The following is a 57,671-nucleotide window of genomic DNA, read 5'->3' as shown; positions in this document are numbered from 1 at the left end:
ACAAGACGCTGTCTTACACCTGGGACACCAAGGATCTGGAGAGCATCGTCACCTGGACGCTCACCCCGACGAGCAAAGGCACACATCTGCGCATGGAGCAGACGGGCTTCCGGGCGGATCAGCAATCCTATTACCGTGGCGCCACCGTCGGCTGGCAGAGGTTCCTTACCGCCCTCGAAGAGGTCCTGGCGCGGATCGACTGAAATCCCGACGGAAGGGCAAAAAAGGCAGCACTGTTCGGCGGGTGGCAACCGGCAGGCGTGAGCAATGGAGACATGCGAATGAAGATCAAGCTGACCAGCATCTATGTCGACGACCAGGACAAGRCTCTCGGGTTTTACACCGGCGTGCTGGGCTTCACCAAGAAGGCCGATTTCACCAACGGCGCGTTTCGCTGGCTAACAGTCGCCTCGCCCGACGACCCGGACGGGACCGAGTTGCAGCTGGCACCGAACGACAATCCGGCGGCAAAGACCTACCAGCAGGCCATCTTCAAGCAGGGTCAGCCGGCGCTGATGCTGTTCACCGACGATATCAAGGGCGACCACGAGCGCATCACGRCAAATGGCGGCAGCTTCGCCATGGCGCCGAYGGAAGTGACCGGCTCGACCATCGCGCAGCTCGACGACACCTGCGGCAATCTCATCCAGATCACCCAGCTGGCGCGCTGGTAAGGCTGGCGTCTTGTTCACTCTTCAGAGGAGGTAGCATTGGACTGGAACAAGTGGATCAGGCAGTTGCATCGCTGGCTGTCGATCATCTTCACCGCGACCGTGATARCCAACTTCGGTGCCATGGCCTTGGGCGAGCCTCCCGCCTGGGTGGTCTATTCGCCGCTCCCGCCGCTTTTCCTGCTGCTGTTCAGCGGCCTCTACATGTTCGTGCTGCCCTATGCCGCAAGGTGGCGTAGCGCGCGTGAACTGGTAAAATCGACCTGATGGCAAAGGCGAAACCAGCTAGCATTGCCGCTAGGCCCTCGGGAGCAAATCCCGTTCTGCTTTCAGGCGGCAACCCGCAGATCGCAAAAGGCCATGGCGACGCCCCGGTGCAGGCCTACATCGAGGCGATGCCGGGCTGGAAGAGCGAGGTCGGGCGCCGGCTCGACCAGCTCATCATGCAGGCCRTTCCGGACGCGCAGAAGGCGGTGAAATGGAACTCGCCGCTTTACGGCCTCGACGGCGAAAGCTGGTTTCTCGGCATCCACTGTTTCACCAAATATATCAAGGTGGCCTTCTTTCGCGGCATGTCGCTCAAGCCCGTGCCGCCCGGCGAATCCAAGAGCAAGGACACGCGTTACCTCAACATTCGCGAAGGCGACCGGCTGGACGAAGCGCAATTCCAGTCCTGGGTAAAGCAGGCGAGCCGGTTGCCCGGCGAACGCATGTAACTGCGCTGCGGCTACGCGCAGTGCCAGCTGGAAGGATTGCGGTGGCGACTTCCATCCAGCCTTCAAGGAGAACAGACATGGAGAAAAGCGGATCGCAGACGGCCAAGTCTCCATCCGAGCTGATCGATGGACGCATCGAGGAATTGGGCGACTGGCGAGGCGAGATGCTTGGCCGGCTCCGTGCGCTGATCAAGGAGGCTGATCCGGAGGTGGCCGAAGAGTGGAAGTGGCGCGGCGTGCCGGTCTGGGAGGACGCCGGAATCATCTGCACCGGCGAGACCTACAAGGCTGTCGTCAAGCTGACCTTCGCCAAGGGCGCGGCGCTGCCGGATCCTTCAAGCCTCTTCAACTCCAGCCTCGAGGGCAACACACGGCGCGCCATCGACCTTCGCCAGGGCGAGGAGATCGACGGGGAAGCGTTCAAGGCGCTCGTCCGTGCCGCCGTGGCTCTCAACAGGTCCAAAGCCAGGCGCTGATCGCCGGGACTGCGGCGGGGCCGGTTACCCCGCGACGCCGCGTCTGAACCGCGCTCCAAGGCGCGTTGAGATTCAGGGCAGGCCAAGCCGGAGTCGAAGTCGGGCGCCAAGCGGTGAATATCGGCACGCCTTAGGCTATCGCCCCTCCGGCAGGTCGCTCCAACAGGATCGTCGGCTTGTCGTGATAGGTGGTCCGCAGGATTTCGCGATAGCCGTTCCTTTCGGCGACTTTCAGTGAAGCGCCGTTTTCGGGATCGATGATGCAGAYGGTCCTGCTCCGCCCGAATACCGCGTCGCCCCAGGCGACGATCCGCCCGACGACTTCGCTGGCAAGCCCCTGCCCATGCGCGACCGGCGCCAGCGCCCAGCCTGCTTCCGGCACGCCCTCGATCGACGGCTCGATGRCGCGCTTCAGATCATGGAATMCGGCCTCTCCGATGAAGCGGCCTGTCGCCTTGTCCTCGATCGCCCAGAAGCCGTAGCCAAGCAGCGACCAGAGCCCGGCGTGACGCAGGAAGCGCAACCAGCTTTCCTCGCGGGTGCGCGGCTTGCCGCCGATGAAGCGGGTGACCCCGGGATCGGCCCACATGGCGACATAGGTCTCGAAATCGTCGAGCCGATGCGATCGCAGGATGGTCCGCKCCGTCTCCAGGATCGGCACGCCGGTTTGCCTTTCAATGCTCATGGCATTCCCCTCTGTTCAGAAACCCGCGCTTAGCAAGCTGACCCGACAGGACAAGGGCCAGGATCTCCGGCGGTCATCCGCCAGTTAGAGAAGGACAGCCAGAAACGAACGCCATCAATGAGGCGGCCATTCGGCGTCTGGGAATTTTGATCTTCGATGCTACTCTTCCAGCGAACGCGATTGAGCCGTGCCGCGGCAGCGATTGAAAGCAGGTAAGAACATGGACATCACTGATCTTTTATTGGCCATCCTCCATCATCTTCTGGTGTTCTCGCTGGCCGGCATCATCGGCGCCGAGTTCGTGCTGGTGCGCGGCGACCTGCCGGCGGTGACGCTCAAGCGTCTTGCCGGCATAGACCGCCATTACGGCATCATCGCCGCGCTGATCGTCATAGTCGGCGTCTGCCGGGTCTTCTTCGGCCTGAAGGGCTGGGAATTCTACGTCTACAACTGGGTGTTCTGGGCCAAGATGGTGGCCTTCATCATTGTCGGCCTGCTGTCTATCGTCCCGACCATGCGCTTCATCTCCTGGAGCAGRCAGGCGGCCGGCAATCCCTCCTTCTCGGTGCCGGCGGCTGAACTTGCCGCCGTGAAGAACTACGTCCGCGCCGAGGGCGTCATTTTCCTGCTGATCCCCGTCTTTGCCGCGGCGATGGCGCGCGGCTACGGCTACTGAACCTCCGCGAGCGTCTCCTGCAGCGGCGCGATCGGCACCAGGGGTGCCGGCACGTCGGAGGTCTTTTCCTTGAACTTGCAGATGTCGGCAATCACGCAGGCCGGACAATCGGGCTTGCGCGCCTTGCAGACATAGCGGCCATGCAGGATCAGCCAATGATGCGCATGCCGCATATAGTCGGCCGGAATGACCTTTAAGAGCCCCTGCTCGACCTGTTCCGGCGTCTTGCCCGGTGCAAGGCCGATCCGGTTGCCGATGCGGAAAATATGCGTGTCGACCGCCATTGTGTGCTGGCCGAAAGCGACGTTGAGCACGACATTGGCGGTCTTGCGCCCGACACYCGGCAGCTTGACCAGTTCGTCCCGATCCTCCGGCACCTTGCCGCCATGTTCGTCGATAAGCGCCTTCGAGAGCGCGATGACATTCTTGGCCTTGTTTCGCCAGAGCCCGATGGTGCGGATGTAGTCGCCGACCTTGGCCTCGCCGAGCGCCAGCATCTTCTGCGGCGTGTCTGCCACCGGGAACAGCGCCTTGGTCGCCTTGTTGACGCCGGCATCGGTCGCCTGCGCCGACAGCACCACCGCGATCAGCAATGTGAAGGCATTGATGTATTCGAGCTCGCCGTTCGGCTCCGGCCGCTGGACCGAAAAACGCCGGAATATCTCATGCACCTCGGCCGGACTGTAGAGCGAGCGCGGTCCGCCCTTGCGCGTTCGCGCCCTCGGTTTCGCAGCGCCGGAGCCGGCGGATGCCGGTTGCTTTTCGACCGATGGGGAATTTTTGGACTTGGGGGGCGCCATTCCTCCCCTATAATATGGCCCCATGAGCGACACAAACGCCTCGTTCGAAGCTGACAAGCCTTTTTTCCAGGCCCTGCTGACGCCCCATCGTTCGCTCGGCCGCACCGGCTTCTTCATCCTGATGGGCGCGCTGCTGTTCGGCTGGGTCGTCACCGGGGCGATCTTCCTGGCGCACGGYGCCTGGCCTGTCTTCGGCTTCTGCGGGCTGGATGTGCTCGCCGTCTACATCGCCTTTCGCGTCAACTATCGCGCCGCCCGCGCCCGCGAGGAAATATCGGTTTCGCGCACGCGCCTCGACATCCGCAAGACGGCGCCTTCCGGCCGCTTCAAGGACCACCGCTTCAACCCGTTCTGGACGCGGTTCTCGATCGCTCGCCATGCCGAGATCGGCATCACTAACATGGCGGTCGAGGCGCAGGGCGAGAGCGTCTCGATCGGCAGTTTCCTCAACCCGGACGACCGCGAAAGCTTCGCCACCGCCTTTTCGCGCGCGCTGGCGACCGCCAAGGCGCGCTGAGCCCCTTCTCGCAACCGGCATAGCGGCTGCAGCAGCCGATCTCTCGCGCGATGAACGGCGCATCTCTGCCAGGGTGTGGAGAGGAGGTCGCCCTTGCCTATGGCCGGCCAAAGCCATCCTATGTCGACGGCCATAAAAGCAAGGCAAGTTTCGGGTGGTGGCAAAGCGCGGGAAGAACGATATTCGCGGTCAAGGAGATATTGCCATGAACGCTCAGATGACCGCGAATACGCAGATGAAACCGTCGGCGATCCTGCAGAACGACATCACTCCCGAAGGCAGCGACTACGAAATCGTGCGCCGCGCCATCGAGAAGATCAGTCTGGACTATCGCGACCAGCCCTCGCTGGAGGTTCTGGCCGAGGCGGTCGGCGAGACCCCGACCGGCCTGCAGAAACTGTTCACCCGCTGGGCCGGCCTTTCGCCCAAGGCCTTCCTGCAGGCGGTGACGCTTGATCATGCGCGCAGGCTGCTCGATTCCGGCATGCCGCTGCTGGAGACGTCGTTTGAGCTTGGCATGTCGGGCCCTGGCCGGCTGCATGACCTTTTCGTCACCCATGAGGCGATGTCGCCCGGCGACTACAAGACCCGCGGCGCCGGCCTCACCATCCGCTACGGCTACCACATCTCGCCCTTCGGCATCGCTTTGATCATGGTCACCGACCGCGGCCTGGCCGGCCTTGCCTTCTGCGATCCGGGCGGCGAGCGGACAGCGTTTGCCGACATGTCCGGCCGCTGGCCGAACGCTTCCTATGTCGAGGACATGTCGGCCACCCAGCCCTATGCCGCGCGGGTCTTCGATCCGACCCTCTGGCGGGCCGACCAGCCGCTGCGCGTGGTCATGATCGGCACCGATTTCCAGGTGCGTGTCTGGGAGGCGCTGCTGCGCATCCCGATGGGCAAGGCCTGCACCTATTCCTCGATCGCGGCGAGCATCGGCGCGCCCAGCGCAAGCCGGGCCGTGGGGGCAGYGGTCGGCGCCAATCCGATGTCCTTCGTCGTTCCTTGCCACCRTGCGCTGGGCAAGTCCGGGGCGCTGACCGGCTATCACTGGGGCCTGACGCGCAAGCGCGCTATCCTCGGCTGGGAAGCGGGACAGGTGGCTTCCTGAAGGCGTGTGCCGCTATCGCCTGCGATGGCGGCGCGCGGTTCCTGCCATGGCCGCAAATCTGCCGACCTCATCGGCATATGCCTCGATCGGGTGGGGGCGTCCGATCAGATATCCCTGCAGCGCATGGCACCCCTCTTCGCTAAGAAAGCTCAGTTGCTCAAGCGTCTCGACGCCTTCCGCGATAATATCCATCGACAAGCCCCGGCCCAGTCCGACGATGGCGCGGATTATGGCGGCCGTTTGCGAATTCTTCTGGATCATCCCGACAAAGGACTTGTCGATCTTGATCTTGTCGAAGGGGAAAGACTGCAGATAGGAAAGCGACGAATAGCCAGTCCCGAAATCGTCCAGGGCGATCTTCACCCCGAGAGATTTTAGTCGCCTAAGGATCGAACTTGCCCGCGCAAGGTCGTCGAGCAGCACGCTCTCCGTTATTTCAAGCTCGAGCCGTTTCGGATCGAGCCGCGAATCAAGCAGGATTTGCTGCAGCAGGCCTGGAAGATCGCCCTGGCGAAACTGCACGGGAGACAGATTGACGCCGATCTGCACGGGCTWGGCCCACGAAGCCGCTTCCCGGCATGCCTGCCGCAGCACCCATTCCCCCAAGGACACGATCAGACCGCTTTCTTCGGCCACAGGAATGAACTCGGCAGGTGGAATTGTTCCTCGTTCCTTGTGAGACCAGCGGATCAATGCTTCGAAACCGACAATCTCGCCGGATAAGTTCGCCTGGGGCTGGTAATGCAGGAGCAGCTCGCCGTTTGCCAACGCCGAGCGCAAGTCCTGCTCAAGGGCGCGGCGCTCGCGCAGCTTGCGATCCATGTCGGCTTCGAACATCCGGAAAACGCCGCGGCCGTCGGCTCTTGCGCGATCAAGCGCTGCACGAGCATTGCTCAAAAGCCTCGCAACGTCGGTCGCGTCATCTGGGAAGAAGGTGATGCCGATGCTGAGCCCAACCCGCAGTGCACGGCCTTCGACATCGAAAACATCGGCGATCGTCGCCAGCAGACGGTCAGCCAATTCGATGGCTGTCGCCGGATGCGGGCCCTCGCTGACGATTATGGTGAAGTCGCTGCCGCCTGTCCGCGCAAGGAAGTGCTTGCCCGCGGCTCCGRCAAGGCGCTTCGCCGCCCTGCCGAGCAGAGCGTCCGCAACCGCCGGCCCGTAGACGTCGTTGACTTCCTTGAATCCGTCGATGTCGACGCACATGACGGCGAAAGACTCGCGCCCGGAGGTCGCCCGCTCAAGCGTGAATTCGAGGCGCTCGACAAGCACCGTTCGGTTAGGAAGATCGGTCAACCCGTCATGGGTGGCCATGTGGGCGATGCGCGCTGCGTCTCGCTTTCGCTCTGTTATGTCCTCGGCAACGGCAAGCACGTATTTCGACTTGCCGTCATGGCTCTCCACGGCCAGGCGTCGCGTTACCAGATCGCGTATGCCCTTGTGCCGCGTGGGGATCTTTTCTTCCGCCGCGATCTGCAGGGTATCGGAACGCAAGGCCTCCCGATCACGCATCAGATCAGAAAGGACTCGGCTTCTTCCCGTGGAAACAGCTCGGAGTCGGTCTTTCCGATCAGTTCCTCCCGAGGGATGCCGAGCAGTTCCTCGCCCGCCCGGTTCATCAGAACGTAGCGGTGCTGGCCGGCCTCTTTGGCGAAGAGCATGACCGGTATGTTCTCGATTACCGTGTCCAGGAATTCCCTCGTACGGCGCAAGCCGTCTTCCGCCAGCTTCCGTTCCGTCACGTCTATGATGGCGACCATGAATGYCGAGCGGCCATTGTAGTCGATCGCCTTGGAGTAGGCGACGACGTCAATCAGGCTGCCGTCCGCCTTGATGTGAYGCCAACTGCGCCCGGTTATGTCTGAGCCTAGGCCGGCCTCTACAACCTTGCGCATCGCCGCGACTTCTTCCCGGGGCCGGATGTCGAGGATCGAYTTTGAAAGGAACTGCTCGCGCGAGTAGCCATAATGCTCGACAGCGGCATGGTTCACGGCCAGAAAGCGCAGGCTGCCGCGGTCGAACACCCACATCGGAACCGGGTTCTCCTCGAACAGCAGCCGCAACGAGGCCTCCTGCTGCTTGAGGGCGGTGATGTCCGAAATACAGCCGACCACGAAGCGAGCGCCGTTCGATAGAAGTGCTCGGGCCTTGCGTGTTATCAACGTGCGAATCTGACCGTCGGGCCCTTGGATGATCTCCTCATTCTCGTTGACTTCGCCGGTGTCCAGCACCAGCCGGTCGATCCGGTTGAACACATCCGCATGTTCCCGGGGGACGAAATCGTAGTCGGTGCGRCCGGCCAGCTCCTCGAAGGATCGGCCCATGAAGTCGCACATGCTTCGGTTCGCCACGAGGAAGCGAGATTGGCTGTCCTTCACGAATATGGGATGCGGGACCGCATCGAGCACCAGCCGGACGGCGTCGGCGTCGTCAGTGGAAAATGACTTTGCGAGCTGGTCGACCGGAGACTCTGAGCTCGGCATTCATGCCTCGCGTTGTTGCCAGGAACCCAACCGGAACATCTATATACCTGAGTATTACTTATCCGTAACCGCTGACTATATTAGCCGAAGCTAAAAGATCAGGCGGCGAATTGGTCCGTCATCGGAACACTGGCAACCGCGCGTCTTCCGGGGTAGCCTGCCGCGCATCAGAGGAGGCGCTTCTTGATCATCATTGTCGGCTCGATCAACCTTGACCTGATCGCCAGTGTCGACCGCTTGCCGGAACCTGGCGAGACGGTGCGCGGCTCCGGCTTCGCCACCGCCCCTGGCGGCAAAGGCGCCAACCAGGCGCTGGCCGCGGCCCTCGCCGGCGCTCCTGTGCGCATGGTGGGCGCCGTCGGCAAGGATAGCTTTGCCGCCGAGGCACTGGCGTTGCTCAAGTCCGGCAATGTCGATCTTTCCGGAGTCGGCGAGAGCGCCGCCTCGACCGGCACCGCGCTGATCCTGGTCGGCGCCGACGGCGAGAACGTGATTGCCGTCGTTCCGGGCGCCAACGACTCGGTGCTGCCCGGTGATATCGCCAAGGCGTTCCTGAAGAAAGGCGACGTGGTGCTTTTGCAGCACGAGATCCCGCTGCAGACGGTCGAGGCCGCGCTCGACGCCGCGCGCGCGGCGGGCGCCGTCAGCGTGCTCAACACCGCGCCCTTCCGCGCCGAGGCCGCCGGCTTTTTCGCCAAGTCCGACTTTGCCGTCGCCAACGAGACAGAGTTCGACCTCTATGCCGCCGCGCTTTCGCTCTCCGGGCCAGACCGGCAGGCGCGGATGCGCGACTATGCGCAAAAGACCGGCAGGACTATCGTCGTCACGCTCGGCGGCGACGGCGTGCTGGCCGCCGCTCCTGACCATTTCCTCACGGTTCCGGCGCTGAAGATCATCCCGGTCGACACGGTCGGCGCCGGCGACACTTTTTGCGGCTATTTCGGCGCCGGCCTGTCGTCCGGCCTGTCGCTCGAGCAGGCGCTTGTCCGCGCCGCGGCGGCTGGCTCGCTTGCCTGCCTGAAGCCGGGCGCCCAGCCGGCGATCCCGCTGGCGAAGGACGTCGACACGGCCTTGGCTGCGCGGTGACAGCGATGCGCCCCGTAACGAAACATGCTGTGCCGCCGGCCAGCGACATCTGCCGCCTGTCCGCCGTGGATCTCGCCGGCAAGATCAGGCAGCGACACTTGTCGGCGCGCGAAGTCGTCAGCGCCTTTCTCGACCGCATCGAGACGGTGAACCCGCTGGTCAACGCCATCGTTTCGCTGCGCGACGCGGCCGACATTCTGGCCGAGGCCGACATGGCCGATGCCCGTCTGGCGCGGGGCGACGAGGCCGGATCGCTGTTCGGCCTGCCGATCGCGATCAAGGACCTGGCTCTGACCAAGGGGCTGAGAACGACCTCCGGCTCGCCGATCTTCGCGGATTTCGTTCCCGACGAGGACGAATTCTTCGTCGAGCGCATCCGCAAGGCCGGCGCCATCATCATTGGCAAGACCAACGTTTCGGAGTTCGGGCTGGGCTCCAACACCTACAATCCGGTCTTCGGCCCGACGCTCAACGCCTTCGATCCGGCGCTTGCCGCCGGCGGGTCGAGCGGCGGCGCGGCGGTGGCGCTGGCGCTCGACATGGTGCCCGTGGCCGACGGCAGCGACTTCGGCGGCTCGCTGCGCAACCCGGCCGCCTACAACAATGTCTATGGCTTCCGCCCGTCGCAGGGGCTTGTGCCGGCCGGCCCGGCCTACGATGTCTTCCATGCCCAGATGGGAGTCGAAGGACCGATGGGCCGGAACGTGCGCGACATCGYGCTGCTGCTCGACGAGCAGGCCGGCTATCATCCGCGGGCGCCACTGTCGCATGACAAGCAGGGCTCGTTCCTTGAGGGCCTGCGCATGAAGGCGGCTGGCGGCCGCATCGCCTGGCTCGGCGACCTCGACGGCCACCTCCCGATGKAAGCTGGAATCCTCGAGCTTTGCCAGGACGCCCTCGCCCGCTTCGCCGATGYATCCTTCGTGAGCGAAACGCTGGTACCGGCCGTCGACTTCGAGGCACTCTGGCAGGCCTTCGTGACACTGCGCCAGGCGAGCAGCGGCTGCGCCCTGAAGGCGCACTACGACGATCCGGCAAAACGCAATCTGCTCAAGCCGGAAGCGGTCTGGGAAATCGAGCAGGCGATGCGCCTCACCGCGCCGCAGGTCCATGCCGCTACTGTCCAGCGTTCCTCATGGCACCGGACGCTGCTGTCGCTGTTCGAGCGCTTCGACCTCGTCGCCTTGCCAACCGCGCAGGTCTTCCCCTTCGACGTCACCATCCATTGGCCGCGCGAGGTCGCCGGGCGCGAGATGGACAGCTATCATCGCTGGATGCAGGTTTCGGCCTTTGCCACGTTGGGCGGCTGCCCGGCGCTCAACGTCCCGGTCGGCTTTGACGAAAGGGGCCGGCCGATGGGCATGCAGTTGCTCGGCCGTCCGCGCGACGACCTCGCCGTGCTCAAGGCCGGCGCCGCCTACGAGGCAACGCTGCCCTGGCAGGCGGGCGCGGGCGCGGACTGAGGTCGCCGGCCGGCGCTTGCGCCGGCGCCGGCTCCGTGCATTGATCGCGCTCCGTCGCGTCGGCGCATCCTGTCGAGGGAAGACCATGTCGCTGGAACTCTACGCCACCTATGTTGTCGCCTGCATCGTCATCGTCCTGGTGCCTGGGCCTACGGTTACACTGATCATCGCCAACAGCATGCGCCATGGTTCGCGCGCCGGGCTTGCCAATGTCGCCGGCACCCAGGCTGGGCTTGCCATCATGATCGCCATCGTCGGCATCGGCCTCAACACGCTGATCGCCGGCATGGGCCATTGGTTCGAGTGGGTGCGGCTGATCGGCGCCGCTTACCTCATCTGGATGGGCGTGCAGATGCTCCGCGCCAAGGGAGCCTTGAATCCCGACGGATCAGCCAAAAAGCCGCGTGGCGGCTTCTTCCTGCAGGGATTCCTGGTGGCCATCTCCAACCCCAAGACGCTTGTCTTCTTCGGCGCCTTCTTCCCGCAATTCATCGCGCCACAGGGCAACTACACGCTGCAGATCGTGGTCATGGGCCTGACCGCCATGGTCTTTGCCGCCATATCGGATTCGACCTACGCGATCGCCGCCGGCCGGGCCGGGCGCATGCTCTCGGCCAGCCGCGTCAAGCTTCTCTCCCGAGTAAGCGGCAGCTTACTGGTCGGCGGCGGGTTGTGGCTGGCGTTTTCGAAAGCGAAGTGAGCGCCTCCTGTTCTCCCCTTGCGGGAGAAGGTGTCGCCGAAGGCGACGGATGAGGGGTGTTTCCTGGAACACCCCCCATCCGTCTCGGCGGCTTCGCGCCGATTCACGTTCCCCCACCAGGGGGAAGGAAGGGGCCCTACAGCCGCCCCAACCTTTCCACCAGCAGCGCGAAGAAGGCGTCATGGTCGATGTCGCGCATCACCATGGCGTTCTTTTCCCGCTTGGTGACGCCCCACCAGTCGATCACCGTCATGCCCATGGTGAGCTCGGAGGAGGTCTCGATGCTGACGTTGCAGTGGCGGCCCTTGAACAGCTCGGGCTTGAGAAGATAGGCGATCACACACGGATCGTGCAGCGGCCCGCCGTCGGTGCCGTATTTCTCCTCGTCGAAGCGCTCGAAGAACTCCAGCATCTCGGCCGTGGCCGTGCCGACCCTTGTGCCCAAAGCGCGAAAAGCCTTGGTGCGCTTGGCGCTGGTCAGCGCCTTGTGCGTGACGTCGAGCGGCATCATCACGATCGGAATGCCCGACTTGAACACCACGTCGGCCGCCTGCGGGTCGACATAGATGTTGAATTCGGCGGCCGGCGTGACGTTGCCGCCTTCGAAGAAGCCGCCGCCCATCAGCACGATTTCCCTGATGCGCGGCGCGATCCGCGGCTCGCGGATCAGCGCCAGCGCAATGTTGGTGAGCGGCCCGAGCGGGCAGAGCGTGATCGTGCCGCTTTCCTCGCACATCAGCGTCTCGACGATGAAATCGACCGCATGCTTTTCCTGCAGCGGCATCGTGGGTTCCGGCAGCTGCGGCCCGTTGAGGCCTGTCTTGCCATGCACCTCCTCGGCGGTGACGAGTTCACGCGCCAGCGGCCGGATGGCGCCGGCATAGACCTTGATGTCGGGCCGGCCGGCCAGTTCGCAGATCTTGCGGGCATTTTTCTCGGTAAGCTTCAGCGGCACGTTGCCGGCAACGGCGGTGATGCCGACGACCTCCAGTTCGGAGCTGCCGAGCGCCAGCAATATGGCGACGGCATCATCCTGACCGGGGTCTGTGTCGATGATGATCTTTCGTGATTGGGGCATTTCAATTCCTTTGGGGAGTCTTTTTGGGCGGGATTTTGATGRCTTGAACTTGTCCGCACCGCGGACCATATCAAGACCATCGGGAAAAATGCCATCCGGGTTTTTCCAGTTTATGTCGCTCTTGAGAGGACAGTGTAACATGAGCCGAATGACCCCCTTCTCCAGCCCGCTGCTGCTGGGCTTCGACGCGATGGAGAAGACCCTTGAGYGTCTGGCGAAGTCGGGTGACAGCTATCCTCCCTACAACATCGAACGCCTGAGCGCTGCCGATGGCAAGGCCGAAAGGCTGCGTATCACGCTTGCCGTTGCAGGCTTCGCAGAGAGCGACCTCGATGTGACCACGGAGGAAAACCAACTGATCGTGCGYGGCCGTCAGACCGACGACACCGAGCGCGAATACCTCCACCGCGGCATCGCCGCGCRCCAGTTCCAGYGCTGCTTCGTGCTGGYCGACGGCATGCGGGTGATCGGCGCGGAGCTGAAGAACGGCCTTTTGTCGATCGATCTCGACCGGCCCGAGGCCGAGCGGCTGGTACGGAAAATAAACATATCGGTGAAAGACTGATCTTCGCCGATGGCTCTATGCGGGGACGGYCTGACATGGCGTTCTCGCGGCAAGGAGGCTTGAAATGACCAGAACTGACGAAACTCTGACCATGACCAGCGGYGAATTCGCCCATCTCGGCGAAGGTTCGGTCGCTTACCTGAGGAAAGTATCGAGYGACGACCTGCGCGGCCGCTTCCCCGGCCTCGCCGAGATCGCGCCCGGCCTGGAACTGTGGGCGCTGTTTGCCGCCAACGGCCAGCCGATCCTGCTTTCCGATGCCCGTGACCGGGCGCTGGCGGGCGCGTTGGAGAACGATCTGACCACGGTCGCCATTCACTGACCCTGGTCGCTGCCTGAATTGGAAAGGGCCGCTCCCGGCGGCCCCTAAAGGTTTTACCCCAAAAAGCCAGAGCATTTRCCGCCGAGCGGAACCGCTTGGCATCGCAGAAATGCGGCTAGAACAAAGAGATAGAGGGGTCGCAGCGGCTTTGAGAAACGACAAAGACCTAAAGCGCGTCGCCTGAATCCGTTCGGCGACGCGCGTTAGGCTTCGATGCAGGTTCAGGCCGCGTGCGAGGCCTGCGTATCCGACAGCAGAGCGTGGATTGCCACGGCATCGCGCGTGCCTCTGATCTTGGCCACGGTGTCGGCATCGCGCAGCACCCGCGCGATGCGCGACAGCGCCTTGAGATGGTCGGCGCCGGCGCCTTCCGGCGCAAGCAGCAGAAACACCAGATCGACCGGCTGGTCGTCGAGCGCCTCGAAATCCACCGGCATTTCCAGCCGGGCGAACACGCCGGCGATCCGCTTGACGCCCGCGAGCTTGCCGTGCGGAATGGCGATGCCGTTGCCGACACCGGTGGAGCCCAGCCGCTCGCGCTGCAGGATAGTGTCGAACACCTCCCGCTCCGGAATTCCTGAAATCGCCGCCGCCCTCTCCGACAGCAACTGCAGAAGCTGTTTTTTGGAATTCGCCTTCAACGCCGGCATGATAGCCGAGACGCTGATGAGATCGCTAAGATCCATGCCTGAAAAATCCCTTGCTCGCCTGCCGCGCCAGTCCTTGTCCCCCTCGCGCGGCTGGCTTTCTTATCCCTGTGCGACTTTGGTCGTCGACGGATCGATCCAACCGATGTTTCCATCCGGCCGGCGGTRGACGATGTTGAGTTGGTCGTTTCCGGCGTTGCGGAAGACGAAGACGGGGCTGTCCTTGGTATCGAGTTCGATGACGGCCGAGGCCACCGACATGGTGCGAAGCGTCATGGTCGATTCGGCGACGACGACCGGGGCGAAGTCCTCAGGAATGTCTTCTTCGTCGTCGGCGAGCGGCGCCATCACCGTATAGGCGATGTCGGTGGGCTCGCCATTGCCATTGCCGGAATTGTGCGACTTGAGCCGGCGTTTGTAGCGCCGCAGCCTCGTTTCGAGGCGATCAGCGGCTGCGTCGAAAGCAAGCGTGGGATCCTGGGCGTCACCGGTCGCCTGCAGCGAGGCGCCGGAATCGAGCCGGATCATGCAATCGGCCGAGAAGCGCGACCCCGCTTTGATGACCGTGACATGTCCTGAAAAACCTCGATCGAAATACTTTTCGATCGCTTCGTTGACACGATCGTTGATGCGCGCACGGAACGCATCGCCGATGTCCATGTGTTTTCCCGAAATGCGCAGATTCATCTGAAAACTGACCTTCCTTGCTCAGGCTTCAAACTGTGCCGAGTTTATACCCGTGGTGCGCGCGCACAAGCTTTGCAGCGGCACGCGCGCAGATTTTAGACCCGAACTTTGCGGTTGATCACAAGTCGCCTTCTTGGCCGTCCGAGGCCTTCGCATCGACGAACCCATTCGCGAGCGGGCATCACGGCCCGGCTCATGCGGGCGGGCTTCTAGACACTTCATTGCAGCTTGTCAATGAAGCTCGAAAACTGCGGAAATACGCCCGTTCCCCAAAGCGGCACGGTCTGTTGAGATAGAGGTCAGGCCGAGCATTCGAGAACRCCGATGGAGCCTGCGTTAAGGTACGCAAGTATCGGAAACGCAGAAAGCCCATTCACAGGCCGGCACCTGATTGTCGCAGGCTTACCGCCCGGCATTGGCCAGCGCCCGCTTCTCGCGCCGCCGCTGCACCGATGACGGTATGTTCATCCCTTCGCGATACTTGGCGACGGTGCGGCGGGCGATATCGACGCCGCTTTCCCTCAGCATGTCGACGATGGCATCGTCGGAAAGCACGTCGGCAGGCTTTTCCTCGTCGATCAGCTGCTTGATGCGGTCGCGCACAGCTTCCGAGGAATGGGCTTCGCCGCCCTCGGCGGATGCGATCGAGGCGCTGAAGAAATAGCGCAGTTCGAACACGCCGCGCGGYGTCAGCATGTATTTGTTGGCGGTGACGCGGCTCACCGTCGATTCATGCATGYCGATCGCGTCGGCCACCGTGCGCAGGTTGAGCGGCTTCAGATGGCGCACGCCATGGACGAGGAAAGCGTCCTGCTGGCGCACGATCTCCGACGCCACCTTGAGGATGGTCTTGGCCCTCTGGTCGAGGCTGCGGGTCAGCCAATTGGCGTTTTGCAGGCATTCGGCCAAAAAATCCTTCTCCGCCTGGTCCTTGGCATGGCCGGAAACCCGGGCAAAATAGACATTGTCGACCAGAACGCGCGGCAGCGTGTCGGGATTGAGCTCCACCGCCCAGCTRCCGTCGGCGGCAGGCCGCACCTCGACATCGGCAACGATCGCGTCGCTCGCCCCGCCGGAAAACGCCGTGCCGGGCCGCGGATCGAGCGCCCGGATCTCGGCCAGCATGTCGAGAAGGTCCTCCTCGTCGACGCCGCAGATGCGCTTCAGCGTCTGGAAGTCGCGGCGCGCCAGAAGTTCGAGATTGGCCACCAGCGCCTTCATTGCCGGGTCGAGCCGGTCGCGCACCGCAAGCTGCAGCGACAGGCATTCCGCGAGGTCGCGGGCAAACAGGCCGGCCGGCTCGAAGCTCTGGCAAACCGCCAGCGCGCGCGCCACCGCCGCCTCGTCCGTRCCGAGCCGCGCGGCGACCTCACCCAGCTCGGCGCGCAGGTAGCCGGCCTCGTCGAGGCTGTCTGCAAGCTCGCCGGCAATCAGCCGTTCGGCCGGGTCGAAGAAGGCAAGCGCGATCTGCTCGCCGACATGCTCGCGCAGCGTCACCGTGCTCGCGGCCATCTCCCCGACATCGAAGCCTTCCGATGAAGCGCCGCCTCCGCTGCCCCCGGAAGCCGACTTCCATTGTGCCGTGAGGTCCGGCCCCAGCCTTTCGCTCGTCCCGGGATCGTCGGGAAACAGGTTCTCCAGCGAAGAGTCGAGCTTTTGCGAGATCGCCTCGGCGCTCCATTCGGTCTCGCCTTCGAACCAATCTTCTCCGGCAGCGGGTCCCGAGACCGTCTCCCCCTTTTGCGGCTGGTCCCCTCCCATCTCATCCTGCGGCTCGGCCCGCTCCAACAGTGGATTGCGCTCGATCTCCTCGTCGATGAAGCGTTCGAGCTCGACATGGGTGAGCTGCAGCAGCCGGATCGACTGCATCAGTTGCGGCGTCATCACCAGCGACTGGGACTGTCTGAGCTGCAGTTTGGCCGCCAGCGCCATGGTTGGTCTCAAACGCTCCGTCCACGCATCGGACTTACTTTTCGGTCGGGCATAGAAACTGGCCCGGCTTTTGCTTGTCAAGGCAAACGCTAGCAGCAGGGGCTTACCGGAGCGTTATTCGCGGAAGGCTTTGCCGATAATCTCGTCAAACCGGCCAGAACCCGGGCAAAAAACCGGAATTTCCACCCTCAGAGGGTAAAGCCCTCGCCGAGATAGAGGCGCCGGACATCGGCGTTGGCAACAATCTCGTCGGCCCGGCCATGCGTCAGCACCTGGCCAGCGTGGATGATATAGGCGCGGTCGATCAGGCCAAGCGTCTCGCGCACATTGTGATCGGTGATCAGCACGCCGATGCCGCGCGCTGTTAGATGGCGAACGAGCTGCTGGATGTCGGCGACCGCGATCGGATCGATACCGGCGAAAGGCTCGTCGAGCAGCATATAGGCCGGCCGCGTCGCAAGCGCCCGCGCGATCTCGAGGCGGCGTCTCTCACCGCCCGAGAGCGACAGCGACGGCGCCTTGCGAAGATGGCTGATGTGGAATTCCTCGAGCAGTTCGTCGAGCGTGCGCTCGCGCTCCTTGCGGCTCTTTTCAACGACCTCCAGCACGGCGCGGATATTCTGCTCGACGCTGAGGCCGCGGAAGATCGACGCTTCCTGBGGCAGATAGCCGATACCGAGGCGGGCGCGGCGGTACATCGGCATCGAGGTGACGTCGAAGCCGTCGATCTCGATCGTGCCTTCATCCACCGGCACGAGGCCGGTGACCATGTAGAAACAGGTGGTCTTGCCGGCGCCGTTCGGGCCGAGCAGGCCGACGGCCTCTCCGGCGCGCACGCCGAGCGTCACGCCGCTCACGACTTTGCGGCCCTTGTAGCTCTTGGTCAGGCCCTTCGCGATCAGGGTACCCTTGAATTTCGCCTGGTCGATACTGACCATTGCCGGCGCGGCCGGTTTGCTGGCGGCCCGTCCGGGCAGACGGGCCAGCAGCGACGATACGCCGGCCATTAGTTGTTCGACGCTCCCTGCTGGGCCGTTCCTTTCTGGGACGTCCCCTGCTTCTGGGGAGTGATCGACATGATGACGCGACCGTTGCTGCCGCAGCCGTCGACATTGGCAAGGCCGCTCTTCATCTGCACGGTGAGCTTGCAGCCCTTGAGCACGTTGTCGCCCTGGGACAGCACGACCTCCTTGCCCTGCAGCGTGAGCACCTGCGTCTTCATGTCGAAAGTGCCGGTGTCGCCGGTGGCGATCTGGTCGTTCGATTTGATGTAGACCTTGTTCTCGACCACGAGGTGGTCGATGTTGGCGGCGCCCGTCATCGCCGATGCGCCGGCCGCCGCACCCTTGGGAGCGTTGGCATCCTTGACATAGAAGACCGTCATCTTGCCGGCCTTGAGCAGCGTCGGCCCCTGGTTGACGGTGACGTTGCCGCTGAAGATCGCCGCGCTGTCGGCCTGACGAACCTCGAGCTTGTCGCTTTCGATCTGGATCGGCTGGTCGCCGGACAGTTTCAGGCCAGACTGGCTGGTCGTGCTCGATTGCGCGAATGAATGCGCGGTTCCCAGGAGCAGCAACGCGGAGGYCGCGCCCAGAAGCCATGCGGAATTACTGCGACGCATTCTGCTCTCCACTCTTAGCCTCTGCCGCCTTCAGGCTGGCCGGATCGATGTTGACGCGCACCCGGTTCTCGAAGACCACGACCTTGCCGTTTTCCTCGACCGACATCGAGTCGGCGGTGATGCGCGAACCGCCGCGGCTGACATCGACCGGATTGTTCGTCTTCATAGAACCTTTGCCCATGTCTAGGAAGACAGATTTGAACTTGGCAACCAGGCCGTCGGTGGTCGTCACGTCGACGTCGYTGGTGAGGTCCATTGTGTTGGCGTCGCGGTTGTAGATGCCGTGCGGGGCGTTGACGGCCACCACATTATCGGTCGCTACCGGCAATTTGGCATTGATGCCTTCAAGGTCGATGATGCCCTGCTTGCCGACATCCTGCGTCGCTCTGGTCGCCGTCAGCGAATAGGGCAGCTTCTGCTTGGTGAAGCCGTTGAGCTTGGGATTGGCCATCACCAGCTTGCCGTTCGAAAAGGCGCTGCCGTCGGCCTGCACCGAGATCGACACCGGCGCGGCCAGATAGGAATAGACCGGAAAGGCGATCGCGATTGCCRCCGCGAGCAGCGGCACGGCGAATTTCAGCACACGCACCCGGCGCGAATGCCGCTGCGCGCGGTTGAACGCGTCGCCTCGCGTGCCACCTTGCTCAGCGGCAACCGACGCCGTCACGGCATCGCTTGTTTCCTCAGATCGCGCCAACATGACTGTTTCTAATGGGCCCTTGCCCCGCCAAACACCGACTATAGGTGGTATGCCGRCCCCCGCACGCAAGCACAAGCGGAGGAAAACTGCAAAAATGTGACGGCTGCCACCGCACGACTAGGACGAATCCGGCCGAACTGCCACCCCTTCATAGCAGATAGGGACAGGCTGCGTTAATTTTTCGTGAGGCCGTGTTGAGCCGCCCTTGTTCGCGCCGGAGTTGTCAGGAAACGGTAGCCGCGCGCATATGCTTGCTTTAAAACCGTCCTTTCCCAGCGACTATGAGGCTGACAATGGCAACGAGAGCCGACGACATGATCGACCGCCGCCGCTTGCGCCGCAAGCTCACGTTCTGGCGCGTGGCTGCGTTTGTGGTTCTGGCGGCAGCGCTGATCGCCTTTTCGGCATGGCTCTATGGTGGCGAATTCACCGGCCAGGCGGTCGACCACATCGCCAAGGTCAAGATCGAAGGCACCATCACCGAAGACGAGGACCTGATCAAACGGCTCGAGACGATCCGCAAATCGCCGACCGTAAAGGGYGTCATCCTGTCGATCGATTCGCCCGGAGGCACCACGGTCGGCGGCGAGTCGATCTATGAGGAAGTGCGCAAGCTGGCCGGCGACAAGCCGGTGGTGGCCGAAATCGGCACGTTGGCGGCGTCCGCCGGCTACATGATCGCCAGCGCCGCCGATCATATCGTTGCCCGCAAGACCTCGATCGTCGGTTCGATCGGCGTGCTGATCCAGTATCCCGACGTCAGCGGCCTGATGGAGAAACTCGGCATCAAGCTCGAGGAAGTGAAATCCTCGCCGCTCAAGGCCGCGCCCTCGCCCTTCAAGCCTACCAATGACGACGAACGCGCCATGGTGCGCAAGCTCATCCTCGACAGTTATGACTGGTTTGTGGGCATTGTCGCCGAGCGGCGCAAAATGACGCATGAGCAGGCGCAGGCTCTGGCCGACGGTTCGATCTTCACCGGCCGCCAGGCGCTCGGCAATCRTCTGGTCGACGCCGTCGGCGGCGAGACCGAGGCGATCGACTGGCTGGCGAGCAAGGGCGTAGACAGCAAGCTCAGGGTCATCGAATGGGAGGACAAGGGCCGACGCGGCTTCCTGTTTTCGCGGAGCATGACCAAAGCCATCGCCAACGCCCTCGGTCTGCCCGATGCCGGCAGCGATGTCATCCACGAGCTTGGCGCGGACCGCTTGTTTCTTGACGGTCTCGTTTCGGTCTGGCACCCTTGACACGCTGTCGGGACGAGCCAAATAAAGCAATAAAATCATCCTGATAATTGACTGCAGTGGTTTTACGGGGAACGTTCTCATGATCAAATCTGAACTTGTGCAAATCATTGCCGCGCGCAACCCGCATCTTTTCCTGCGCGACGTCGAAAACATCGTTGGCGCGATCTTCGACGAGATCACCGACGCCCTTGCCGAAGGCAACAGGGTCRAGCTGCGYGGTTTCGGTGYCTTTTCGGTGAAAAACCGCCCTGCCCGCACCGGCCGCAACCCGCGCACCGGCGAGTCCGTCGAGGTCGAGGAGAAATGGGTGCCGTTCTTCAAGACCGGCAAGGAGTTGCGCGAAAGGCTGAACGGCAGCAAATAGGCGCTGCGCCGGCGCGTCGAAACGACGTCTCGGCGCTTGAGCCGCCTCTCACGGAGATCTGATGTTCAATCGCTTCATGCTCGTCGTGGTCTTCGTGCCGCTGGCCGTCATTCTGATCGCGCTTGCGGTCGCCAACCGGGGACCGGTCGCGTTCACGCTCGATCCGTTCCATCCAGGCAACCCGGCGCTGACGCTGACCTGGCCGCTCTTCATCTTCCTGTTCCTGGCGCTTGCCATCGGCATGGTCGTCGGCAGCATGGCGACCTGGGTGAAGCAGGGCCGCTACCGCAAGCTCGCGCGCCAGCGCGGCCTTGAGGCCGAGAGCCTGCGCCAGGCGGTGAACTGCGCGCCCGCGGCGCCAAAAGGACCGCCGCTGCCCAAGCCCTCGAACTGAGCGGCGCCTCGCAACACGGAGTTTTCCATGCTGACCATTTCGGCCGCCGAGGTCGATCATGCGCTGACCTTTCCCGGACTGGTCGAGACTCTGCGCACCGCCTTCCGCGACGGCGCCGTGCAGCCGGTACGCCACCATCATGCAGTCGAGCGGCCGGATGGCGCCGCCTCGACGCTGCTGCTGATGCCGGCCTGGACCGACTTCAACGCCGCCGGCAGCTCGGCGGGCGGCCATATCGGCGTCAAGATCGTCACCGTCTCGCCGGACAACAACGCCATCGGCAAGCCGGCGGTGATGGGCCTCTATCTGCTGCTCGACGGCGTGACCGGCGAGCCCGAGGCGCTGATCGACGGCCAGCGGCTGACGCAATGGCGTACCGCTTGCGCCTCGGCGCTCGCCGCAACCTACCTGGCCCGCAAGGACGCCTCCCGGCTGCTGGTGATCGGCGCCGGCGCGTTGTCTCCCTTCCTGGCCAAGGCGCATTCGGCGGTTCGGCCGATCAAGTCGATCCGCATCTGGAACCGCACGCCGGCCAACGCGGAAGAGGTCGCGGCGGCACTCAGCGCCGAAGGTCTCCCGGCCGAGGCCGCCGACGATCTTGAAGCTGAGCTTGGCGCGGCCGACATCATCTCCTCGGCAACGATCTCGGCCACGTCGCTGATCAAGGGCGCGCTGCTGAGGCCGGGCACCCATGTCGACCTGGTCGGCGGCTTCACGCCGGCCATGCGCGAAAGCGACGACGACGCGATTTCGCGCGCCCGCGTCTATGTCGATACCCGCGCCGGCGCGACCAAGGAGGCCGGCGACATTGTCCAGCCACTGGCTTCCGGCGTCCTGAAGCCCGAAGCGATCGTCGCCGACCTGCATGAGCTGGCACGCGGCGAAAAACAGGGCCGGCAGGCCGATAGCGAGATCACGCTGTTCAAGTCGGTCGGCGCCGCGCTCGAAGACCTCGCCGCCGGCATCGCCGTCTACAAGGCGCTCAAGGCGTAGGGGAGTAGGGAAACTCACACCCTACTGCCTACTGCCTACTGCCTACTGCCTACTGCCTACTGCCTACTGCCTACTGCCTACTGCCTGATCCTCTACTCATTCGGCCAGTAGACCCGAAGGCGATGATTGTCCGGGTCGAGCGCGACGAAGGTGCGGCCGAAATCCATGTCGGTCGGCGCCTGCAGGATTTTCAGGCCGCGTCCCTCCCAGTCCGCATGCGCGGCGTCGACCGCGGCCGCGTTCTCAACCGCAAGCACGAGCTCGCCGCCTCCGCCCGCCGCTGCGGCCGCCGGTTCTACGGTGTGCCGCGACCAGAGGCCCAGCTTGAAGCCGTTATCGAGCACGAACATGGCGAAGGTCGGCGAGGCCTCGGCAGGCCCGCGTCCGAGCAGCGCGACGTAAAAGGCGGTGCTCCGCTCAGGGCTGTCGACATAGAGGATGACGAAATTGGGGGTGGTCATGTCCGATCTCCAAGGTGTTTGAACCTCGATGACAGTACGCGACACCACTGTCAGATTCTGGCAGCAGCCGTCAGCCGGCGGGCTCCTTCGGAGCGTTTGGGTCCGGCTTGTCCAGCCTCGCCTTCCATTCCTTGAGCATTGCCTGGCGGCGCCGTGGATAGCGTATATCGGTGGCGGTGAGATGAGACATGCGATCGGCGCGGAAATGCCGGAAATCCTGGCGCGTCTCGCACCATGCCACCATCACCCGCACCTTATCGAAGAAGCCGAGCGCGAACGGCCACACCATGCGCTCCGAGGCGGCGCCGCCGGCATCGCGATAGAGGAAGCCGAGCTTGCGCTCATTGCGGATCGCTTGCCGCACCACGCCGAGATCGATCGCCTCGACGCCTTCCGAGCGCGGCCCGACAAGCAGCGTCGTGGCGTCGAGATCCTCGCGCAGATCATCCGGTAGCACCGCCGCGATCTTGGACAGTGCGTCCGTCGCGGCGGCGGCCAACCGCTTGTCCGGCTGTTTTGCCACCCAGCGCGAGCCGAGCACGATTGCCTCGATCTCCTCATCGGTGAACATCAGCGGCGGCAGCATGAAGCCGGGCTTCAGCAAATAGCCCAGGCCCGCCTCACCTTCGATCGGCGCGCCCTGCCCCTGCAGCGTGGCGATGTCGCGATAGAGCGTGCGGATCGAAACGCCCATCTCGCCAGCAAGCGTGCGGCCGCTCACCGGCCGGTGGTGGCGGCGCAGAATCTGGATCAGGTCCAACAGGCGTTCGGAGCGGGACATGACCGGAGATTTGCCTGTTTCTTCAAGGGAGGTCCATCGTATCGCGACAGAACGGCGCCGGACCATCTTGTTGCGAAGCCGGAGGGCCTATGCCAAAAGCGGCCTGCCGTTCAGGAGATTGTTCTTGAAGTCCTTTCGCGACCGAAACCGCGACAACCGCCCGCGCCAGCCGGCGAAACCCGACCGCGGCCAGCCGCCGCGCGGAACTGGCGCCGCGCCCGGCAACCGCCAGGAGCAGAAATCGGCGCCGCGTCCTCTTGTCCGCCGCGAGGGAACACTGCCCGCCGAGCGCCTGCCRCTGATCCTCGAAGTCGCGCCCAATGCCGACTATGCGCTGCTGGACAGCGGCGCCGGCGAGAAGCTGGAGCAGTACGGCCCCTACTGCATCGTGCGCCCCGAAGGCCAGGCGATCTGGCAGCGGGCGCTTGCCGCCAAGGAATGGGAGCGCGCCGACGCCATCTTCACCGGCGACACCGACGAGGAAGGCATGGGCCGCTGGCGCTTTCCCAAGGCGCCGCTCGGCGAGACCTGGCCGATGAAGCATAACGGCATCGACTATCTCGGCCGCTTCACCTCGTTCCGCCATGTCGGTGTCTTTCCCGAGCAGGCCTCGCACTGGGACCACATGGCCGGGCTGATCGCCGCGGCCAGGCGCCCGGTCAAGGTGCTGAACCTCTTCGGCTATACCGGCCTTGCCTCGCTGGTCGCGGCGCGCRCGGGCGCTGAGGTCACGCATGTCGACGCCTCGAAGAAGGCGATCGGCTGGGCGCGCGAGAACCAGGAAATGGCCGGCCTGTCCGACAAGCCGATCCGCTGGATCGTCGAGGACGCGGTGAAATTCGCCGAGCGCGAGGAGCGCCGCGGCAGCCGCTACGACATCGTCCTATTCGACCCGCCGGCCTATGGCCGCGGCCCGAAAGGCGAAGTCTGGCAATTGTTCGAGGACCTGCCGGGGCTGACCGAACTTTGCCGCTCGATCCTGACGCCGAAACCGCTTGCCGTGGTGCTCACCGCCTACTCGATCCGCGCCTCCTTCTTCGCCATCCACGCCTTGATGCGCGACACCTTCGCCGGCATGGGCGGCACGGTAGAGTCAGGCGAACTGATCATCCGCGAGAAATCCGCCGGCCGCGCGCTGTCGACCTCGCTGTTCTCGCGCTGGGTGGCCTGAATGGTCGCGCATGACGGACACCGGCCGGTCGGCCAGGTCAAGGAGGTCACCAGCCTCGCCAATCCGCTGGTCAAGGACATCAGGGCGCTGGCGCTGAAGAAATTTCGCGACCAGCAGAACGCCTTCATGGCCGAAGGCCTGAAGCTGGTCATCGACGCGCTCGATCTCGGCTGGTCGATCAGGACGCTGGTCTTCGCCAAGGCAGGGCGCGGCAATGCGCCGGTCGAAAAGGTCGCGGCGCGCACGGTCGCCGCCGGCGGCACCGTGCTCGAAGTTTCGGAAAAGGTTCTGGCGGCAATCACGCGCCGCGAAAACCCGCAAATGGTCGTCGGCGTCTTCGCGCAGCAAACCGTCCCGCTGAGGGACATCCGTGCAAAAGACGGCGATGTCTGGGTTGCGCTCGACCGCGTTMGCGACCCCGGCAATCTCGGCACCGTCATCCGCACCGTCGATGCGGTCGGCGCCAGGGGGGTCATCCTGGTCGGCGACACCACCGACCCGTTTTCACTGGAGACGGTGCGCGCCACCATGGGCTCGATCTTTGCCGTGCCGGTCGCCAAGGCCAGCCAGGACGCTTTCCTTGCCTGGCGGCGCGACTTTCCGGRCCTGGTCGCCGGCACGCACCTGAAGGGCGCGGTCGACTATCGCTCAGTCGACTTCTCCAGGAGCCCGGTGTTGCTCCTGATGGGCAATGAGCAGCAGGGCTTGCCGGACATCCTTGCCGAAAGCTGCGACAGGCTGCTCAGGATCCCGCAGGCCGGCCGCGCCGATTCCTTGAACCTCGCCGTCGCCACCGGCGTCATGCTCTTCGAGATCCGGCGCGGCGCGTTGAAGCTCGAGCCCGCCAACGACACGCGATGAGGACTGCGAAATCGTGAAATCCTGGTCCCCTTACGCTGTCCTGGTCGTTGTCGCCATTGCGCTTGACCAGTGGATCAAGCAGCTGGTCGATAGCGGACTCGCTTTCCAGGAGAAGGTCGATCTCCTGCCTTTCCTRGCGCTGTTTCGCACCTACAACACCGGCATCGCCTTCTCGATGTTCTCTTCCTTCGGCGACACCGGCCTCGTGGTCATCGCCGCGCTTGTCGTCGCCTTCGTGCTTTACCTCGCMGCGCGCACGCCACCCGGCTACGCCGTCGCCCGTATCGGCTTTGCCCTGATCATCGGCGGCGCTCTTGGCAATCTGATCGACCGCGCCATATACGGCCATGTCATCGACTACATCCTGTTCCACACGCCGGTCTGGTCCTTCGCTGTATTCAACCTTGCCGACGCCTTCATTTCCGTGGGCGCTGCATTGGTCGTCTTCGACGAACTGATCRGCTGGCGGCGCGAAAGCAGGCCTCAGGACCCAGGCAATTGACCTCGCACGGCCGCAGCCGCAAAGTCGTTTCGAAGCAAATTCCACGAAAAGTGTGAACGGTTTTCCGTCCGGAATTGCGTAAAAGCAGATAGCCAGAACCGAGGAGAAAGACGTGTCCGATACCTTCAAAGCCATCCTCGTTTCGCGCGACGCCGAGAAGAAGCAATCTGTCGAGGTCGTCGACCTCACTGAAGCCGACCTGATGGAGGGCGATGTCACCGTCGCCGTCGAGGCGACGACGGTGAACTACAAGGACGGGCTGGCCATCACCGGCAAGGCCCCGGTCGTGCGTCGCTGGCCGCTGGTGCCGGGCATCGATTTCGCCGGCACCGTCGTCTCCTCCTCCCATGCCGACTGGCGCGAGGGTGATCGTGTGATCCTCAACGGCTGGGGTGTCGGCGAGACGCATTACGGCGCCTATGCCGGGCGCGCCCGCGTCAACGGCGACTGGCTGGTGCCGCTGCCAGAGGGCATGAGCGCCCATGATGCGATGGCCGTCGGTACCGCCGGCTATACGGCGATGCTCGCCGTCATGGCGCTGGAGCGGCACGGCATCGTGCCGGATCGCGGACCGGTGGTGGTGACGGGCGCCGCCGGCGGTGTCGGCTCGATCGCGATATCGATCCTCTCCACCCTCGGCTACCATGTCATCGCTTCCACCGGGCGCAATGCCGAAAGCCCCTATCTGATCGACCTCGGGGCGGCCGAGGTGATCTCACGCGACGAGCTCAGCCAGCCGGCGAAGCCGATCGCCAAGGAGCGCTGGGCCGGCGGCATCGACTCGGTCGGCACGCACACGCTCGCCAATGTGCTTTCGATGACCTCCTATGGCGGCGCGWTCGCAGCCTGCGGGCTGGCCGGAGGCATGGACCTGCCCAGCAGCGTCGCCCCATTCATCCTGCGCGGCGTCTCGCTGCTCGGCATAGATTCCGTCCTGGCGCCGAAATCGGTTCGCCTCGAGGCATGGCGCCGCATCGGCAGTGACCTCGATCACAAGAAACTGTCGACCCYGTCGCGGTCGATCGGCTTCGACGGCATCATCGGCGCCGCACGCGACATCATCGACGGCAAGATCAGGGGCCGTGTCGTCGTCGATATGTAGGCCAAAACCACCCGAATCCGCGTGCAAGACTAAAATTCGAACGATCCGCCGCAATCTTCCATAACATCTGTCTGGCAGGTTTCCCGAATGTTCGCGGACTCCGGCTTCAGACAGCACAGCAAAGCTGCAGGCGGCGACGGGTTGGACCCGCGCGCGCCGAAGCGGCAGGTGCTTGTTACGCCGCCGCTGGTTCCGGCGTTGGAGGCGGACAGCCATGAGGGCCTGCCGTTCCTGATAGTCGTCGCAATTGCCGTGCTGGCCGGGCTGGCGCACCTCACTGGGGCGCCGAGCTTCATCACCGTCGGCCTGCTGGCGACCGGTCTCGGCGGCCTTGCCATGCATCTGCGCAACCGACGTGCCGAGCGCCGCACAGCGGCACTCATCGACGAGACCGCCGCCCGCAGCCGCGCCGAGATTGAGACGCTCRCCGACCGCATGTGGGAAATGCAGGAGAGCGAGGAGCGTTTTCGCGGCCTGATCGACGCGCTCGGCGATCTCGTCGTCCATCGCGACCGCGACGGCTACATCGTCTACGCCAACAAGGTGTTCGCCTCGCTCGTCGACACCGACCTGCGCGACCTCGCAGGCAAGACGCTTTCCGAGCTCGGCATAGAAGTGGGCATCGTGYCCGACGCCGCCTTTTCCGACCACGAATGCCTGAGCTCCACCGATGTCGCCATTCGCACGCCGAACGGGCCGCGCTGGTTCTCCTGGATCGAGCTCTCGGTACGCGACAAGGATACGGGCGCTGTTTCGCACCGGGCGATCGCCCGCGACATCACCGCCCGCAAGCGCGCTGAAACATCGCTGATCACCGCCCGCGAGCGGGCCGAATATGCAAGCCAGGCCAAGTCGCGTTTCCTCGCCACCGTCAGCCACGAGATCCGCACGCCGATGAACGGCATTATGGGCATGGCGAAGCTGCTTGCCGATACCGACCTTTCGCCGGAGCAGCGCACCTATGTCGGGGCCGTCTCAACATCGGCGAGCGCGCTGCTGGCGCTGATCGAGGACCTGCTCGACTATTCCAAGATCGAAGCCGGCCGCTTCGACCCCGAGCCGCAGCCGACATCACTGCGCGAGATCGCCGACAACGTCATCGAGCTTTTGGCGGCGAAGGCCTTCTCAAAGAACATCGGCCTCGGCTGTCATGTCGAGCCCGATGTGCCGCAGATGATCACTACCGACCCCGGCCGCGTGCGCCAGGTGCTGCTCAACCTCATCGGCAACGCCGTCAAGTTCACCGATGCGGGAGGCGTGTTGCTCACCGTGACGCGCGTCCGCAACGAAAATACCGACCGCATCTGCTTCACCGTCGCCGACACCGGTCCTGGCCTGCGCGAGGACGACATGGAGCGCATCTTCGAGGAGTTCGAGCAGTCCGACGGCACTTCGACCAGGGAGCATGGCGGCGCGGGTCTCGGCCTGGCCATCTCCAAGCGGCTGGTGATTGCCATGGGCGGCACGATCTCGGTTTCAAGCCGGCTCGGCGAAGGATCCGAATTCGTCTTCGACATTCCCGCGACCGCCGCCACCGAGCCGCCGCACCATCGCCAGAACATTCTAGCGGACCGGCATGCGGTGATCGTGTCCAAGAACGCGGTCGAGGCAGATGCCATCGCCCGCACCATCCGCGCCCATGGCGGYGCCGTCGAGATCGCCGAGACGCCCAGCCAGGCCGGTTCCTTTGCCGCCGGCTGCAATGTGGTTCTGGTCGATGCCGCGCTCGAAAACAGCGACGGCCGCCTGCTCAAGCGCCTGCGCCAGGGCGGCTTTGCCGACTGCCAGGCCATTACCCTGATCGCGCCCACCGACCGCGGCATGCTTGGCGAATTCCGCGCCAGCGGCTACGCGACATTCCTGGCCCGGCCGGTGCGCGGCGAAACGCTGCTGCGCGTGCTGTTGACGAGCCATGTGCCTGCGCCTGCCCAGCCGCAGCCCGAACCCCGCGGCGCCGTTCCGGCTCGCCGCCGCGACCAGGGCCTGTCCGTGCTGATCGCCGAGGACAATGACATCAATGCGATGCTCGCCCGCGCCACGCTTATCAAGGCCGGGCATCGCGTCAAGATCGTCGGCAACGGCAAGGCCGCGGTCGAAGCCGTCACCGAAGTCGGCCGCAAGCACCGCTTCGACGTGGTGCTGATGGACCTGCATATGCCGGTGATGGACGGGCTGGACGCGATCGCGGCCATCCGCCGCCATGAGGAAGCGCTTGCCGTGCCGCCGATCCCGATCATGGTCCTTTCGGCCGACAGCCAGGAAAAGACGCGCCACACCGTGCTTGCCCACGGCGCCAGCGGCTTCGTCACCAAGCCTCTCGACCCCGACGCGCTCGTCCAGGCCGTCGAGGCCCAGGTTGCGGCGTAACGAATTTTTTAGGCTTCCCGAACGCCTTGGATTGCTTGGCTTTCGTGGCCACAAGATAGCCGGTTGACGGTATTGCCCAGCCGACGAAGTATTGCCGGCCTCCTCGTATCACGGTACTGTCACAATCCTGTTGCACCTACACCGTATCCCCGTGCCAAGAGGGATGGCTCGAAGGAGAATCACTCGTGCATACAGTCATGCCGGAACGCGATACTCGGCCGAACGCCAGCGCTCTGCTCGCCGCGCGTCCCGCCGACGCTGTCGCAAGCGGCGCACCGTTGGGCCGTATCGGCAACCTTGAAGTGCGGCTCGCCCGCAACGAGGCCGAGATCGCCGCCGCCCAGGAAGTGCGCTACCGGGTTTTCTACGACGAGCTTGGCGCGAGGAAGGATTTGTTCCAGGCGCAGGACCGGCGCGATTCCGACCGCTTCGATCCGCTTTGYGACCATCTCCTGGTTCTTGACACGTCGCTTCCCGGTCCCGAGCACCGGCGCATCGTCGGCACCTACCGCCTGCTGCGGCAGGAGATCGCCACGGCCGCCGGGGGCTTCTATTCCGAGGGCGAGTTCGAGCTGACCAAGCTGGTTGCGCGCCATCCAGGCCAGCGTTTCCTTGAGCTCGGCCGTTCCTGCGTGCTGCCGGAATACCGCTCCAAGCGCACCATCGAGGCGCTCTGGCAAGGCATCTGGGCCTATATCAACCACTACGGCATCGGCGTGATGACCGGTTGCGCCTCCTTCCATGGCACCGTGCCGGCGGCGCATGCCGAGGCGCTCACCTATCTCGCCCATCACTGCCGCACCGACCAGGCCTGGGATGTGCGGGCGGTGGCCAGCCGCTATTGCTCGATGGACCTGATGCCGATCGAGGCGGTCAACGCCAAGGCGGCGATCGCCGCCATGCCGCCTCTGGTCAAAGGCTATCTGCGCGTCGGCGCCCGCATCGGCGACGGCTGCGTCATCGACCATGAATTTTCGACGGTCGACGTTTTCGTCGTCATGCCGGTCAAGGAAATCGGCGCCCGCTACGTCAACTATTATGGCGGTGAAGGCCAGCGCTTCGCGGCGTGAGTCTAGCGAATAGCGAATAGCGAATAGCGAATGAACTAAATGATGTTGGCTGGTTCACACCAGCCCTATTCGCTACTCCCTATTCGCTATTCGCTATTCGCTCCCTCACGGAATATCCTCCGGCCGCCGGCCGGGCCGGCTCTTATAGGCCGGAAACGACCAGCCGAATTTGAGCGCTCCGCCGCGCACCACGAAGGCGGCGGCGAAGCCGAGCAGGCTGGAGGCAAGCGCCGGCATGCCGACAATGTCGCAGAAGGTGAAGAGCGCCGCACCTGCAAGCGCCGCCGTGACATAGATTTCGGGTCTCAGCARCACGGAAGGCTCGCCGGCCAGCAGGTCGCGCAATATGCCGCCGAAGGTGGCGGTGAGCACGCCGGTGATGGCGGACACGACGGGCGAGCCGGTGATTGCCAGGCCTTTTGCAGCCCCCATCACCGCAAAAGCGGCGAGCCCGATGGCATCGAGCCAGAGCAGGAGCCTGTAGCGGGATTCGACGCGATGAGCGCTGAAGAAGACAAGCACCGCCACGACGGCGCAGATCAGCACATAGTCGCGATTGGCGACCCAGAACACCGGCACGTTGAGGATGACGTCACGCAAGGTTCCGCCGCCGATACCGGTGACGCTTGCCAGGAACAGGAAACCGATGATGTCGAGCTGCTTGCGCGAGGCGGCCAGCGCGCCCGTCGCCGCGAAGACGGCGACGCCGGCATAGTCGAGCAGCTCGATGGGATTCATGGCTGAGCGAATAGTGAATAGCGAATAGCTGTAAATATCACGAAGCGGTGCGGCCAGCACCGTCTTCCCTACTCGCTATTCCCTATTCGCTACTCGCTCTCCTCACGCATCCTTCTCGGCCTGCTCGTTCACCGGACCCGGCTCGACCTTCTCCTCCGCCTTCGGGCCAACCTTCGAGACGCCGACCATCGCAGGYCTCAGCACCCGCTCGCCGATCGAATAGCCGGGCTGCACCACCTGGACGACGGTGCCGGCTGGAACGTCGTTATTGGGCACCTCGAACATTGCCTGGTGGAAGTTCGGGTCGAACTTCTCGCCTTCGGGCGCAAGCTTCTTCACGCCGTGGCGCTCCAGCGCCGACAGCATGGCGCRCTCGGTAAGGTCGACGCCCTCGATCAGCGCCTTGAAGCCCGCATCGCCGGAAGCCTTGGCCTCGGCCGGAATGGCCTCCAGCGCCCGGCGCAGATTGTCCGACRCCGACAGCATGTCGCGCGCGAAATTGGCCACCGCGTAGGTGCGGGCGTCATGAACGTCGCGCGCGGTGCGGCGACGCAGATTCTCCATTTCGGCAGCTATGCGCAGCGCGCGGTCCTTCAGCTCCTCGTTTTCCTTCAGCAGCCGCACCAGCGCTTCGTAGTCGCCGTCGACGCCGCCTTCCGCCCGTTCGCCGGAAACCTTGGTGGCTTCGATTTCCTCGGGCGCGCGTTCGTCTTTTGCCTGGTCGCTCATCGCCGTTTCCCGTTATTCGGATTGGTTCGGATTTGCRCCCGATATCGAGGTTTGAAGGCCAAAAATCAAGGGGTAAGCACCGGCGGCGGCCATCCCCAGGTCGTGCCAGATTAATTCAAATTTTACCCTACCGAACGGCTTTGCTTGCCTCCAAGGGTCGGTGCGGGAACCATTGTCCCACCGCAGGAGTTTCGAAGCCGACACAGGATTTTGGGACGATGAAGCGTACCAGTGGCGAGAGGCGCGCCAAACTCGCCAACGATATCAGGCGACAACTTGGCACGGAAGCGACGAAGCGCTTTCTGCGCACGCTGCCGGCTTTTCGCTTGCAGAAAGAAATGCCCAAGCGGCTGACGGACCTGCTCGAGCGCCTGGAAGGGGCAGAGGCCGAGGCAGGCAAGTCGGGTGGCGAGCGGCGTCATTAGCCGCGTGCCACCCTGACAAGCAAGGCTCCTCGCGCGAGACGCGGGAAGGTTAGGCTGCCTTGCGCGCGTCGCGCATCAGCGCTTCGCCGTGGCGGATTTCAGTGCCGAGCACTTTCAGGCATTCCCGCATGAAAGCGGCAAGTCCTGGCCAGCCCTTGGCTGACACCAGATTGCCGTCGACATGCGCGCCCGTCGGCGGCACGTCGATATAGGTGCCGCCGGCCAGCGTCACTTCAGGCTCGCAATACTGCAGCGCCRCCACTTCCCTGCCGCGCACGACGCCTTCGACGGCGATCAGGATTTGAACTCCGTGGCAGATGGTGAAGATCGGCTTGCCGGCCTCATGGAAGTGCCTGACCAGCGCCTGCACGCGCTTGTCGATGCGGATATATTCCGGCCCCCGCCCGCCTGCCGCGTAGACAGCATCGTAGTCAGCCGGATTCACCTCGGCGAAGGTCTTGTTGAGGATGTAATCGTGGCCGAGCTTTTCGGTATAGGTCTGATGGCCCTCAAAATCGTGCAGCGAGGTTTTGAGCACATCGCCGRCTTTCTTGTCGGGGCAGACGACATGGACGCTGTGGCCGACCGCGTGCATGGCCTGCTCAAAGACGAAAATCTCGTATTCCTCGCTGAACTCGCCAACGAGCATCAAAATCTTCTTGCCTGTCATGCCGATTCCTCCCTTTGCTGGCTATTTATTTCGGAGCGCGAAATAATAACCCTATCCTAAGGGCAAGACGGCGGGAGGGGAAGTGCAAATCGCGCATGTGGTCTGACCAGATATGCAACGCCAAATCAACGGCGCTCACCACTGGCGTTTGCTGCGACACCACGCAATGGCAAAATCTGCAGCCTTGGTCGGACCAGGTTGCTCGAAACGGCTCTGATATAGGGAGCGGTGGCTGTCAGCCGGAACGCTTGCGCCGCCAGGAATATTTCGGCCCCTTGGCCTCCGGTTCCACGGAGGGCTGATAATAGAGCGGCAAGCCGCCGGTGCGTCCTTCCTCCAGCCGCTTCAAGAGCACCGGATTGGAGACCTCGAACTCGTCGAAGCMGAGCCTCAGCATATGCGGCAGCTGGTCGACCAGCACCTGCCCCGTGGCGCGGACCGCGCCCTTGAAGTTATGCCGGCTGCGCAGCAACTCGCCCTTGGAGAAGGAGYGGCCGTCATTGAACGCCGGGAAGGCCAGTGYCACAAGCGACAGCTGGTCGAGCAGGCCGAYGATCTTGTCGAGTTCGTCGCCCGGCTGCAGCAGCACGCCGAGGCGTTCCTTGGCCGATCTGCGGGTGTCGTCGTCGAGCCCGAGAAAGGCCTGCAGCGGCAGGATGAAGCGGCCATTGCCGGCAAGCGCCTCCGCACTCTCGGCGTGGCTCCAGTCGTCCTCGCGAAAACCCTTCGGGGTCCAGAGGCGGGTCGCCGATGTCGTCGATTCAGTCATCAAAGTTCCAAAGCCCAAAAGAATCCAAGGGTATGTCGCTATTCAGATGCGAGCCGCAGTAGTCGGGCTCAGTACGACCAAAATAGTGGCTTCCGAGAACCGGAGCGGAACGTACCTGAATACGTGAGCACCGGAAGCGCGGGGAGCCGCCATTGCAGGCCGGCCTCAGCTGGATATCGACATACCCTAAAGCGATGCGTCGGTCAGCGACTTTTCCAGCCCCGACAGGTGAATGCCGCACTCGGTCTTGGCGTGCCCTGCCCAGCGACCGCTGCGCGCATCCTCGCCTGGCTGTACCGGCTGCGTGCAGGGGAAGCAACCGATCGAAAGATAACCATAGGCGACCAGTGGATTTTCGCGCAGCACATGCGCGCGCATGTATTCGGCCTGATCCGACGTCGTCCAATGCGCGAGCGGATTGATGCGGATGCGCGAGCCGACCGCCTCGAAGACCGGCAGCGCCGCCCGCGTCGACGCCTGGAAGCGCTTGCGCCCGGTGAACCAGGCGCGGAACGGCTCGACGCCGCGCGCCAGCGGCTCGACCTTGCGCACGTTGCAGCAGGCGTCGGTGTCTGTCTCATGGAGCCTGCCGGTCGGATCGACCCGTTCGAGCGCAGCCTCGTCCGGCTTGATCACCCTGACATCGGTCAGCCCGAAATCGGCGATGAGGGCGTCGCGGTAACCCAGCGTTTCCTCGAAATGCTTGCCGGTGTCGAGGAAGATCACCGGCAGTGAACGGTCGATCTTGGCGATCATGTGCAAGAGCACCGCCGAATCCGCGCCGAAAGACGACACGGCGGCAACCTCGCCGCGGAAGAATTCGCTCGCCGAACGCTCGAGGATCTCGATCGGTTTCAGATGGCCGAGCAGCGCATCGAGCCCCGCCGCTTCCGCGGCAAGGCCGGCCTCGATGTCGCCGATCCGGTCAAGCGGCCTTGGTTTCGCCAGCATAGAGCGCCTCCTTGAACGGCGCGGGACCGACACGGCGGTAGGCGTCGATAAATCGTTCAGTGGGATCGAGCCGAAGGCCGAGATAGGTTTCGACGATTTGCTCGATGGCGTCGGTGATCTCTTCGGAAGAGAAGCCGCGGCCGATGATCTCGCCGATCGAGGTGTTCTCGTCGGCCGAGCCTCCGAGCGTCACCTGGTAGAGCTCGGTGCCCTTCTTCTCCACACCCAGGATGCCGATGTGGCCGACATGGTGGTGGCCGCAAGCATTGATGCATCCGGAGATCTTCAGCTTCAGTTCGCCGATCTCGCGCTGCCGCTCCAGCGAGGCGAAGCGGCGTGATATTTCCTGCGCCACCGGGATGGAGCGCGCCGTGGCCAGCGAGCAATAGTCGAGGCCGGGGCAGGAAATGATGTCGCTGACCARATTGGAATTGGCCGTGGCCAGCCCAATATCGACCAGCGCGYCGTAGACCGCCTTGAGGTCGGCACGCGCCACATGCGGCAGGATCAGGTTCTGCTCGTGGCTGACGCGCAGCTCGTCGAAAGCGTATTTTTCGGCGATGTCGGCGACGGCATCCATCTGGCTGTCGGTCACGTCGCCGGGCACCTCGCCGATGCCCTTCAGCGAGATCGTCACCGCGGCATAGTCGGGGTGGCGGTGCGTCACGACATTCTGGTCGAGCCATTCCGAGAAGCTCTTTGAATCGAGCCGCGCCTGCTTCACCACAGCGTCGCCTTCCGGCCGGTCGGGCAATGCCGGTGGCGCGAAATAGGCATTGATCGCCTGGATATCGGCCTCCGGCAGCTTCAGCTCGGCGTCCCTGAGCTGCTGCCATTCGGCTTCGATCTGGCGGGTGATTTCCTCCACGCCTGTCTCGTGGACGAGGATCTTGATGCGCGCCTTGAACTTGTTGTCGCGGCGGCCATAGAGGTTGTAAACGCGCAGGATCGCCGTGCAGTAGGACAACAGCTCCGCTTCCGGCAGGAAGTCGCGGATCTTCTTGGCGACCATCGGCGTGCGTCCCAGGCCGCCGCCGACATAGACGGCAAATCCCAGTTCACCGGCCGCGTTCTTCTTCAGGTGCAGTCCGATGTCATGCGCCTGGATGGCGGCGCGGTCGCGCTCGGCGCCCGTCACGGCGATCTTGAACTTGCGCGGCAGGTACGAAAACTCCGGATGCACCGAAGACCATTGGCGCAGGATTTCCGCATAGGGACGCGGATCGGCGACCTCGTCGGCGRCCGCACCCGCGAAATGATCGGCGGTGACGTTGCGGATGCAGTTGCCGCTGGTCTGGATGCAATGCATCTCGACGCTCGCAAGATCGGCAAGGATCGCCGGAACGTCGGCGAGCGCCGGCCAGTTGAACTGGAGGTTCTGGCGCGTGGTGAAATGGCCGTAGCCCTTGTCGTATTTGCGAGCGATGTGGCCGAGCATGCGCAACTGCCGGCTGTTCAGCGTGCCGTAGGGCACGGCGATGCGCAGCATGTAGGCATGCAGTTGCAGATAGACGCCGTTCATCAGCCTCAGCGGCCGGAACTGCTCCTCGGTGATCTCGCCGGCAAGCCGGCGCCGGACCTGGTCACTGAACTCGGCGACTCGGGCCTTTACGAAATCGTGGTCGAACTCGTCGTAACGGTACATGCTTCGTCTTTCCGGGCGCGTCCGCCCGTTGCCTTCCTGGAACTTATGCCGCCCGGGCCGCTTGCGGGCCCGCCTGCTTGCCGACATCGGTGCGGATGGTGGGCCCCGCGGCACGGATCTTCTCGCGCAACCGCACCGGCTCCACCACGCCGTTGACCACGGTGACGTCGATCAGGTTGACGTCGAGCACCTCGTTGTTGGCGGCAGCTGCGGCGCCGATTGCCTCCAGCCGATCTTCCCCCGCCTTGTCGTGGGCGAGCTCGGCATTGCCGACCGTCTCCGCCCAGCCGCCATTGGCGTACCAGACGGCAATGCCGTCGGAGAGCCGGTTAGCGGTCAGAACTTTCATTGTTCAACTCCTTCGGCCTTCGCGCTGGCCGTCTCAAAATGCCTGTTCGCCGCAAGCGGCTCGGACCGTTCGAAATTGGCACCGGCGACAGCGTCGCCGATGATCGTCATGACCGGGCCGGTGAGGTCGGCGCGTGCTTCCAGCGAGGGCAGATCGGCCAGCGTGCCGTGGAAACGGCGGCGGTTGCCGAGGCTGGCATTCTCGACGACGGCGACCGCCGTGTCCGGCGCGAGCCCGGCTTCGATCAGCCGGCCGGCGACCTCGGCCGCCACGGACCGGCCCATATAGACGGCGACGGTCGCGCCGGAGATGGCGAGCTTTGCCCAGTCGGGCAGCGAGTTGCCCTTGAGGTCGTGCCCGGTGGTGAACACCATCGAGGAGCTCACGCCGCGCAGCGTCAGTGGCAGTTCGAAATCGGCAGCGGCGGCGAAGGCCGCGGTTACGCCCGGAACCACCTCATAGGCGACGCCGGCCGCGCGCAGCGCCGCCATTTCCTCGCCCGCCCGGCCGAACACCAGTGGGTCACCGGACTTCAGCCGCACCACGCGCTTGCCGGCGCGGCCAAGCTCGATGAGCAGCGCGTTGATCTCTTCCTGGCTCTTCGAATGGCAGCCCTTGCGCTTGCCGACAGGCAGGCGCTCGGCATCGCGGCGGCCCATGGCGACGATCCCTTCCGGCACCAAAGCGTCGTAGACGATCGCATCCGCTTCCATGAGAAGCCGGTGCGCGCGCAACGTCAGAAGGTCCTCCGCGCCCGGACCGGCGCCGACCAGCGCGATGTGGCCCRCTACAGGCGCGTTTGCAGCCAGAAGGCGGCGAGCCGCATCATGCGCCCTGGCAAACTCTCCGGCTTCAACCGCCTTGGCYGGAGCGCCGGCGAAGAAATCGCTCCAGAAGCGGCGACGACGATTGCCTTTCGGCAGCTTCTCGGCGGCAGCACGGAACGAAGCCGCCAAGGCGGCCAGCCGGCCGAGCGATGGCGACAGCATGCGGTCGATGCGCGAACGCAGCATCTGCGCCAGGACAGGTCCGGCGCCCTCGGTGCCGATGGCGATAGCGACGGGCGCGCGGTTGACCAATGCCGGAGTGAAGAAGTCGCACAGCTCCGGCCGGTCCACGGCATTGACCGGGATGCCCAGCCGGCGCGCGTCCGCCGCGACACGGCGGTCGAGTGCCTCGTCGCCGCTGGCGGCAAACACCATGGTCGCGCCTTCGAGATGTGCGGAATCATAGGCGGCATCGACATGGGTAGCGCCGGCGCCTGTTATGAAATTCAGCAGCTCGGGATCGGCATCGGCGGCGATGATGCGCAGCGTTGCGCTTGACTGCGCAAGCAGCCTGGCCTTGGCAAGCGCCGCCTCGCCGTTGCCGACGATGGCCACAGCTTCGCCGTCGACCCGCATGAAGACGGGGAAGGCATTGAGCTTGGCGTTGGCTTGCGACATGGCGATAAGCAATACGAAAACAGTCTGGCAGTTTTATGCGGACGCGCCAAAAACCAGAAGGCAAGCACTCGCGCATCCCTTGATGGCAGGCAATCGCTTTTTCGCTACCGCAAAAGGCAGGAGAAAAAATTTCTATGCCGGAGCTTGGGGCGCCCGAACCCACGCCGGCGGCCCATTGATCCGGCGTAATTTTTGGCGCCRCCCGGCCAGGGCGGCAAAACAGTTTTTTCTAATTTCTACCAAGTTAGTAGATTAAAGCCATACCGCGCCGAGCGCTTACTTGATGCGCCGCGCAGGAAGGCGATCGAGCAGTCGTGGTCGGCTGGAACAATCGGGCTCGGCGGCACGTTTGGCTTGCGACTCGAGCATTGCCGACGGACCGCACTTCGAAGCCCCATTGACAGGCCGGAACCCAAAGGAGAAGCGCCATGATCATCACCCTGAAACGTGACCTTTGGGTCATCGTGGCAGACGGCGAAAAGGCTCTTTTCCTTCGCAACCAGGGAACGACCAAACGCCCGGACCTGCAAGTCATCCAGGAGATGGAGCAGGAGAACCCTGCCACCCGCGAGCAAGGCACGGACAAGCCGGGGCGATACAATAATGAGGGGCCCCGCAGCGCTATCGAGGAAACCGACTGGCACCGTATCGGCAAGGAAYGCTTTGCCGACAATATCGCGGAGCGGCTCTACAAGCTTGCCCACCAGGGTCAGTTCGACGAGGTCGTGCTGATTGCACCGCCCAGGGTGCTCRGTGAGATGCGACAGAAGCTGCACAAGGAAGTCTGCGACAAGGTGAAAGCGGAAATTCCAAAGACGCTGACCAACCACACCATCTTCGAAATCGAGAAGCTGCTCCAGGCTGCCTGAGCCGGACAGCGAAAGGTCATCGAGGCGATGCCGCGCGACCGAACGCGGCATACAACTGCGATTTTRCCCGTCCAGTGCCTTGCTCGACGGCCGATTTTCCGCGCCCTCCAACCATTTGTCTTTGCGCAATTCCGGATCRAAAGCCGTTACACTCTTTCCCCGGAATTGCGCTAACGGTTGCGTCAGCGTTGCGCTCTCCACCATATTGCGAAAGGCGACGGCTTTTTACGGCGCCTGTCCGACAGCATGATTTCGAAAGGCGCTCCATAGACAATGCCGCACGACACGCCCCTTATCGCCACCATCGTCGCCGGTCTGGGGCTTGCTTTCGTCTTCGGAGCGCTGGCCAACCGTTTCCGCATCCCGCCGCTCGTCGGCTATTTGGTGGCCGGCGTGCTGGTCGGGCCGAACACGCCTGGCTTCGTCGCCGACGCCAGCCTCGCCAATGAACTCGCCGAGATCGGCGTCATTCTCCTGATGTTCGGTGTCGGCCTGCATTTCTCGCTGAAGGACCTTTTGTCTGTCCGTGCGATTGCCGTGCCCGGCGCCGTCGTGCAGATCGGCTTTGCCACGCTGCTGGGCGTCGGGCTGGCCTGGCTGCTTGGCTGGTCCCTCGGCGCCGGCCTGGTCTTCGGCCTCGCACTGTCCGTCGCCTCGACCGTCGTGCTGCTGCGCGCCATGCAGGAGYGGCGGCTGATCGAGACCGAACGCGGACGCATCGCCGTCGGCTGGTTGATCGTCGAGGATCTGGCCATGGTGCTGGCGCTGGTGCTGCTGCCGGCGCTCGCCGGCGTGCTCGGCGGCCAGCCGCAGGCAGATGACCATTCGAGCCTCTTCTCGCTGCCCGCCGGCTACGGCATATGGGGCGTCGTCGGCGTAACCTTCGCCAAGGTCGCCGCCTTCGTCGTCGTCATGCTGGTCGTCGGCCGCAGGGTCATCCCCTGGATCCTCCACTATGTCGCGCATACCGGCTCGCGTGAGTTGTTCCGGCTTTCGGTGCTTGCCATCGCGCTCGGCGTCGCTTTCGGCGCGGCGAAGCTGTTTGGTGTCTCGCTGGCGCTCGGCGCCTTCTTCGCCGGCATGATCATGAGCGAATCCGAGCTCAGCCACCGCGCGGCTGAGGAATCGCTGCCGCTGCGCGATGCCTTTTCGGTGCTGTTCTTCGTCTCRGTCGGCATGCTGTTCGATCCGTTGAGCCTCATCAGCAACGGCCTGCCTATCCTTGCCACGCTCGCCATCATCCTCGTCGGCAAATCGCTTGCCGCCTTTGTCATCGTCATCGCCTTCCGCTATCCGATCGCCACGGCGCTGATGATCTCGGCGAGCCTCGCCCAGATCGGCGAATTCTCCTTCATCCTGGCCGAGCTCGGTGTCGGACTGAAGCTGCTGCCCGAGCAGGGCCGCGACCTGATTCTGGCCGGCGCGATCCTGTCGATCCTGCTCAACCCGCTGATGTTCCTCGTCGTCGACCGGATGAGGCCGTGGCTGGAGAAGCGCGCCGGCAAGGCCGCCGCGCCCGAGGACCCGAGCCCGATCGGCCCCGCGACGGAACCGGGTCAGGTGGCGTCTGTAGCGGCGGCTTCGGAGACGGAGGACGGCCCGCCGCCGCGCACCGCGCTTACCGGCCATTCCATCCTGATCGGCTATGGCCGCGTCGGCAGCCTCGTCGGCGCTGCGCTTAGAGAGGCCGCCCTGCCCTTCCTGGTCATCGAGGATGCCGACAAGACGCTGGCAAAGCTCAAGGCCGAGGGCATCGAAACCGTCGCCGGCAACGCCGCCAATGCGGAAGTCTTTTCAGCGGCYAATCCGGAGGGTGCGAAACGGCTGATCCTTGCCATCCCCAATGCCTTCGAGGCTGGACAGATCGTGCTTCGGGCCCGCGCAGCCAATCCCACGATAAGCGTCATTGCCCGCGCCCACTCCGATGCCGAGGTCGAGCATCTGAAGGGCCTCGGCGCCGATACCGTGATCATGGGCGAGCGCGAGATCGCGCGCGGCATCGTCGAGGTCGTGACCGCGAGGACCACCACTCCGGCTGAGCCCGCCTTGGAGGGCAAACCACAGCCTGCCTGATGCGGGTCCGGGGGCAAACGCACGCCGCCCAAAAGGGCGCAGCGATCTTGGAAAGACGATATGCATTTCAGCCCCACGCGCTCTAGCTGATCAAGCAACGAAGGCGGAACCGCTGCTTTGCGCGATACCGCTGAGGTATCTTGCCGGAGGCTTCCCCAGCGCCTTCTTGAACATGGTGATGAAGGCGGTGACGGATTCATAGCCGAGATCGCCCGAAACCTGCTGCACGCTGGCGCCGGAGGACAACTCCCGCAATGCGACGATCAAGTGCAGTTGCCGGCGCCAGCGCCCGAAGCTCAGGCCTGTCTCCTTCACAACCAGGCGTGCCAGGCTGCTCTCGCTCAGCGCGACATGCTCTGCCCATTCCGCCAGGGTGCGGCGGTCGGCAGGGTTTTCAGACAATGCGGTGGCAATCCGCCTCAAACGCGGCTCCGACGACATCGGCAGATGCAGTTGCTGGACGGGCATGCGCGGCAACTCTGTGAGCAGGACCTTGGTCAGCAGCGCGCCCCTCGGGTCGTCCTGCCCGTAGTCCGCCAATTCCACGATCACTTCTCGCAGCAGCGGCGAGATCGACAGCGTGCAGCACCGACCCGGCAGCTCGGCAGCGCCGGGCTCGATGTAGACGAAGAAGATGCGGGCATTGGCGGTTGCAATGTTGCTGTGTTCCAAATCGCCGGGAATCCACACCCCGCAATGCGGCGGCACCATCCAAAGGCCGCCAGGGACGCGGCAGGTGACGCCGCCGCCCAGGGCGAAGACGAGCTGGCCTTTGYGATGCCAATGGTCCGGCACCTCCGCCCGGGTCTCGGTAACATCGACGCGCACGGCAATTGCCGGCGCATCGACTTGATCGACATCGAAATCGGGCCAGGGCCAGCGAAGAGGCTGTCTCATAATTGACGGCYTTTAGCGATTATATGCCATAATAGCTAAATTCTTCAAACGGGGAAGTCGAATAGGTTCCGTTTGCGCGTGGCAGGAACAGTTGATCGTGTTGACGCCGCGCGCCCCATCGTCGGCACGGCCGTGATCTGATGGGTGCTTCGAGTGGGCCAGCCTGCCATGCTCTCCAGGCGGCAGCTGACCCCACAAACCGGCAAGAAGGTACGCCCCCATGCTCGCCCTCGTCACGTCCCCCGACAGCGCCACCGGCCTCAGGCTCGCCGAGTTCGAGGACCCTCAACCCGTCGCGAACGAGGCCCTTGTCTCGGTCCACGCAACCTCGCTGAACCGCGGCGAGCTGCGCCTGCTCGCCATCCGTCCGAACGGCTTCATACCCGGGCAGGACATCGTTGGGATTGTCGAACGGGCGGCAGCCGACGGCTCCGGGCCAGCAGCGGGCACCAGGGTTGCGGCTCTGGTCGACCAGTCCGGCTGGGCCGAACGTGTCGCCGTCTCAACCGACCGTCTCGCCGTCCTGCCGGACGGCATCGGGTTCGAGTCGGCAGCCACGCTTCCGGTGGCCGGCACGACAGCGCTGAGGACTTTGCGTTATGGCGGCGACCTGGCCGGCCAGCAGGTCCTGATCACCGGCGCAAGCGGTGCGGTCGGTCGTTTCCAGATCCAGATCGCCCGCAAGCAAGGCGCTTTGATCACTGCGATAGCCTCGGCCAGGCACCACGATGATCTGCGCCGTCTGGGAGCCCAGCATGCCGCTGAGTCCATCGAAATGGCCGAGGGGGAGTTTTCCTTGATCACCGAGTCGGTCGGCGGCAAAAGCCTGGCGCACGCGATCGAACGCGTCGCGCCCGGCGGGACTGTCGTCATGTTCGGTTCGAGCAGCGGCGAGCTCACACCGGTCGGGTTCCGTCAGTTCGTTCCAGGTCACGAAGGYGCGAGGCTGCAGACGTTCGCCTATTACACGTCCGGTTCAGCCATTGGCACCGACATCGCCTCGCTGCTTGGCCTGGTCGCGGCCGGYCGGCTGGAGACCCGCGTGGCCTTGACCGTGCCGTGGACCGAGATCGGCCAAGCCTTGGACGCGTTGCGACAGCGCCGCATCAGCGGCAAGGCCGTTCTCACAATGACCGGATGAACCGGCTCAAACGTGCTGGCCGCCGTTGATATGGATTTCGGAGCCGGTCACGTAGGACGCCTGCGAGGTGCACAGGAAGAAGATGATGTCGGCCACTTCCGACGTGGCGCCGAGGCGCCGCATGGGGATCGTCTCGACGATCTTGTCGGTGCCGGGCGAAAGGATCGAGGTGTCGATCTCGCCGGGCGCGATCGCATTGACGCGGATGCCGTGCGGCCCGAAATCATGCGCCATCTCGCGCGTCAGCGAGCCGAGCGCGGCCTTCGACGTCGCATAGGCCGTGCCGGCGAAAGGGTGCACCCTGGTGCCGGCGATCGAGGTGACGTTGACGATCGAGCCCTTGGCCGCTGCCAGCTCCTTGAATAGGCCTCTCGCCAGCATGATCGGCGCGAAGAAATTGACCTGGAACACATCGCGCCAGACATGCATCGGTGTGTCGATCGAGTTCATCCGGCCGCCGTCCTTGAGCTTCGGMGAGATGCCGGCATTGTTGACCAGCGCATGCAGCTGTCCGCCATGCGCCTCCAGCCGATGACGGATTTCCGAGATGGCGATGCCGACATCTTCCTGGTCGGCGAGATCGACCTTGATGTGGTCCTCGGGGCCGGCCGGCCAGGGACAGTCCTCGGCAAAGGCCTGTCGCGAGCAGGTGATCACGCGCCAGCCTTCGCGCGAGAAGCGTTTGACGGTGGCATGGCCGATGCCGCGGCTGGCGCCGGTGAGCACGATGGTTTTTCTGGTGTCGGTTTCGGCCATGGCTTGATCTCCGCCCGGACATGTAGCCGAAGGCGCCAGCCATTGCGAGAGGCGAAGTTGCCGCTCTAACCCCCGCTGAGTATGTCGAGGATCGAAGTCCGTCGCTTTTTTGTCGGGCCGCCGACATCGCCGGGCGGCACTGGATGCTTGATCGACCCGGTCGCACGACCATCGCTCGGCATGTCGAAGCCGCCGGCATCGACGGTTTCGGCTGGCCGCGCGGACCGCGCRGGCGCCTGGGCGACAGGCGTCGACTGGCCGACTGCCGCGGGCGGTGTCGGCGGCTGCGAAGCATCCGCTGACGGGATCTCGTCCGGCACGACGGTATCGGACGGCGTCGACTTCCACGTGCCGGGCAGCGGCCTGACCGGCACACCCTCATGCGCCGCCACCATGAACTCGTGCCAGGCCTGCGCCGGCAAGGCGCCGCCCGTCACCTTCTTCATCGGACTGCCATCGTCATTGCCGAACCACACCCCTGTGGTGAGGTTGGCGGTGTAGCCGACGAACCAGGCGTCGCGCGAATTCTGGCTAGTGCCGGTTTTGCCGGCCGAGGGCCAGTTAAAGGCCGCCTTCTTGGCGGTGCCGACCTCGACCGTGCCCGTCATCATCGAGTTCATCATGCCGACGATGTCGGCCTTGATGACGCGCGGCGCGCCGCCGCCATTGTTCTCGTAGAGCACCTTGCCGCCGGCCGTGGTGATGCGCTGGATGAAATGGATGTCCGGCTTGTAGCCGCCATTGGCGAAAGGCACATAGGCGGCGGTCAGTTCCAGCGGTGTCACTTCCGAAGTGCCGAGCGCGATCGATGTGTTCGATTGCAGGTCAGACTGGATGCCCATGCGGTGCGCCGCCTCGACAACCGCGTCGGGCCCGACCTCCATGGTGAGCTGCGCCGCCACCGAGTTCAGCGACTTGGCCAGTGCTGTCGCCAGCGTCACCCTGCCATAATACTTGCCGCCGTAATTGTCGGGCGTCCACTTGCCTATTCTGATCGGCGCGTCGTTGCGCACGCTGTCCGGCGTGCGGCCGGCCTCGAGCGCCGCCATATAGACGAACGGCTTGAAGGCCGAGCCCGGCTGGCGGCGCGCTTCCGAAGCGCGGTCGAACTGGCTGGTCGAATAATCATAGCCGCCGACCATGGCCCGCACGGCGCCGGAATCGTCGATCGACACCAGCACGCCCTGGGTGACGTTGAGCTTCTTGCCGTTCTCGTCGATCAGCCGGCGGATCGACTGTTCGGCAAGCTTCTGCAGCGTGAGGTCCACGGTGGTATCGATGACGATGTCGCCACGGACATCGCCGATCAGGTCCGGAAGCTCTTCCATCACCGTATCGGCGACATAGTTCTCCGAGCCGGTCCAGTAGGACGGCGCGCGCGTCGCCGGCGCGCTCAGCGCCACCTTGTATTCCTTGTCGCTGATCTTGCCTTCCTCGCGCATGGCGGCGAGCACGAGCTGCGCGCGCTCTTCCGCGGCCTTCGGATCGCGCGCCGGCGAGAGCCGCGACGGCGCCTTCAGCAGGCCTGCCAGAAGCGCTGCCTCGGAAAGCGTGACGTCGCGCGCGCTCTTGCCGAAATAGCGCCGCGAAGCGGCTTCCACGCCATAGGCGCCGGACCCGAAATAGACCCGGTTGAGGTACATTTCGAGGATCTGGTCCTTGCTGTGCTTGTGCTCCAGCCACAGCGCGAGCAGCACCTCCTGCACCTTGCGTTCTAGCGTCCGGTCCGGCGTCAGGAACAGGTTCTTGGCCAGCTGCTGCGTCAGCGTCGAGCCGCCCTGCGAGAAATGGCGGCCGAGCAGGTTGGTGACCATGGCGCGCGTCAGCCCGATCGGGTCAATGCCGAAATGCGAATAGAAGCGGCGGTCCTCGATGGCCACCACGGCCTCGGGGATGTAGGGCGACATTTCGTGCAGGCCGACGGCCTCGCCGCCGCTCATGCCGCGATTGGCGATCAGGCCGCCGTCGACCGAGACGATCTTGATGTTGGGCGCGCGGTCCGGGATCGCCCATGTGGTGGCCGCCGGCATCTTGGCGCCGTAATAGACGACGATGCCGGCCACCGCGATGCCGCCCCAGATGCAGAACACGAAGCACCAGTAGAGCAGCCTGCCGAAAATGGAAAACAGACCGCGCCGGTTGCCGTCGCGGCCACGACCGCGCGATTTAGCCTTGGCGGATTTTCGTTTTGCGGCGGACTTGCGGTTGCCAGGCACGACGCGATCCTCCTCGCTGACCGAAAAGCCGTCGGAGGATTTCGCGCGCGGCGAGCCCTCGAAGCTCGGTTCGATGCGACTGTCCCTGCGGTTCGCCATGCGCTGTGCTTGTCTGCCCCCGGTGCCGATGGCGCTCGGGTTGCAGAGTAGATGCGGYGGTTTAAAGGCGCGTTAAATTGATGGCCGGCCAGCCGTTTGAAATTCCTTGCGAATTTCTTAATCTGTTACCGCACTATCCGCAGCCATTACTGCCCTGCTCACGGCGCTTGAGCCGATCCTGGGCGAAGTGATCGAYGGCTTCCGAAACGATCATTGGGCCGATGCGTTTAACCAGCTAGTGCATCGCGAAACCAGCGCATACGCATCAATGGGCAATGCCCAGCGCATCGGCCTTGTCGTTACTGTGACGAGACGAACAGGATATAAAGCCATTTGGCAGCAATGGTCGAGGAAAGCCTCACCGTCATGAAACCGATGAACGAAGAGCATCTTGCGATTCTACGCAGGCACATGGTCGAGATGATTGCGATCCATGCCGACCTTGCAAGCGAAGAACTCGGCAAGGCAACGCTCGATGAGCGGGTGATGACATCGATGYGGCGGGTCCCGCGACATCTTTTCGTGCCAGCTGCGGTCGCGCCTTATGCCTACCAGGATATGCCGTTGCCGATCGGCTTCGATAAAACCGTGTCGCAGCCCTTCATCGTCGCTCTGATGACCGATCTCCTTGCTCCCCAACCGCACGAAACGGTGCTCGAGATCGGGACTGGCCTTGGCTACCAATCCGCGATCCTCGCGGAACTCGCTGGACAAATTTGGAGCGTCGAAATCATCGAGGAATTCGCAACCCATGCCGAGGCTCTGCTGCAGGGCCTTGGCTTCTCGAATGTCGCCATTCGGGTCGGAGACGGGTCTCGCGGCTGGCCCGAGCACGCCCCATTCGATAAGATCCTGGTTAGCGTGGCGGCTGAGCGGACGCCGCCGGCATTGTTGAATCAGCTCAAGCCAGGGGGACGCCTTGTTCTGCCTTTGGCGTCTGAAGAAGCACAGTTTCTGACTATCATCGACAAGGATGCTGCTGGGCAGCTCGAGACACGGAAAATCATCCCGGTTCGGTTCAGCCAGCTTGAAACCATCTAACGAGGTGCGCACAACTGGCGCGGCTTCGTATTCCAGCCGCCGGCCGGATGCCGGCAGTTCCACACTTTTCTCGTTGTAAATCTCCGACTGTCAAACTCGGTCCTCGTAGAACTCAATGGGGAGACCGTCGGGGTCTGCCACGAAAGTAAACGAACGTCCTGTGTGAGGGTCTATGCGAATAGGCTCAACTTCCACGCCTCGTGCCCGAAGCAACCGGGCTGTCGCCTCTACTGAGTCCACCGAGAATGCTACGTGTCGTAGTCCGCATGCCTCAGGCCTGGTCGGCCGGCTGGGTGGCTTGGGAAAACTGAACAATTCGATCTGGACAGGACCATGCCGCAGGTCGCACTTCCAAGATTGCTTTTCGGCGCGCCAATTTTCGTCGACGATGACGAAGTCGAGTTTATTGTAGAACTGCTTCGACAGCTCGTAGTCACTGCAGATGATCGCAATATGAAGGATTCCTAGTAGCAACGAACTAACCCCAGATGAGCATGAACAAGCCTGACGCCGCAGATAATAGCRGGCTTGAATCAAAGAGAAGGACTGCCACCCAAGTGAGTGGCCCGATCGAGCTTGTTCCGGGGCGGTTTCATGCATCGCGATCCAGAACTGCGGTCAGTTGGGGAATGTTGCGACGCCTAGAGTAAGTCGGGTTTACGCTTCCCGCTCGGTAAGGCATGTTAGGTGGGAAAAATCGAAGCGATTGAATATCAAATGCTCAGCGATCGCCCGATCCGGCAGGTTCCACAGAGCGGAGCACTCGGCTGTCGCGCCGATCAGCTTGGGCATGACGCTTTTCGTTGACCCTCAAGGAGCGCGGCCGGCATAAGGATCCGACCGCGCTCCTTGCCGGACTGCGTCCGGCAGGCAAGTCAGCTGTGCCTCACACTAGTCGAGCACTGCACGGACCGACAGCGCCGCTCTCGATGCCTGCATGACGTCGCCGACGTGGCAGTAGCAGACGATCTCGTGCAGCTGATGATCGGTCAGTTCGAAGAAGCGCTTTGCTTCGCCGTAGGTGTCGTCCTTCAAACCTTCGTCACGCAAAACCGAATCTGCCAGGGCGACGGATATCGGCGAGCCGTCCCCTCGCATGACATTGCGTTCCGCCGGGGCACGGTATTCGGTGCCGGTGAGCGCGGTCAGGAGCCGGCCGGGCTCACGCTCGAGGAGCTCCGCCCAACGTGCGAGGCGCTGGGTTCGGCTCATGACGGGCTTGGCGGTTTTGACCTCGGCAACAGCGTGCAGCTGGTCCAGTGTTTGGTGCCTCATGGCAACCTCCTAGTGGCTAGGTTGGTTGGCCCCAAACTCCCTATCCGATCATGATACCGCCGAACCGCCCGGACGTCACGCTTCTTTGCTGCCCCACTCCCGCAAGATTGATGAGAGCTGCCCGGCGGCCTCGCCAGTCCTCCACTCCGTTCCGCAGAACACAGCCGCGAAAATCAGACGGCTGTCCTGGGGTCAAGAAACGCTGCGCTCGAGCTCTGCAGCCCTTCGACCGATGATCGATGACAGGCAGTGGAAAGCAAGCGGCTGCTCCTGGCAGGTCACCGCGACGACGCTGTTCGACCTATCGATGTCGAGACCCTTCGGGCCGCCCTCCTCGACATTGGCCCTGCCTCGCAGGAAAGTCTCGTCATCCAGCACGGCAACCGAACGCGACGGCGTGCGGCGTCCCTTCCAGCCCCCGCCGCTGGCGTAGACGTGGACCATTGGGCTGCCCGCATCGGCGACGAGGATATGGYGGCCGTCCTGTGTGAAGCGCAGGCCGTGCGGGTAGTTGGCGTTCTCCAGGACACCGGTTGGTTGGGTCTCGGGGCCGAGCGGCGACGACATGTCGTAAATCTTCACGTCGTTGGTGYCGTGGCTGCTGACGGCGACCCATTGCCCATCATGGCTGACAGCAAGGCCGTCCGGGATATTGAGGCCTCGCTGCAGAAGAACCTGGTTCCGCAGGGCGCGGTACCCCCATCGCCGGCGAACCACGTGGCGGGTCACCCGGTGCGTGTAATTATTGCAGACCAGCAGGCTGAACCGGTCTTGCGACTCGTGCCTGACTGCGACCGAGCCGGGCGTTCTCAACTTGCAAAGCGGGCTGCCCTTGATCAGCCGGCGCGGCGCGATTTCTCGCCCGCGCCCTGCCATCTCGCCTTGCGGCAGGGCGAATATCGCAACCAGCCCATCGCGATTGGCAACCACGAAGGTCCGGTCGTCGATGAAGTCGATGCCATGGATCGCACCCATGCTGTTCGATCTGAGCTCCATGAAATCGCGAATGGCGATCCTGGGCATATCGACCGTCGGTTCGATTTCGAGTTTCAGGATCAGGCATCGCTTGCGTCCATATCCGGCTACGGCCAACCGCCGGTTGTCAGGCGAAAAGCGCAGGTCTTCCGTCCGTCCGATCGCGCCGAGCGCATCGGTGACGGCGTCGGTCGCCTCGAAATCGATCCGGGGAACCATCTGGCCTGACCTGAAATAAGTAAAAACCCCCGCTGCCGCCCGGGTGGGCGGAGCCGAATGAAATAAGCGTTAACCGTAGCAGGCGGTCAAGCCCCGCGACGCAGACGCCACTGAATCAGTTCTGTTGGATCGAGATGCCCTTATCGTCGATCTTGAGCTCGACCCCCTTCGGCCTGGTCTGCTCGCGATAGATGTAGWCACCAAGCGCAATGACCACGACGACCAATGCGCCRATAATGAGATAGAGCGTGTTCTGTCTCACCGTGCCCCCTTGTTGCGCCGGATTATTGCGCCGATTTTCAACCCGCATCAGAACGGATCACCAGATCAATTTCAGGAAATGTCCGTATCGGTTTTCCGTCCGGAATTGCGTTAAAGTAAGCGGCAAGAGCAGTTCAGCTCTACCAAACGCTGACCTGCTTCCTCCCGTCACTGGTCGTCGTCATCGCGAGATGYCGGCCGCCAGCTCGTCGGATCGACCTTCTTCTGCGTGTTGCTGTCGGTATAGACCCACCAACCGCCGTCACGATATTGGCCGACGGATTCGTTGACCACGCCGTCGCTATCCTTCCATATCACGGTCACCTTCGAGCCGTCCTTCGGCGCCGTCCCGATCGGTTTGCGCTCTGCCATTTCACTCCCTCCATGGACCGGCAGGAACGTCTCGCGACGCGCCGGGTTCCGTCAGCTATGCGCGAAGATATCTTCCTCCTCCCAGCCCATCAGGTCGAGCTTGGCGCGCGTCGGCAGGAAGCGGAAGCAGGCGTCGGCTTCCTTGGTGCGTCCCTCGCGCGCCAGCCGCATGGCCAGCACCTCGCGCAGCCGGTGCAGGTAGAGCACGTCGGAGGCGGCATATTCGAGCTGCTCGGGCGAGAGTGTCTCCGCTGCCCAGTCTGACGACTGCTGCGCCTTGGAAAGGCCGATGCCGAGCAATTCGCTGCAGATATCCTTCAAACCGTGGCGATCGGTGTAGGTGCGGGTCAGTCGCGAGGCGATCTTGGTGCAGAACACCGGATCGGCCATCACGCCGAAGGTGTGGTAGAGCACGGCGATGTCGAAGCGACCGTAGTGGAACAGCTTGGYGATGGCGCGGTTCCTGAGCAGGGTGACGAGGTTCGGCGCCTTCTTCTGCCCCGGCGCGATCTGGATGACGTCGGCGCTGCCGTCGCCGGGAGAAATCTGCACCACGCAAAGCCGGTCGCGATGCGGGTTGAGGCCCAGCGTCTCCGTGTCGATGGCCACGGCCCCGACATTGTAGCGGGACAGGTCCGGCAGATCGTTCTTGTGGAAACGGATGTCGGTCATTCTTTTCTCCGGATCGCGGCCTGCAGCGCGGCGCATCCTTGGGGATGCGCAAAGGACGCGGCAGCACTTTGCGCTAGATAGCCCGTCTCCTCGCCGCGATCCGGAGAAAAATCAACAGAAACTTGATTTTCACGCTCCGCGCGTCAGCGCATCGAGAATGCGCGCCCAGGAGCGCTGCCCTTTGTGGAAGGAGGTGAGCTCGTATTTTTCGTTAGGCGAATGGATGCGGTCGTCATCGAGGCCGAAGCCGACCAGCAGCGATTCCATGCCGAGATAGGTCTGGAAGTCGCCGACCACGGGAATGGAGCCGCCGCCGCCGGTCGTGACCGCCTGCGTCTCCCATTCGTCGGACAGCGCATCCTTGGCCTTGGCCAGGAAGGGCGAGTCGTACGAGAGCTGGATCGCCGGCGAGCCGCCATGCGGATGGAACTCGACCGAGCAGTCGCCCGGGATGCGCTCGCGCACGAAAGCCTGGAAGGCGGCGCGGATCTTTTTCGGATCCTGCTTGTGGACGAGGCGGAACGACATTTTCGCCGAGGCTTCCGCCGCGATCACCGTCTTGAAACCCTTGCCGGTATAGCCGCCGATGATGCCGTTGAATTCGGCCGTCGRCCGCGCCCAGGTCAGCTCGAGCACGGAGCGGCCCTTTTCGCCGGCGGGAATGGAAAGCCCGATCGGTCCGAGGAAGGTCTCGGCGGTTTCGCCGAGGCCCTCCCAGGACTTCAGCACCTGCGACGGCGTCTCCTCGACCCCGTCGTAGAAACCCGGAATGGTGACCCGGCCGTCCTTGTCATGGATATCGGCAAGGATCCTGGCCAGGATCCGGATCGGATTGGCGGCCGGACCGCCATAGAGCCCRGAATGCAGGTCGCGGTTGGCAGCCTTCACGGTGACTTCCTCGCCGACCATGCCGCGCAGCGACACACAGATCGAGGGCGTCTCGCGGTCCCACATGCTGGTGTCGCAGACCAGCGCGAAATCCGCTTTGAGCTCGGCGGCGTTCGCCTCGAGGAACGGCTTCAGCGACGGCGAGCCGGATTCCTCCTCGCCTTCGAACAGGATGGTGATGCGGCAGGGCAGATTGCCGTGCACCTGCTTCCAGGCGCGGCACGCTTCGACGAATGTCATCAGCTGCCCCTTGTCGTCGGCCGAGCCGCGCCCGGTGATCACCTTGCGTCCGGGCTCGATCTCCTTGATTGACGGCGCGAACGGATCGCTCTGCCAAAGCTCGATCGGATCGACCGGCTGCACGTCGTAATGGCCGTAGAACAGGACATGCGGCGCCCCGACGGGCCCTTCGTGATGYGCCACCACCATCGGATGTCCGGGCGTGTCGCGCACGCTGGCRTCGAAGCCGATCTGCCTGAGCTCTGYGACCAGCCAGTCCGCGGCCTTGCGGCAGTCGGCGGCAAAGGCCGGGTCGGTGGAGATCGACCTGATGCCGAGCAGGCCGAAAAGCCGTTCCAGGCTCTGGTCGAGATTCTGGTCGAGACGATCGAGGACGGGGGAGATTCTGGACATGCTGCGGCCTTTCGATTTTTGCGCCGACCCTAAAGACCCAGACCAAAAACGGAAAGTCGCGATCGTTGGACCAAGCCGATCGAAAGGCAAAAAAGAACCGCCGTGGTGGAGGGGGAACCACGGCGGTCTTACTGAAACGTTGCGGCAGCCCGGAGAGGGGGGATAGGCTGCCGCAGTTTGCCCGGGATAGGCGGGGGACGGGCCTTACACCGGACTTCGGCGAAAACTGCCGATGAGAACTATTTGGGTCTGTGAACGTGGCGATTCAAGGGCACGAAAATTACACTTTTGTAACATAGCCGTGAGCAGCCCGATCGCGCAGGCCGGAAGCCTGGCAAAGCCATGGGAATCTCGACAGCTTACGGGCATCGCCCAGATAAGGCCGCCCTCCGGCCTCTGGCCGGTCTTCCTCAAAGATGGCGATTGCGCTTGCGGTAGCGGGCGACCAGCCCTTCGTTGACCTCCTTGGCGCCAGGCATGTTGGCGCTGAGGTAGACCGGAGCGTCGGCGCCCGAGGCCTGCAGGCGCACGGCGACCTCGGCGAAGACGGCGTTCATCAGCGCCGCGCCGATGGAGGTCGAGATCGGTCCGACGCGCAGCTCGCTGCYGGGCACGCTCATGATGGCGTCGCCGGGAGGCGCGCCGTTGTCGAGCACGATATCGGCGACGTCAGCCAGGCGGGTGCGGCCCCGCGCGGCCTGGCGCGAATAATCCTGCGACGTGATGGCGATGACGGTGGCGCCGCGCTGCTTGCCAAGCTGCGCCGCCTCCACGGTCGCCGCGTTGACGCCGCTGTTCGAGACGACGATCAGGACGTCGTTGGCACCCATCGGATAGTGCTCGAAGACYGGCACGATCACGCCGGACATGCGCTCGAAGGCGGTGCTGGCCACCGCGCCTTCGTGYACCATCAGCGGCGTGGACAGGATCGGCACGGTGAACGCGAGGCCGCCGGCACGGTAGTGTGCCTCCTCGGCCATAGTGTGGCTGTGGCCAGTGCCGAAGATGTAGACAAGGCCATCGGCTCGCGCCGTGCGCTCGACCGCGTCGGYGGCGGCCGCGATCGCCCCGCCGTTCTCTTCGATCAGCCGGCCGATGCGTGTCGTCAGCTCCGCCAGATAGGCGGCGGCGGTGGGTGTCGTGCTCATGCGTCCTTTCCAAGTGTCAGGTTGGCCCGCATCACGAAGCAATCACCGCGATAGATCGAGCGGACATACTCAAGCGGCCGTCGCGTCGCATCGAGCGTGCGACGGGTAAGGATAAGAACCGGGCTCTGCTGGGAGATGCCGAGCGCGGCGGCGCTCGCAGCGTCGGGATGGGCGGAGCGAAGCCACTGTTCCGCGAATGTCGGATAGAGGTGATAGATGTCGCGCAGGACGCGATAAAGAGATGCCGTGCGGAAGTCGGCGCGGTCGAGCAGGCCCGGCGCCAGTTCCAGCGGTATCTCGGTCTTTTCGATGCCGACCGGCTCGGTATCCGCCATGCGCACGCGCACCAGCCGGTGCACGGCCGCGCCTTCCGCCATGCCCAGAGCGGCGGCCGTCTCCGGGTCGGGCACGCCGATACCCGCGTCCAGGACGATGCTCGAAGCGCTGCGGCCGCCGCGCTGCATTTCCTCGGTGAATCCGGCCAGCGTGCTGAGCTGTTGTTCGATCTGGACATGGGCGACGAATGCGCCGCGTCCGACACGCGTCTCAACCAGCCCTCGCCGCTCCAACAGCTTGAGCGCCTGCCGCGCCGTCATGCGGCTGGCGCCCAACTTCTCGGCCATCTGGCGCTCCGAGGGCAGCCGCTCGCCGGCCTTCAGTGCGCCGGAGKCGATCCGCACCGCGAAGTCGTTGGCGATGCGCTGGTAGAGTGGCTGGCCGGCGATGTGGTCCATCGATGGTATATACCTTATCTACTCGTGGTATGTACCATGTGCCGCTGGGCTGTTAAAGCGGCAAGCGGACCAATATTTTTTGCGATGCCCACAGCCCACGGTAGGCGGCGAATGCTCGATCCCATTGCGGAGCGAGCGTCCGGTCCGTCTCGTGGCCGCGCTGGATGGCGCGGGTCGATACGGACGCGTTGCGGATTGCCCGAACTGTTCCCGGCGCACCGCCATGTGCCGCCGGACGACCCGGTTCTCGCGAGTCCTGCGGATGTCAGGGACTTGCCGTAGTCAGTGAAGACCACAGCCTTTGGCATGGACCGCGGCGCGTCGCCGCGCTATCCCTGCCCGCATGAAAAAAGGCGATCATCTCTTTCTTGTCGACGGCTCCGGCTACATTTTCCGCGCCTACCACGCGCTGCCGCCGCTCAACCGCAAATCCGACGGCCTGCYGACCAGTGCGGTGCTCGGTTTCTRCAACATGGTGTGGAAGCTGATGCAGGACGCCCGCAACACCAGTGTGGGCATTGCGCCGACGCATTTCGCCGTCATCTTCGACTATTCGTCGAAAACCTTCCGCAGCGATCTCTATCCCGAATACAAGGCCAACCGATCGGCGCCGCCGGAGGACCTCATCCCGCAATTCGGCCTGATCCGCCAGGCGACCGTGGCGTTCAACCTGCCCTGCATCGAGATGGAGGGTTTCGAGGCCGACGACATCATCGCCAGCTATTCCCGGCTGGCCTGCGAGGCAGGCGCCGACACCACCATCGTCTCCTCCRACAAGGACCTGATGCAGCTGGTCGGCGCGACGGTTCGCATGTACGACCCGATGAAGGATCGCCGGATCAGCATCCCGGAGGTGATCGAGAAATGGGGCGTGCCGCCGGAAAAGATGATCGACCTGCAGGCGCTGACCGGCGATTCGGTCGACAACGTGCCCGGCGTGCCCGGCATCGGCCCGAAGACCGCGGCACAGCTTCTGGAGCAGTTCGGCGACCTGGACGGGCTGCTCGCGCGCGCCTCCGAGATCAAACAGGAGAAGCGGCGCGAAGCCATCATCGCCAATGCCGACAAGGCGCGCATCTCGCGTGAGCTCGTGACGTTGAAGAACGACGTGCCGCTGAAGGAAGGGCTGGACGATCTCATCCTTCATGCGCCGGACGGGCCGAAGCTGATCGGCTTCCTGAAGACGATGGAATTCACCACGCTGACGCGCCGCGTCGCGGAGGCGACCGGGACCGAGATCGGTGACGTCCCGGCCGCGCCGGTCACCATCGAGCGCGCCGATACCGCGCACGGCCCCGATGTCGGCGCAGGCGCGCCTCCGGTCGCGAGGCCCGCCGCAGCCGCTGCCGGCGACACCGCAAAGCCTGCTCAGCCGCCCGTCAGGGCGGAAGACGCTCCRCCGCAGGGCGACACCCCTTCCCTGCTTTCGGCGCTGCGACTGGAACAGGCGGCGGCGCGCAAGATCGATCCCTCGGCCTATGCAGCCATTCGCGATGCGRCCGCGCTGAAAGCGTGGATCGCCGAGGTGAACGAAGCCGGCATCCTTGCCCTCGAGGCGGAGACCACATCGTCCGACGCGATGCAGGCAGAACTGATCGGCCTCTCCATGGCGATCGCGCCGGGCCGCGCCGTCTATTTGCCGCTCGCCCACAGAAACGGCAACGGCGACCTGCTTRGCGGCGGCCTGCTGGCGGATCAGGTCCCTGTCCGCGAAGCGCTGGCGCTGCTCAAGCCACTGCTGGAGGACCGGTCTGTTCTCAAGATCGTGYAGGATATGAAGTACGACATCGTCGTCATGAGCCGGCACGGCATCGAGGTCGGGCCCTTCGACGATACGATGCTGATTTCCTATGTGCTCGATGCCGGCACCTCCGGCGGCCACGACCTCGCCTCGCTCTCGGAAAAATGGCTGGGCCATGCCCCGGCTACGAAGAAGGAGCTTGCGGGTTCCGGAAAGAGCGCCGTCGGCTTCGATCAGGTCGATATCGAGCGGGCGACCGCCTATGCCGGCGAGCAGGCCGACCTGGCGCTGCGGCTCTGGCAGTTGCTGAAACCCCGGCTCGCCGCCAAGGGCCTCGTTTCCGTCTATGAGCGGCTGGAGCGGCCGCTGGTGCCCGTGCTCGCCCGCATGGAACAGCGCGGCATCTCCGTCGACCGCCAGATCCTGTCCAGGCTGTCGGGCGAGCTGGCGCAAGGCGCCGCCCGCGTCGAGGAAGAGATCTACGGGATCGTCGGCGAGCGCATCAACATCGGCTCGCCGAAACAGCTCGGCGACATATTGTTCGGCAGGATGGGCCTGCCAGGTGGGTCGAAGACCAGGACCGGCCAGTGGTCGACCACGGCGCAGCTGCTGGAGGACCTTGYCGCCGAAGGCCACGAGCTCCCGCGCAAGATCGTCGACTGGCGCCAGCTCACCAAGCTGAAATCGACCTATACCGACGCGTTGCCAGGCTTCATCAACCCGGGCACCAATCGCGTCCATACCTCATACGCGCTGGCTTCGACCACAACAGGGCGCCTGTCGTCTTCCGATCCCAACCTGCAGAACATCCCGGTGCGCACCGCCGAAGGCCGCAAGATCAGGACCGCCTTCATCGCCGAGAAGGGCCACAAGCTGGTCTCGGCCGACTACAGCCAGATCGAGCTGCGCGTGCTGGCCCATGTCGCCGAGATCCCGCAGCTCAAGCAGGCTTTCGCCGACGGTGCCGACATCCACGCCATCACCGCGTCGGAGATGTTCAACGTGCCGGTGGAAGGCATGCCGTCGGAGGTGCGGCGGCGCGCCAAGGCGATCAATTTCGGCATCATCTACGGCATCTCGGCCTTCGGCCTCGCCAACCAGCTGTCGATCCCTCGCGAGGAGGCAAGCGCCTATATCAAGCGCTATTTCGAGCGCTTCCCGGGCATCCGCGACTACATCGAGGAAACCAAGGCCTATGCGCGCGAGCACGRCTTCGTCGAGACCATCTTCGGCCGCCGCATCCACTATCCGGAGATAAGGTCCTCCAACCCCTCGATCCGCGCCTTCAACGAGCGCGCCTCGATCAATGCGAGGCTCCAGGGCACCGCCGCCGACATCATCCGCCGCGCCATGGTGCATATGGAAGAAGCGCTGGAGAAGGCRAAACTGTCGGCCCGCATGCTGTTGCAGGTGCATGACGAGCTGATCTTCGAGACGGTGGAAGCGGAGGTCGAGGCGACGATCCCCGTCGTGCGCCRGGTGATGGAGAACGCGCCCATGCCGGCGGTCTCGATGTCGGTGCCGCTGCATGTCGACGCACGCGCCGCAGATAACTGGGACGAGGCGCATTGACCTTCGGCGGACGTCGACACCCGCAATGCGTCGAGATCCTTCGCGCCCCCTCTGTCCCGCCGGCTTAAGGGGTTTCGTGCAGCGCGGTGCTAGACTATTTCACGTTTTGACGGAAG

The 57,671-nt window shown here is 64.0% G+C and carries 63 protein-coding genes (1 of these 63 running past the window's edge); 29 read left to right on the top strand and 34 right to left on the bottom strand.

All coding sequences use genetic code 11. From position 1 onward, the window contains the following. From ORS3428_RS21815 to ORS3428_RS21795, 5 genes are all read left to right on the top strand, one after another. Window positions 1–203, top strand: the final stretch of a protein-coding gene (locus tag ORS3428_RS21815; protein ID WP_071100372.1) for an SRPBCC family protein. It extends 208 nt beyond the left edge of the window; the window shows 203 of its 411 coding nt (coding positions 209–411); its start codon lies beyond the left edge, outside the window; it ends in the stop codon at window positions 201–203. 78 nt (window positions 204–281) lie between these two features. Further along, window positions 282–674 (top strand): VOC family protein, encoded by a 393-nt coding sequence (locus tag ORS3428_RS21810; RefSeq protein ID WP_071100371.1) that lies wholly within the window; start codon window positions 282–284, stop codon window positions 672–674. Between the two features lie 36 nt (window positions 675–710). Then, entirely contained in the window at window positions 711–938 is a 228-nt protein-coding gene (locus tag ORS3428_RS21805; protein ID WP_071100370.1) for a hypothetical protein, read from the top strand. Then, window positions 938–1,387, top strand: a complete 450-nt coding sequence (locus tag ORS3428_RS21800; RefSeq protein WP_071100369.1) for a DUF1801 domain-containing protein — start codon at window positions 938–940, stop codon at window positions 1,385–1,387. The genes ORS3428_RS21805 and ORS3428_RS21800 overlap by 1 nt, the downstream gene beginning before the upstream one ends. A 77-nt stretch (window positions 1,388–1,464) precedes the next feature. Beyond that, complete coding sequence (locus ORS3428_RS21795) at window positions 1,465–1,863, top strand: DUF1801 domain-containing protein (RefSeq protein ID WP_071100368.1); 399 nt, start codon at window positions 1,465–1,467, stop codon at window positions 1,861–1,863. Window positions 1,864–1,993: 130 nt separating this feature from the next. Here the strand turns inward: ORS3428_RS21795 and ORS3428_RS21790 are convergent, their stop codons facing one another. Further along, entirely contained in the window at window positions 1,994–2,548 is a 555-nt protein-coding gene (locus tag ORS3428_RS21790) for a GNAT family N-acetyltransferase (protein WP_071100367.1), read from the bottom strand. A 220-nt stretch (window positions 2,549–2,768) separates the two neighbouring features. Between ORS3428_RS21790 and ORS3428_RS21785 the strand changes: the two genes are divergently transcribed. After that, entirely contained in the window at window positions 2,769–3,224 is a 456-nt protein-coding gene (locus ORS3428_RS21785; RefSeq protein ID WP_071100366.1) for a DUF2214 family protein, read from the top strand. On the opposite strand, the gene nth is transcribed toward ORS3428_RS21785, so the two are convergent. Further along, window positions 3,218–4,024, bottom strand: a complete 807-nt coding sequence (gene nth, locus ORS3428_RS21780; RefSeq protein WP_071100365.1) for an endonuclease III — start codon at window positions 4,022–4,024, stop codon at window positions 3,218–3,220. The genes ORS3428_RS21785 and nth overlap by 7 nt on opposite strands. Before the next feature lie 22 nt (window positions 4,025–4,046). On the opposite strand from nth, the gene ORS3428_RS21775 reads away from it, so the two are divergent. After that, window positions 4,047–4,541, top strand: coding sequence for a DUF2244 domain-containing protein (locus ORS3428_RS21775; protein ID WP_071100364.1), 495 nt, complete (start codon window positions 4,047–4,049; stop codon window positions 4,539–4,541). A 205-nt stretch (window positions 4,542–4,746) separates the two neighbouring features. After that, window positions 4,747–5,652: a methylated-DNA--[protein]-cysteine S-methyltransferase gene (locus tag ORS3428_RS21770; RefSeq protein ID WP_071100363.1), complete on the top strand. Its 906-nt coding sequence runs from the start codon at window positions 4,747–4,749 to the stop codon at window positions 5,650–5,652. 12 nt (window positions 5,653–5,664) lie between these two features. On the opposite strand, the gene ORS3428_RS34090 is transcribed toward ORS3428_RS21770, so the two are convergent. Next, entirely contained in the window at window positions 5,665–6,969 is a 1,305-nt protein-coding gene (locus ORS3428_RS34090; RefSeq protein WP_244508057.1) for a putative bifunctional diguanylate cyclase/phosphodiesterase, read from the bottom strand. A gap of 197 nt (window positions 6,970–7,166) precedes the next feature. Continuing rightward, window positions 7,167–8,063: a PAS domain-containing protein gene (locus ORS3428_RS34085; protein WP_244508056.1), complete on the bottom strand. Its 897-nt coding sequence runs from the start codon at window positions 8,061–8,063 to the stop codon at window positions 7,167–7,169. Between the two features lie 258 nt (window positions 8,064–8,321). Between ORS3428_RS34085 and ORS3428_RS21760 the strand changes: the two genes are divergently transcribed. The 3 genes from ORS3428_RS21760 to ORS3428_RS21750 all read left to right on the top strand — a co-directional run bounded on the left by ORS3428_RS21760 (window position 8,322) and on the right by ORS3428_RS21750 (window position 11,387). Further along, window positions 8,322–9,224 carry a ribokinase gene (locus ORS3428_RS21760; RefSeq protein WP_071100362.1) on the top strand — a complete coding sequence of 301 codons (903 nt, stop codon included), beginning with the start codon at window positions 8,322–8,324 and terminating at the stop codon, window positions 9,222–9,224. A gap of 5 nt (window positions 9,225–9,229) precedes the next feature. Further along, window positions 9,230–10,687, top strand: a complete 1,458-nt coding sequence (locus tag ORS3428_RS21755) for an amidase (RefSeq protein WP_071100361.1) — start codon at window positions 9,230–9,232, stop codon at window positions 10,685–10,687. A gap of 85 nt (window positions 10,688–10,772) precedes the next feature. Beyond that, a complete protein-coding gene (locus tag ORS3428_RS21750) occupies window positions 10,773–11,387 on the top strand; it encodes a LysE family translocator (RefSeq protein WP_071100360.1) in 615 nt (204 codons plus the stop codon). Between the two features lie 136 nt (window positions 11,388–11,523). On the opposite strand, the gene ORS3428_RS21745 is transcribed toward ORS3428_RS21750, so the two are convergent. Beyond that, window positions 11,524–12,465: a nucleoside hydrolase gene (locus ORS3428_RS21745; protein ID WP_071100359.1), complete on the bottom strand. Its 942-nt coding sequence runs from the start codon at window positions 12,463–12,465 to the stop codon at window positions 11,524–11,526. A gap of 139 nt (window positions 12,466–12,604) precedes the next feature. On the opposite strand from ORS3428_RS21745, the gene ORS3428_RS21740 reads away from it, so the two are divergent. Together ORS3428_RS21740 and ORS3428_RS21735 are read left to right on the top strand one after the other, a co-directional pair. Further along, window positions 12,605–13,030: an Hsp20 family protein gene (locus tag ORS3428_RS21740; protein WP_071100358.1), complete on the top strand. Its 426-nt coding sequence runs from the start codon at window positions 12,605–12,607 to the stop codon at window positions 13,028–13,030. Between the two features lie 64 nt (window positions 13,031–13,094). Beyond that, entirely contained in the window at window positions 13,095–13,352 is a 258-nt protein-coding gene (locus ORS3428_RS21735) for a DUF1150 family protein (protein ID WP_040973937.1), read from the top strand. A 221-nt stretch (window positions 13,353–13,573) separates the two neighbouring features. Here the strand turns inward: ORS3428_RS21735 and ptsN are convergent, their stop codons facing one another. The 6 genes from ptsN to lptC all read right to left on the bottom strand — a co-directional run bounded on the left by ptsN (window position 13,574) and on the right by lptC (window position 18,939). Continuing rightward, window positions 13,574–14,038, bottom strand: a complete 465-nt coding sequence (gene ptsN / locus ORS3428_RS21730; RefSeq protein ID WP_071100357.1) for a PTS IIA-like nitrogen regulatory protein PtsN — start codon at window positions 14,036–14,038, stop codon at window positions 13,574–13,576. Between the two features lie 63 nt (window positions 14,039–14,101). Further along, window positions 14,102–14,686: a ribosome hibernation-promoting factor, HPF/YfiA family gene (gene hpf / locus ORS3428_RS21725; RefSeq protein ID WP_071100356.1), complete on the bottom strand. Its 585-nt coding sequence runs from the start codon at window positions 14,684–14,686 to the stop codon at window positions 14,102–14,104. Window positions 14,687–15,088: 402 nt separating this feature from the next. Continuing rightward, window positions 15,089–16,618 carry an RNA polymerase factor sigma-54 gene (gene rpoN / locus ORS3428_RS21720; protein ID WP_071100355.1) on the bottom strand — a complete coding sequence of 510 codons (1,530 nt, stop codon included), beginning with the start codon at window positions 16,616–16,618 and terminating at the stop codon, window positions 15,089–15,091. A 188-nt stretch (window positions 16,619–16,806) separates the two neighbouring features. Beyond that, entirely contained in the window at window positions 16,807–17,625 is an 819-nt protein-coding gene (gene lptB, locus ORS3428_RS21715) for an LPS export ABC transporter ATP-binding protein (protein ID WP_071100354.1), read from the bottom strand. Beyond that, complete coding sequence (locus ORS3428_RS21710) at window positions 17,625–18,239, bottom strand: LptA/OstA family protein (RefSeq protein WP_071100353.1); 615 nt, start codon at window positions 18,237–18,239, stop codon at window positions 17,625–17,627. Before ORS3428_RS21710 ends, lptB begins: the two co-directional genes overlap by 1 nt. After that, complete coding sequence (lptC, locus tag ORS3428_RS21705) at window positions 18,226–18,939, bottom strand: LPS export ABC transporter periplasmic protein LptC (RefSeq protein WP_071100352.1); 714 nt, start codon at window positions 18,937–18,939, stop codon at window positions 18,226–18,228. Before lptC ends, ORS3428_RS21710 begins: the two co-directional genes overlap by 14 nt. Before the next feature lie 293 nt (window positions 18,940–19,232). On the opposite strand from lptC, the gene sppA reads away from it, so the two are divergent. From sppA to ORS3428_RS21685, 4 genes are all read left to right on the top strand, one after another. After that, entirely contained in the window at window positions 19,233–20,186 is a 954-nt protein-coding gene (gene sppA, locus ORS3428_RS21700) for a signal peptide peptidase SppA (RefSeq protein WP_071100351.1), read from the top strand. Window positions 20,187–20,265: 79 nt separating this feature from the next. Then, window positions 20,266–20,550: an integration host factor subunit beta gene (locus ORS3428_RS21695; protein ID WP_071100350.1), complete on the top strand. Its 285-nt coding sequence runs from the start codon at window positions 20,266–20,268 to the stop codon at window positions 20,548–20,550. Window positions 20,551–20,611: 61 nt separating this feature from the next. Beyond that, window positions 20,612–20,944: a LapA family protein gene (locus tag ORS3428_RS21690; RefSeq protein WP_071100349.1), complete on the top strand. Its 333-nt coding sequence runs from the start codon at window positions 20,612–20,614 to the stop codon at window positions 20,942–20,944. Window positions 20,945–20,971: 27 nt separating this feature from the next. Next, window positions 20,972–21,937: an ornithine cyclodeaminase family protein gene (locus ORS3428_RS21685; protein ID WP_071100348.1), complete on the top strand. Its 966-nt coding sequence runs from the start codon at window positions 20,972–20,974 to the stop codon at window positions 21,935–21,937. A gap of 92 nt (window positions 21,938–22,029) precedes the next feature. On the opposite strand, the gene ORS3428_RS21680 is transcribed toward ORS3428_RS21685, so the two are convergent. Both ORS3428_RS21680 and ORS3428_RS21675 read right to left on the bottom strand, forming a co-directional pair. Further along, window positions 22,030–22,398: a VOC family protein gene (locus ORS3428_RS21680; RefSeq protein ID WP_071100347.1), complete on the bottom strand. Its 369-nt coding sequence runs from the start codon at window positions 22,396–22,398 to the stop codon at window positions 22,030–22,032. A gap of 70 nt (window positions 22,399–22,468) precedes the next feature. Further along, the gene (locus tag ORS3428_RS21675; protein ID WP_071100346.1) at window positions 22,469–23,179 is read right to left on the bottom strand and encodes a helix-turn-helix transcriptional regulator; all 711 of its coding nucleotides are present in this window, start codon (window positions 23,177–23,179) and stop codon (window positions 22,469–22,471) included. Window positions 23,180–23,303: 124 nt separating this feature from the next. Between ORS3428_RS21675 and ORS3428_RS21670 the strand changes: the two genes are divergently transcribed. The 6 genes from ORS3428_RS21670 (at window position 23,304) to ORS3428_RS21645 (ending at window position 30,252) form a co-directional block, all read left to right on the top strand. Further along, the gene (locus tag ORS3428_RS21670) at window positions 23,304–24,350 is read left to right on the top strand and encodes a class I SAM-dependent rRNA methyltransferase (protein ID WP_071100345.1); all 1,047 of its coding nucleotides are present in this window, start codon (window positions 23,304–23,306) and stop codon (window positions 24,348–24,350) included. Then, window positions 24,351–25,211 carry a TrmH family RNA methyltransferase gene (locus ORS3428_RS21665; RefSeq protein WP_071100344.1) on the top strand — a complete coding sequence of 287 codons (861 nt, stop codon included), beginning with the start codon at window positions 24,351–24,353 and terminating at the stop codon, window positions 25,209–25,211. It abuts the gene before it with no gap. A gap of 13 nt (window positions 25,212–25,224) precedes the next feature. Further along, window positions 25,225–25,713: a signal peptidase II gene (gene lspA, locus ORS3428_RS21660; RefSeq protein WP_071100343.1), complete on the top strand. Its 489-nt coding sequence runs from the start codon at window positions 25,225–25,227 to the stop codon at window positions 25,711–25,713. A 112-nt stretch (window positions 25,714–25,825) separates the two neighbouring features. Continuing rightward, the gene (acuI, locus tag ORS3428_RS21655) at window positions 25,826–26,815 is read left to right on the top strand and encodes an acrylyl-CoA reductase (NADPH) (protein WP_071100342.1); all 990 of its coding nucleotides are present in this window, start codon (window positions 25,826–25,828) and stop codon (window positions 26,813–26,815) included. A gap of 87 nt (window positions 26,816–26,902) precedes the next feature. After that, a complete protein-coding gene (locus tag ORS3428_RS21650; RefSeq protein ID WP_071100341.1) occupies window positions 26,903–29,182 on the top strand; it encodes a PAS domain-containing sensor histidine kinase in 2,280 nt (759 codons plus the stop codon). A gap of 197 nt (window positions 29,183–29,379) precedes the next feature. Then, window positions 29,380–30,252, top strand: coding sequence for a GNAT family N-acetyltransferase (locus tag ORS3428_RS21645; RefSeq protein WP_071100340.1), 873 nt, complete (start codon window positions 29,380–29,382; stop codon window positions 30,250–30,252). Between the two features lie 105 nt (window positions 30,253–30,357). On the opposite strand, the gene ORS3428_RS21640 is transcribed toward ORS3428_RS21645, so the two are convergent. Both ORS3428_RS21640 and grpE read right to left on the bottom strand, forming a co-directional pair. Then, a complete protein-coding gene (locus ORS3428_RS21640; RefSeq protein WP_071100339.1) occupies window positions 30,358–30,990 on the bottom strand; it encodes a trimeric intracellular cation channel family protein in 633 nt (210 codons plus the stop codon). 102 nt (window positions 30,991–31,092) lie between these two features. Further along, window positions 31,093–31,719 (bottom strand): nucleotide exchange factor GrpE, encoded by a 627-nt coding sequence (grpE, locus tag ORS3428_RS21635; protein WP_071100338.1) that lies wholly within the window; start codon window positions 31,717–31,719, stop codon window positions 31,093–31,095. Window positions 31,720–31,937: 218 nt separating this feature from the next. Here grpE and ORS3428_RS21630 point away from each other — a divergent pair, with 218 nt between their 5' ends. Further along, window positions 31,938–32,144 (top strand): hypothetical protein, encoded by a 207-nt coding sequence (locus tag ORS3428_RS21630; protein ID WP_071100337.1) that lies wholly within the window; start codon window positions 31,938–31,940, stop codon window positions 32,142–32,144. 49 nt (window positions 32,145–32,193) lie between these two features. On the opposite strand, the gene ORS3428_RS21625 is transcribed toward ORS3428_RS21630, so the two are convergent. The 6 genes from ORS3428_RS21625 to cysG all read right to left on the bottom strand — a co-directional run bounded on the left by ORS3428_RS21625 (window position 32,194) and on the right by cysG (window position 37,973). Then, complete coding sequence (locus tag ORS3428_RS21625; protein WP_071100336.1) at window positions 32,194–32,814, bottom strand: DJ-1/PfpI family protein; 621 nt, start codon at window positions 32,812–32,814, stop codon at window positions 32,194–32,196. 235 nt (window positions 32,815–33,049) lie between these two features. Beyond that, a complete protein-coding gene (locus tag ORS3428_RS21620) occupies window positions 33,050–33,583 on the bottom strand; it encodes a DUF934 domain-containing protein (protein WP_071100335.1) in 534 nt (177 codons plus the stop codon). Between the two features lie 186 nt (window positions 33,584–33,769). Beyond that, window positions 33,770–34,534 (bottom strand): phosphoadenylyl-sulfate reductase, encoded by a 765-nt coding sequence (locus ORS3428_RS21615; protein WP_071100334.1) that lies wholly within the window; start codon window positions 34,532–34,534, stop codon window positions 33,770–33,772. Further along, a complete protein-coding gene (locus ORS3428_RS21610) occupies window positions 34,509–36,179 on the bottom strand; it encodes a nitrite/sulfite reductase (protein WP_071100333.1) in 1,671 nt (556 codons plus the stop codon). The genes ORS3428_RS21615 and ORS3428_RS21610 overlap by 26 nt, the downstream gene beginning before the upstream one ends. Before the next feature lie 43 nt (window positions 36,180–36,222). Further along, entirely contained in the window at window positions 36,223–36,528 is a 306-nt protein-coding gene (locus ORS3428_RS21605; protein ID WP_071100332.1) for a DUF2849 domain-containing protein, read from the bottom strand. Next, a complete protein-coding gene (gene cysG / locus ORS3428_RS21600; RefSeq protein ID WP_071100331.1) occupies window positions 36,525–37,973 on the bottom strand; it encodes a siroheme synthase CysG in 1,449 nt (482 codons plus the stop codon). The genes ORS3428_RS21605 and cysG overlap by 4 nt, the downstream gene beginning before the upstream one ends. Window positions 37,974–38,401: 428 nt before the next feature. Between cysG and ORS3428_RS21595 the strand changes: the two genes are divergently transcribed. Both ORS3428_RS21595 and ybaL read left to right on the top strand, forming a co-directional pair. Then, window positions 38,402–38,842 (top strand): baeRF12 domain-containing protein, encoded by a 441-nt coding sequence (locus ORS3428_RS21595; RefSeq protein WP_071100330.1) that lies wholly within the window; start codon window positions 38,402–38,404, stop codon window positions 38,840–38,842. Between the two features lie 273 nt (window positions 38,843–39,115). Next, the gene (ybaL, locus tag ORS3428_RS21590) at window positions 39,116–40,915 is read left to right on the top strand and encodes a YbaL family putative K(+) efflux transporter (RefSeq protein ID WP_071100329.1); all 1,800 of its coding nucleotides are present in this window, start codon (window positions 39,116–39,118) and stop codon (window positions 40,913–40,915) included. A 90-nt stretch (window positions 40,916–41,005) separates the two neighbouring features. Here ybaL and ORS3428_RS21585 read toward each other — a convergent pair whose 3' ends face one another. Further along, on the bottom strand, window positions 41,006–41,812 hold the full coding sequence (locus ORS3428_RS21585) for an AraC family transcriptional regulator (RefSeq protein ID WP_071100328.1): 807 nt from the start codon (window positions 41,810–41,812) through the stop codon (window positions 41,006–41,008). Between the two features lie 220 nt (window positions 41,813–42,032). Between ORS3428_RS21585 and ORS3428_RS21580 the strand changes: the two genes are divergently transcribed. Then, complete coding sequence (locus ORS3428_RS21580; RefSeq protein WP_071100327.1) at window positions 42,033–42,953, top strand: zinc-binding dehydrogenase; 921 nt, start codon at window positions 42,033–42,035, stop codon at window positions 42,951–42,953. Between the two features lie 6 nt (window positions 42,954–42,959). Here the strand turns inward: ORS3428_RS21580 and ORS3428_RS21575 are convergent, their stop codons facing one another. Both ORS3428_RS21575 and ORS3428_RS21570 read right to left on the bottom strand, forming a co-directional pair. Then, window positions 42,960–43,709 (bottom strand): SDR family NAD(P)-dependent oxidoreductase, encoded by a 750-nt coding sequence (locus ORS3428_RS21575; RefSeq protein WP_071100326.1) that lies wholly within the window; start codon window positions 43,707–43,709, stop codon window positions 42,960–42,962. Between the two features lie 65 nt (window positions 43,710–43,774). Next, a complete protein-coding gene (locus ORS3428_RS21570; protein WP_071100325.1) occupies window positions 43,775–46,024 on the bottom strand; it encodes a transglycosylase domain-containing protein in 2,250 nt (749 codons plus the stop codon). A gap of 366 nt (window positions 46,025–46,390) precedes the next feature. On the opposite strand from ORS3428_RS21570, the gene ORS3428_RS21565 reads away from it, so the two are divergent. Next, window positions 46,391–47,065, top strand: a complete 675-nt coding sequence (locus tag ORS3428_RS21565) for a protein-L-isoaspartate(D-aspartate) O-methyltransferase (RefSeq protein WP_071100388.1) — start codon at window positions 46,391–46,393, stop codon at window positions 47,063–47,065. 90 nt (window positions 47,066–47,155) lie between these two features. On the opposite strand, the gene gloA2 is transcribed toward ORS3428_RS21565, so the two are convergent. The 10 genes from gloA2 to ORS3428_RS21525 all read right to left on the bottom strand — a co-directional run bounded on the left by gloA2 (window position 47,156) and on the right by ORS3428_RS21525 (window position 54,242). Further along, window positions 47,156–47,665, bottom strand: a complete 510-nt coding sequence (gloA2, locus tag ORS3428_RS31740) for an SMU1112c/YaeR family gloxylase I-like metalloprotein (RefSeq protein WP_083355247.1) — start codon at window positions 47,663–47,665, stop codon at window positions 47,156–47,158. Window positions 47,666–47,722: 57 nt separating this feature from the next. Further along, window positions 47,723–47,857, bottom strand: a complete 135-nt coding sequence (locus ORS3428_RS34255; protein WP_274534821.1) for a hypothetical protein — start codon at window positions 47,855–47,857, stop codon at window positions 47,723–47,725. 99 nt (window positions 47,858–47,956) lie between these two features. Further along, entirely contained in the window at window positions 47,957–48,340 is a 384-nt protein-coding gene (locus ORS3428_RS21560) for a hypothetical protein (RefSeq protein WP_071100324.1), read from the bottom strand. Between the two features lie 192 nt (window positions 48,341–48,532). Next, window positions 48,533–49,534, bottom strand: a complete 1,002-nt coding sequence (locus tag ORS3428_RS21555; protein WP_071100323.1) for a YncE family protein — start codon at window positions 49,532–49,534, stop codon at window positions 48,533–48,535. Between the two features lie 115 nt (window positions 49,535–49,649). Then, window positions 49,650–49,796 (bottom strand): hypothetical protein, encoded by a 147-nt coding sequence (locus ORS3428_RS21550; RefSeq protein WP_108723126.1) that lies wholly within the window; start codon window positions 49,794–49,796, stop codon window positions 49,650–49,652. A gap of 167 nt (window positions 49,797–49,963) precedes the next feature. Further along, a complete protein-coding gene (locus ORS3428_RS21545; protein WP_071100321.1) occupies window positions 49,964–50,167 on the bottom strand; it encodes a hypothetical protein in 204 nt (67 codons plus the stop codon). 51 nt (window positions 50,168–50,218) lie between these two features. Beyond that, window positions 50,219–50,839: a ribonuclease D gene (locus ORS3428_RS21540; protein WP_071100387.1), complete on the bottom strand. Its 621-nt coding sequence runs from the start codon at window positions 50,837–50,839 to the stop codon at window positions 50,219–50,221. A 129-nt stretch (window positions 50,840–50,968) separates the two neighbouring features. After that, window positions 50,969–52,360: a M20/M25/M40 family metallo-hydrolase gene (locus tag ORS3428_RS21535; RefSeq protein ID WP_071100320.1), complete on the bottom strand. Its 1,392-nt coding sequence runs from the start codon at window positions 52,358–52,360 to the stop codon at window positions 50,969–50,971. A 410-nt stretch (window positions 52,361–52,770) separates the two neighbouring features. After that, window positions 52,771–53,508 carry an SIS domain-containing protein gene (locus ORS3428_RS21530; RefSeq protein ID WP_071100319.1) on the bottom strand — a complete coding sequence of 246 codons (738 nt, stop codon included), beginning with the start codon at window positions 53,506–53,508 and terminating at the stop codon, window positions 52,771–52,773. After that, the gene (locus ORS3428_RS21525; protein WP_071100318.1) at window positions 53,505–54,242 is read right to left on the bottom strand and encodes a GntR family transcriptional regulator; all 738 of its coding nucleotides are present in this window, start codon (window positions 54,240–54,242) and stop codon (window positions 53,505–53,507) included. Before ORS3428_RS21525 ends, ORS3428_RS21530 begins: the two co-directional genes overlap by 4 nt. A 343-nt stretch (window positions 54,243–54,585) precedes the next feature. On the opposite strand from ORS3428_RS21525, the gene polA reads away from it, so the two are divergent. Continuing rightward, on the top strand, window positions 54,586–57,555 hold the full coding sequence (polA, locus tag ORS3428_RS21520; RefSeq protein WP_071100317.1) for a DNA polymerase I: 2,970 nt from the start codon (window positions 54,586–54,588) through the stop codon (window positions 57,553–57,555). Window positions 57,556–57,671 lie beyond the last annotated feature (116 nt).

It is taken from the genome of Mesorhizobium sp. ORS 3428 (assembly GCF_001854785.1).
Taxonomy (GTDB): Bacteria; Pseudomonadota; Alphaproteobacteria; order Rhizobiales; family Rhizobiaceae; genus Mesorhizobium.
This window is presented reverse-complemented; position numbering and strand designations above follow the sequence as displayed.

Bases quoted from the DNA above. Each gene is read 5' to 3' on its own strand.
- ORS3428_RS21560 (WP_071100324.1), bottom strand. From the start codon at position 48,340: ATGAGGCACCAAACACTGGACCAGCTGCACGCTGTTGCCGAGGTCAAA.
- ORS3428_RS34255 (WP_274534821.1), bottom strand. From the start codon at position 47,857: ATGCCCAAGCTGATCGGCGCGACAGCCGAGTGCTCCGCTCTGTGGAAC.
- ORS3428_RS21605 (WP_071100332.1), bottom strand. From the start codon at position 36,528: ATGAAAGTTCTGACCGCTAACCGGCTCTCCGACGGCATTGCCGTCTGG.
- ORS3428_RS21750 (WP_071100360.1), top strand. From the start codon at position 10,773: ATGTCGCTGGAACTCTACGCCACCTATGTTGTCGCCTGCATCGTCATC.
- ORS3428_RS21615 (WP_071100334.1), bottom strand. From the start codon at position 34,534: ATGCTGGCGAAACCAAGGCCGCTTGACCGGATCGGCGACATCGAGGCC.
- ptsN (WP_071100357.1), bottom strand. From the start codon at position 14,038: ATGGATCTTAGCGATCTCATCAGCGTCTCGGCTATCATGCCGGCGTTG.
- ORS3428_RS21745 (WP_071100359.1), bottom strand. From the start codon at position 12,465: ATGCCCCAATCACGAAAGATCATCATCGACACAGACCCCGGTCAGGAT.
- ORS3428_RS21690 (WP_071100349.1), top strand. From the start codon at position 20,612: ATGTTCAATCGCTTCATGCTCGTCGTGGTCTTCGTGCCGCTGGCCGTC.
- ORS3428_RS21630 (WP_071100337.1), top strand. From the start codon at position 31,938: ATGAAGCGTACCAGTGGCGAGAGGCGCGCCAAACTCGCCAACGATATC.
- ORS3428_RS21675 (WP_071100346.1), bottom strand. From the start codon at position 23,179: ATGTCCCGCTCCGAACGCCTGTTGGACCTGATCCAGATTCTGCGCCGC.
- ORS3428_RS21680 (WP_071100347.1), bottom strand. From the start codon at position 22,398: ATGACCACCCCCAATTTCGTCATCCTCTATGTCGACAGCCCTGAGCGG.
- ORS3428_RS21795 (WP_071100368.1), top strand. From the start codon at position 1,465: ATGGAGAAAAGCGGATCGCAGACGGCCAAGTCTCCATCCGAGCTGATC.
- ORS3428_RS21685 (WP_071100348.1), top strand. From the start codon at position 20,972: ATGCTGACCATTTCGGCCGCCGAGGTCGATCATGCGCTGACCTTTCCC.